The 57,671-nt window shown below is 49.5% G+C and carries 41 protein-coding genes (2 of these 41 running past the window's edge); 20 read left to right on the top strand and 21 right to left on the bottom strand.

Annotated features, from left to right (window positions below):
• The 7 genes from C5O19_RS16570 to C5O19_RS16540 form a co-directional block, all read right to left on the bottom strand.
• On the bottom strand, positions 1–2,365 hold the 5' portion of the coding sequence (locus C5O19_RS16570) for a CBM35 domain-containing protein (protein ID WP_108724066.1). It extends 611 nt beyond the left edge of the window; 2,365 of the gene's 2,976 nt are visible here — the first part of the coding sequence; its start codon is at positions 2,363–2,365; its stop codon lies off the left edge, out of view.
• Positions 2,366–2,369: 4 nt separating this feature from the next.
• Positions 2,370–4,718, bottom strand: coding sequence for a glycoside hydrolase family 95 protein (locus C5O19_RS16565; RefSeq protein ID WP_104714515.1), 2,349 nt, complete (start codon positions 4,716–4,718; stop codon positions 2,370–2,372).
• A gap of 336 nt (positions 4,719–5,054) precedes the next feature.
• Positions 5,055–6,563, bottom strand: coding sequence for a RagB/SusD family nutrient uptake outer membrane protein (locus C5O19_RS16560; protein ID WP_104714514.1), 1,509 nt, complete (start codon positions 6,561–6,563; stop codon positions 5,055–5,057).
• Positions 6,563–9,640, bottom strand: coding sequence for a SusC/RagA family TonB-linked outer membrane protein (locus C5O19_RS16555; RefSeq protein ID WP_243406423.1), 3,078 nt, complete (start codon positions 9,638–9,640; stop codon positions 6,563–6,565). The genes C5O19_RS16560 and C5O19_RS16555 overlap by 1 nt, the downstream gene beginning before the upstream one ends.
• 202 nt (positions 9,641–9,842) lie before the next feature.
• Positions 9,843–11,471, bottom strand: coding sequence for a sodium:solute symporter (locus tag C5O19_RS16550; protein ID WP_104714512.1), 1,629 nt, complete (start codon positions 11,469–11,471; stop codon positions 9,843–9,845).
• Positions 11,472–11,486: 15 nt separating this feature from the next.
• Positions 11,487–12,713, bottom strand: a complete 1,227-nt coding sequence (locus C5O19_RS16545; protein WP_104714511.1) for an enolase C-terminal domain-like protein — start codon at positions 12,711–12,713, stop codon at positions 11,487–11,489.
• Positions 12,714–12,739: 26 nt separating this feature from the next.
• A complete protein-coding gene (locus tag C5O19_RS16540; protein ID WP_104714510.1) occupies positions 12,740–13,564 on the bottom strand; it encodes an SDR family NAD(P)-dependent oxidoreductase in 825 nt (274 codons plus the stop codon).
• A 245-nt stretch (positions 13,565–13,809) separates the two neighbouring features.
• Between C5O19_RS16540 and C5O19_RS16535 the strand changes: the two genes are divergently transcribed.
• On the top strand, positions 13,810–14,721 hold the full coding sequence (locus C5O19_RS16535) for an AraC family transcriptional regulator (protein ID WP_104714509.1): 912 nt from the start codon (positions 13,810–13,812) through the stop codon (positions 14,719–14,721).
• Between the two features lie 72 nt (positions 14,722–14,793).
• Here the strand turns inward: C5O19_RS16535 and C5O19_RS16530 are convergent, their stop codons facing one another.
• Positions 14,794–15,630: an AraC family transcriptional regulator gene (locus C5O19_RS16530; protein ID WP_104714508.1), complete on the bottom strand. Its 837-nt coding sequence runs from the start codon at positions 15,628–15,630 to the stop codon at positions 14,794–14,796.
• A gap of 110 nt (positions 15,631–15,740) precedes the next feature.
• Here C5O19_RS16530 and C5O19_RS16525 point away from each other — a divergent pair, with 110 nt between their 5' ends.
• The 3 genes from C5O19_RS16525 to C5O19_RS16515 all read left to right on the top strand — a co-directional run bounded on the left by C5O19_RS16525 (position 15,741) and on the right by C5O19_RS16515 (position 18,653).
• Positions 15,741–16,610, top strand: a complete 870-nt coding sequence (locus C5O19_RS16525; protein WP_104714507.1) for a 3-keto-disaccharide hydrolase — start codon at positions 15,741–15,743, stop codon at positions 16,608–16,610.
• A 268-nt stretch (positions 16,611–16,878) separates the two neighbouring features.
• On the top strand, positions 16,879–17,592 hold the full coding sequence (locus tag C5O19_RS16520; RefSeq protein ID WP_104714506.1) for an AAA family ATPase: 714 nt from the start codon (positions 16,879–16,881) through the stop codon (positions 17,590–17,592).
• A 299-nt stretch (positions 17,593–17,891) separates the two neighbouring features.
• Positions 17,892–18,653 carry a LytR/AlgR family response regulator transcription factor gene (locus tag C5O19_RS16515; protein WP_104714505.1) on the top strand — a complete coding sequence of 254 codons (762 nt, stop codon included), beginning with the start codon at positions 17,892–17,894 and terminating at the stop codon, positions 18,651–18,653.
• An 81-nt stretch (positions 18,654–18,734) separates the two neighbouring features.
• Here the strand turns inward: C5O19_RS16515 and C5O19_RS16510 are convergent, their stop codons facing one another.
• The 5 genes from C5O19_RS16510 to C5O19_RS16490 form a co-directional block, all read right to left on the bottom strand.
• Positions 18,735–19,133, bottom strand: a complete 399-nt coding sequence (locus C5O19_RS16510) for a DoxX family protein (RefSeq protein ID WP_104714609.1) — start codon at positions 19,131–19,133, stop codon at positions 18,735–18,737.
• Between the two features lie 195 nt (positions 19,134–19,328).
• On the bottom strand, positions 19,329–19,895 hold the full coding sequence (locus C5O19_RS16505; protein WP_104714504.1) for a sugar O-acetyltransferase: 567 nt from the start codon (positions 19,893–19,895) through the stop codon (positions 19,329–19,331).
• Positions 19,896–19,928: 33 nt separating this feature from the next.
• Positions 19,929–20,471, bottom strand: a complete 543-nt coding sequence (locus tag C5O19_RS16500; RefSeq protein ID WP_104714503.1) for a DUF1349 domain-containing protein — start codon at positions 20,469–20,471, stop codon at positions 19,929–19,931.
• A 197-nt stretch (positions 20,472–20,668) separates the two neighbouring features.
• A complete protein-coding gene (locus tag C5O19_RS16495; protein ID WP_207766448.1) occupies positions 20,669–21,193 on the bottom strand; it encodes a Crp/Fnr family transcriptional regulator in 525 nt (174 codons plus the stop codon).
• A gap of 237 nt (positions 21,194–21,430) precedes the next feature.
• Positions 21,431–21,643 (bottom strand): hypothetical protein, encoded by a 213-nt coding sequence (locus tag C5O19_RS16490; RefSeq protein ID WP_104714501.1) that lies wholly within the window; start codon positions 21,641–21,643, stop codon positions 21,431–21,433.
• 116 nt (positions 21,644–21,759) lie between these two features.
• Between C5O19_RS16490 and C5O19_RS26390 the strand changes: the two genes are divergently transcribed.
• On the top strand, positions 21,760–21,891 hold the full coding sequence (locus tag C5O19_RS26390; RefSeq protein WP_262509729.1) for a hypothetical protein: 132 nt from the start codon (positions 21,760–21,762) through the stop codon (positions 21,889–21,891).
• A gap of 100 nt (positions 21,892–21,991) precedes the next feature.
• On the top strand, positions 21,992–22,510 hold the full coding sequence (locus C5O19_RS16485; protein ID WP_104714500.1) for an antibiotic biosynthesis monooxygenase: 519 nt from the start codon (positions 21,992–21,994) through the stop codon (positions 22,508–22,510).
• A 36-nt stretch (positions 22,511–22,546) separates the two neighbouring features.
• Here the strand turns inward: C5O19_RS16485 and C5O19_RS16480 are convergent, their stop codons facing one another.
• The 5 genes from C5O19_RS16480 to C5O19_RS16460 form a co-directional block, all read right to left on the bottom strand.
• Complete coding sequence (locus tag C5O19_RS16480) at positions 22,547–23,689, bottom strand: glycoside hydrolase family 88/105 protein (protein WP_104714499.1); 1,143 nt, start codon at positions 23,687–23,689, stop codon at positions 22,547–22,549.
• Between the two features lie 45 nt (positions 23,690–23,734).
• On the bottom strand, positions 23,735–24,721 hold the full coding sequence (locus C5O19_RS16475) for a glycoside hydrolase family 43 protein (protein ID WP_104714498.1): 987 nt from the start codon (positions 24,719–24,721) through the stop codon (positions 23,735–23,737).
• Positions 24,722–24,794: 73 nt separating this feature from the next.
• Positions 24,795–26,429 (bottom strand): RagB/SusD family nutrient uptake outer membrane protein, encoded by a 1,635-nt coding sequence (locus C5O19_RS16470; RefSeq protein WP_104714497.1) that lies wholly within the window; start codon positions 26,427–26,429, stop codon positions 24,795–24,797.
• A gap of 24 nt (positions 26,430–26,453) precedes the next feature.
• The gene (locus C5O19_RS16465) at positions 26,454–29,465 is read right to left on the bottom strand and encodes a SusC/RagA family TonB-linked outer membrane protein (protein ID WP_104714496.1); all 3,012 of its coding nucleotides are present in this window, start codon (positions 29,463–29,465) and stop codon (positions 26,454–26,456) included.
• Between the two features lie 276 nt (positions 29,466–29,741).
• Entirely contained in the window at positions 29,742–31,643 is a 1,902-nt protein-coding gene (locus tag C5O19_RS16460) for a family 43 glycosylhydrolase (RefSeq protein ID WP_104714495.1), read from the bottom strand.
• Positions 31,644–31,827: 184 nt separating this feature from the next.
• Between C5O19_RS16460 and C5O19_RS16455 the strand changes: the two genes are divergently transcribed.
• The 10 genes from C5O19_RS16455 (at position 31,828) to C5O19_RS16410 (ending at position 51,100) form a co-directional block, all read left to right on the top strand.
• Positions 31,828–36,021 carry a hybrid sensor histidine kinase/response regulator transcription factor gene (locus C5O19_RS16455; RefSeq protein WP_104714494.1) on the top strand — a complete coding sequence of 1,398 codons (4,194 nt, stop codon included), beginning with the start codon at positions 31,828–31,830 and terminating at the stop codon, positions 36,019–36,021.
• 884 nt (positions 36,022–36,905) lie between these two features.
• Complete coding sequence (locus C5O19_RS16450; protein ID WP_104714493.1) at positions 36,906–37,646, top strand: SDR family oxidoreductase; 741 nt, start codon at positions 36,906–36,908, stop codon at positions 37,644–37,646.
• A gap of 26 nt (positions 37,647–37,672) precedes the next feature.
• A complete protein-coding gene (locus C5O19_RS16445; protein ID WP_243406422.1) occupies positions 37,673–38,599 on the top strand; it encodes a helix-turn-helix domain-containing protein in 927 nt (308 codons plus the stop codon).
• 345 nt (positions 38,600–38,944) lie between these two features.
• Positions 38,945–40,483, top strand: coding sequence for a glycoside hydrolase family 43 protein (locus C5O19_RS16440; RefSeq protein WP_104714491.1), 1,539 nt, complete (start codon positions 38,945–38,947; stop codon positions 40,481–40,483).
• Between the two features lie 212 nt (positions 40,484–40,695).
• The gene (locus tag C5O19_RS16435; protein WP_243406421.1) at positions 40,696–41,337 is read left to right on the top strand and encodes an RNA polymerase sigma-70 factor; all 642 of its coding nucleotides are present in this window, start codon (positions 40,696–40,698) and stop codon (positions 41,335–41,337) included.
• 42 nt (positions 41,338–41,379) lie between these two features.
• Positions 41,380–42,378: a FecR family protein gene (locus C5O19_RS16430; protein WP_104714490.1), complete on the top strand. Its 999-nt coding sequence runs from the start codon at positions 41,380–41,382 to the stop codon at positions 42,376–42,378.
• A 147-nt stretch (positions 42,379–42,525) separates the two neighbouring features.
• A complete protein-coding gene (locus tag C5O19_RS16425) occupies positions 42,526–45,825 on the top strand; it encodes a SusC/RagA family TonB-linked outer membrane protein (RefSeq protein ID WP_165796042.1) in 3,300 nt (1,099 codons plus the stop codon).
• 10 nt (positions 45,826–45,835) lie between these two features.
• Entirely contained in the window at positions 45,836–47,683 is a 1,848-nt protein-coding gene (locus C5O19_RS16420) for a RagB/SusD family nutrient uptake outer membrane protein (protein ID WP_104714488.1), read from the top strand.
• 228 nt (positions 47,684–47,911) lie between these two features.
• Entirely contained in the window at positions 47,912–49,282 is a 1,371-nt protein-coding gene (locus C5O19_RS16415; protein ID WP_165796041.1) for a chloride channel protein, read from the top strand.
• Positions 49,283–49,432: 150 nt separating this feature from the next.
• Positions 49,433–51,100 carry a sensor histidine kinase gene (locus C5O19_RS16410; protein ID WP_104714486.1) on the top strand — a complete coding sequence of 556 codons (1,668 nt, stop codon included), beginning with the start codon at positions 49,433–49,435 and terminating at the stop codon, positions 51,098–51,100.
• A 218-nt stretch (positions 51,101–51,318) separates the two neighbouring features.
• Here the strand turns inward: C5O19_RS16410 and C5O19_RS16405 are convergent, their stop codons facing one another.
• Positions 51,319–52,539 carry an alpha/beta hydrolase gene (locus tag C5O19_RS16405; protein ID WP_104714485.1) on the bottom strand — a complete coding sequence of 407 codons (1,221 nt, stop codon included), beginning with the start codon at positions 52,537–52,539 and terminating at the stop codon, positions 51,319–51,321.
• A gap of 279 nt (positions 52,540–52,818) precedes the next feature.
• Between C5O19_RS16405 and C5O19_RS16400 the strand changes: the two genes are divergently transcribed.
• Positions 52,819–53,343 (top strand): hypothetical protein, encoded by a 525-nt coding sequence (locus tag C5O19_RS16400; RefSeq protein ID WP_104714484.1) that lies wholly within the window; start codon positions 52,819–52,821, stop codon positions 53,341–53,343.
• Positions 53,344–53,399: 56 nt separating this feature from the next.
• On the opposite strand, the gene C5O19_RS16395 is transcribed toward C5O19_RS16400, so the two are convergent.
• On the bottom strand, positions 53,400–53,732 hold the full coding sequence (locus tag C5O19_RS16395; RefSeq protein WP_104714483.1) for a winged helix-turn-helix transcriptional regulator: 333 nt from the start codon (positions 53,730–53,732) through the stop codon (positions 53,400–53,402).
• Positions 53,733–53,825: 93 nt separating this feature from the next.
• Here C5O19_RS16395 and C5O19_RS16390 point away from each other — a divergent pair, with 93 nt between their 5' ends.
• Positions 53,826–54,569, top strand: coding sequence for a glucose 1-dehydrogenase (locus tag C5O19_RS16390; protein WP_104714482.1), 744 nt, complete (start codon positions 53,826–53,828; stop codon positions 54,567–54,569).
• Between the two features lie 165 nt (positions 54,570–54,734).
• Positions 54,735–55,871, top strand: coding sequence for a hypothetical protein (locus C5O19_RS16385; RefSeq protein ID WP_104714481.1), 1,137 nt, complete (start codon positions 54,735–54,737; stop codon positions 55,869–55,871).
• A 101-nt stretch (positions 55,872–55,972) separates the two neighbouring features.
• Here the strand turns inward: C5O19_RS16385 and C5O19_RS16380 are convergent, their stop codons facing one another.
• Positions 55,973–56,344 carry a WD40 repeat domain-containing protein gene (locus C5O19_RS16380; RefSeq protein ID WP_104714480.1) on the bottom strand — a complete coding sequence of 124 codons (372 nt, stop codon included), beginning with the start codon at positions 56,342–56,344 and terminating at the stop codon, positions 55,973–55,975.
• Positions 56,345–56,653: 309 nt separating this feature from the next.
• Between C5O19_RS16380 and C5O19_RS16375 the strand changes: the two genes are divergently transcribed.
• On the top strand, positions 56,654–57,671 hold the beginning of the coding sequence (locus C5O19_RS16375) for a PAS domain-containing hybrid sensor histidine kinase/response regulator (RefSeq protein ID WP_104714479.1). 2,132 nt of this gene lie beyond the right edge of the window; only the first 1,018 of its 3,150 coding nucleotides appear in the window; its start codon is at positions 56,654–56,656; the stop codon falls past the right edge of the window.

The following is a 57,671-nucleotide window of genomic DNA, read 5'->3' as shown; positions in this document are numbered from 1 at the left end:
CCGCGGTAGTATTCGAGGGAAGATTACTTCCACTAAATAAATCTTTCATTTGATTCGCCTGCTGGGCATTCAACCCGACACGGGCCAGATCAATGGTAAAAGATTTTGCCTCGGCACCGTAATTGAAAACGGCTACATAATGACTGTTTCCCATACTTTTAACAAATAAAGCATTGGGATCCCAGCCCGTATTACCTTCTACCGGACGAAATGCTTTTCCGTCATTAATTATCTGCAGTAAGTCCGAATTTTGCAAAAGCTCCTGCGAACGGGTTTTCCAGACACCATCGCTGGCGTAATCATCGCCAGTAATCAGCGTGCCCGTTACTAAAGCTGAAGCCAGCCGTGCCCGATTTTCTCCCTCGCTTTCGTTGGCAAATACTACATGGTCCGCGTCAATGAAGGAATACATTTGGTTTTGCCACCAACCGTAGGTGGTACTGTTTAGCGTATAAGCCGTTTCGCTGATGCCTTTGTAGGCATCACAGGCAATGCGTCGCATGTGGACGTAACGACCCGTAGCTATGTTCGGCGAAATTGCAGCGTAAACCAGCATGGAACCATCCAATTGATCGATCAGATACTCCATTCCAACCTTATACGCCTGCATTCCCGTATAAACGCCAGGTTCGTAAAAGCTGTCGGCTTCCAGCGAAGCGTGGGCCAGAAAATCGATTTTAATCATTTCAAAACCACTGGCCTTGAACTTGTTAATCAGATAGGCAATTCGAGCTTTGGTCCCCGGATGGGTCGGGTCCAGGGCATAGGCTCCGTCTAAATCCAGGGGTTGACCATTGACTTTGGTCCAGCAATCCTGATAATTGTACGAACTCCCTTCCATGGTTCGATTAAACTTACCCCAATCGACAAAGGGAGCCCAGTAGATGCCGGGTTTCAAGCCTTTCGACTTACAATAATTCGCAAATTCGGTTAGCTGGCTAAAGTCGCCCGTCATGCCCCCCGGCGTCAGATTGTCCCAGTACGAGTCCAAGTCTACATACAGCGTTTGATCCGCATTTCGGAAGACGGGCACTTCATTCGCGAAAAAATCTACCACTTGTTTAGCCTTCGTCAAATTCAGATCCGACTGAATCGCCCCCCAACTGTTCCAACCCATGGGTGTCGCCTGCGTCCAGTTAAACACGTACCGTGGCTCGGCAATGGCGTTGGCCTGACCGTATACTTCCAAGCCCTGCCGCCAATCGTTGGCGTAGTTGACCAGGATGCGGGGTGATCGGCAACTTTGCTGCCCTACGCTTACCCAACCGTGTCCCCGTTTGTCGCGGGTTACATTTTCATTGGTCCAGCCCGCGAGTACGGATACGTAAGAAGTCTGCGTTCGGCCCTCCCCGGCCAGATTGATTCCTGTTTTCCAGACTTCGTGTTCTACCGAGCCCACAATCAGACCTTTTCGGCTCGTATTATCGTACAGGGTTCCAACTTCCGAAGAAGTAAAATTAGCGTAGCGATGTTCCTTGGCTTCGTATCGCACCCATTTGTCATTGTCAAAGGGTACAAACAAGGCCCGGTGATCCGCATTCGACTGAATATCTACGGCATTTGAAGTCAGCGGACTCATCTGGTAGCAATTTGAACCCGGACCATTGAGTAGGACCTCCGTATAAAATTCATCCCTGCTAGGATACGTATAAAATACCTGCTGCATCTCCAGCTGACTGCCACCGCTCAACGTTATTACGTGTCGAGTTCCCGTACCGAATCGATCCGTGACGGGGGCTGAGGTGTAGGTACGGCTGGTGTATCCGGCATTACTTCGATATACCGCATTCGAATGTGCCCGGGCCGAGGCCTCCGCCACTACTTTGGTATTGGTAAAATAAACGTCGTAGGTGCCATTTGCCAGATCGTATTCAATCCGGCTATTTATACCGAATGGAATGATTTGAACGAGCGGCGTCGGCAGCGGCGAAAGTTCAAACTTATCTACGTTAGGACCGTATCCGTAGGGATTATCGAAACTAATCAGGTTGTTACCCGCCTGCAAGGTAACACGGAGGTCAATCGTGGCTACAGTGGACCAGCCGCCGGAGGCTGGGCAGGTAATGGGTACAAACGCTTGCTGATTCGGGGTGACATTGATGGTACGCTGGTCGCCCGTTGCGTAGGAAAGCGTCATCCGGTAGGTTCCGGCATTCGTGACCTGAACGGGTACAATCACCGATCCCGTTCCCAGATTGCCGACCATTTGCTGACCCGAGCAGGATTCACAATTCTGAATGCCCGCTCCACCATCCAGGGTACCCGACTCCACTTCCACGCTCTGTGAAAAGCAAGGAATTGAACCTAGTATAAGTCCGAGCCCCCAAAGTGCAAAGGACTGGCGTGCGATAAAAGTACGTATCATAGGTTTAGCGGTTTGAGGTTACTTGCTTTTTCTCGCCATTCACCAGTACCGTAACGGTTCTAGGTTCGGGAGAAGTAATCCGGTAATCACTCACGCGACCCTTTTCCCACCGGAAATCCACGGTAAAATTACCCCGAGCCTTCAATCCTTTTACTTCGCCGGAATCTTTCCAGGCTTCGGGCAGAGCTGGTAAAATGTGAATATAACCCGCGTGACTTTGAATCAGCATTTCCGCGATCCCGGCTGTACCACCAAAGTTCCCGTCGATCTGAAACGGCGGGCCTGCCGAAAGCAGATTAGGATAAATGCCACCCCCGGCTCCGTAGTTAATGTTTACCGCGGTAGTCGGTACGAGTAGTTCCTGCAGGAGCTTTAAAGAGCGATTGCCCTCCTGCAACCGAGCCCAGAACAGCAGCTTATACGCTTTCGACCAGCCTGGACTATCATCCCCGCGTACCTCAAGGGTTTTTGCAGCGGCTGTAGCCAGTTCAGGCGTCTGTTCCGGCGTGATACAGTCGGCTGGATATAATCCGTACAAATGGGAAATGTGCCGATGTTGCAGATCCACTTCCTTGTACGACTGTAACCATTCCATCAATCGGCCGTCCTTGCCTACCATACCGGGCGGCGGCAATTCGTTCAAGCTTTGCTGTAGTGTTTTTCGAAAGGTTTCATCCGTACCTAACTGCTCGCTGGCCGTAATGACATTCGAGAACAGCTCCCGGGTCATCTGGTTGTTAATAGTCGGGCCCATGCAAATGGCGGCGGTTTTACCGTTTGGCAGGTAGAAAGAGTTTTCCGGTGATACGGAAGGAGCCGTAACCAGCCAGCCCGTCACTGGATCTTTAATCAAGGAACTCTGATAAAATTCTGCGGCTCCTTTCAGTACCGGATAGATTTCCTGCAGATACTTTTGATCGAGCGTAAAGGCGTAATGTTCCCACAAATTGTTGCACAGCCAGCCTGAACCCGCATTACAAACGCCCCAAGAAGCCTCCTCGCCCGGCTCGGTAAATCCCCAAACGTTGGTAATAACGTGAGCTACCCAGCCTTTGGCATTGTAATAAGCTTTGGCGGTTTTTTGTCCGGGTTCCACAAGCCCTTTAACCAGCTCGGCCAGGGGCAGGTTTAGTTCCGACAAATTAGCTACTTCCACCGGCCAGTGATTCATTTGCACGTTGACATCCAGGTGATAATCGCCATTCCAGGGGGTCTGAATCTGGTTGGCCCATAAACCTTGCAGGTTGGGCGGCAACAGCCCCACCCGCGTACTGCTGATGCTGAGGTAACGTCCGAATTGAAAGAACAGAGCGGCCAGAGCCTTATCTGAAGCCGGGTCTTTCTGGAAGGCCAAAAGCCGTTGATCCGTCGGTAAAAGCTCAGCTTTGGATTCGCCTAAACTCAGGGAAGCTCGGTTAAACAGCTTCTGAAAATGACTAACGTGGGTTTGTTTTTGACTAGCATACGGTTTTTTTAGAGCCGCTTCCAATACGCGAGGAGTTATTTGTTCAAATGCCTGATCCTTGAAATCCGTACCGGCGGAAAAATACAGAATGATTTCGTCGGCGGCTGTAATGATCAGCTCATTACTGGATACAGTAAGTTTACCGCCTTTGATCCGTGGCTTGATTTGAGCCAGGTATCGCATTCCCTTTCCGTCCGTACCATTGTTAAGCTGACCCGTCATTTCGAGTGACTGATTTTTTACTACGGTTTTGAAACGTTCCGGCCGGTCTAGTTGTACTCGACAGTACAGTTGTCCGGGGCGATTGGCCGAAAGCCGGATCATTCCCACATCATCACCAAAACTGGTAAAATACTCCCGGCTATACATAACACCCTTGAGCGTATACTGGGTGCGAGCCACGGCTTCATTCAGAGATAAGCTTCGCTGATAGTTTTCGGGAACGACCTTCGCGGTATCAACCCCCGGATAGGAAAATTGCAGGTGCAGATTGCCCAGCACCTGATAGCAGCCAAAGGGTACATTGGCTCCATCCCCCCTACCCGATCCGGCCCCTTTGGCCACGAAATTCTGATTGACCAGCGTCTGGGCTTCGTCATTTTTTCCGGCTAACAGTAGCTCTCTAATCTTGGGCAGACTTTGATGAGCCTCGTAATTATTGGCATCCTGCCGACCACCCGACCAGAGTGTAATATCATTGAGTACCAGGGTTTCTTTAAATACGCCGCCGTCCGTCATCATCCCTAACCGACCATTTCCCAGAGGCAGGGTTTCCTCCCATTGCCGGGCGGGTTGCTGATACCAGAGGCGTAAGGGCGTGGGTTGAGCTTGGCCGAAGGCGGTATGCAGACTATACAACAGGGTAACCAGGAATAGGCTTTTCTTCATGCGTCTTTCTTTCGAGGTTATCAGGTAAAGGACTAGAGGTGTCAGTTTGCTGTTGAAGGTTAGAACTCATCGTGTAGGGATAGCCTTTTGTCTGAATGATGCTGTATGAACCAGACCGGATTTCATCCCTTCAATACGAAGACTGGTAGCCTGTCAGCATTTTATGCTGACAGGCGGGAGGAGTTTTCATCTTCCATCCATAAGGTGTTCAATAGTAATAGCTGTCTTTAACGATGGTGTAAATCCGAACACTGTCCTTCCATCTGGACGAAAAGATCAGCCATCTCTGCAGGACGAAAACGCACCTATTGTACCGTTAATGATCCGAATAAATCCTTAGTAATTTTCATTCTGCTTCAACACCCCACCACTTTTATCAATTTCGGCTTGGGGAATGGGCCACTTGTAAAACTTGTCTTCAAATTTGTAGGGTACAAAGCTGTCCTTGACATTATTCAGGACCTGACCCGCGATGTGCCAGCGTTTGAGATCGTAATATCGTAAGCCCTCAAAAGCCAACTCGATGCGTCGCTCGTGACGGATTCGTTCCCGCATCTGGGCTTTAGTTAGACCGGTAGGCAGGGCTGGCATCGCCGAACGCTGACGGACGGCATTGATTGCTTCATACACGGATGCATCCGGCCCGGCGAGTTCGTTCTGGGCTTCGGCGTACATGAGCAGCACTTCCGCCAGCCGAAGTACGACTGCATTCTGCTGACTTAGCGTCGAAAAGCCGTACGGAATATTTTCGGGAGCCAGGAATTTCATAACCCCATATCCCGTAGGTCGACTGTTGGAGGGGATATGTACCCGACCACCCCCGAAATCCGGATGATCAATAAAGACCGTTTTCGCCAGCCGCGAATCCCGGTTTTTGAAGGGTTCTTTTTTATCCGTCAACGGTGATACGCCGTAGGGAAGTCCATCGGTACACTCAAAAGCATCCACGAAATTTTGTAAAGGGCTGGCCACCAGCCAATCTCCGTAGTACATATCCCAGGGGCGGGTATTGTTGGGAGCCAGAAAGTTGATCGAAAAAATGATCTCCGGATTGTTCTTCTGACCCGCATCCCGAAAAAGGTCTTCAAACTTTGGACTGAGCGTATACAGCGTTTTTACTTGCGTACTCAACTCCCGTACCTGCGTCAAAAGGGTGGGGTCAGGCGTACCGGTATCGCCATAGGCCGCAAAGATGAGCACCCGGGCCTTGAATGCCTGAGCGGACGAAACCGCCGCGTGCCCCCCGTTTTGCGGGTACGGGCTCGTACTCAGATTGGCAATGGCATAATCCAGATCAGCCAGTATTTGCTTGAGAATATCAGCAGCGGGTACTTTCGGCTGATTTTGGGTTTCCAGAGTCAGCGGCTCCAGTACTAAGGGAACATCGCCATACAAATGATACAATTGAAAGTAGTAGAAAGCCCGCAAAAACCGCACTTCGGCTTCGTAGCGTTTGCGATCCGTTTCGGTAATATCCGAATTGCCGTAGCCCGCCAACTGTGACAGGAAAATATTGGCCCGGGCAATGGCTTTGTAGCTTTCACTGTATACCCCCGATACGTAACCACCCGTAGAGGGGCTGATACTGCCCGAGGTAATTTCCTTGGCACTGCCCGAATTATGCTGAGCAAAACCATCGTCGGTCAGGCAGTTCCAGACGGGTAACTCCACCGCCCAGGGATCGGCCTGTAGAGAGGCATAATTGGCCGTTAAGGCTTTATCAAAATCACCCTTGGTTTTCCAGAAGGTAGCCGATGAAATCTGATCCAAAGGATTTAAATCCAGCGATTGAGTACACGAACTGAGAGCCAGTAATACCCACAAGGATAGGGTTTGCCGTTTCATTATAATTTTATGTTTAGCCCGAAGGAGAAAACCTTATTTTGAGGATACTGAACGAAACTGCCACTGCCCCCGCGTTCGGGATCAAGTCCGGGATACTTCGTAAACGTGAGTAGATTGTCACCCGAGAAATACACCCGCAGGTTATTCATACCCATTTTCTTCAGTACGGTTTGAGGAATGGTATAGCCGAACGTCAGATTCTTAAGTCGGAGATACGACGCGTCCTGCAGAAAGTAGGAAGAAGCCCGGCGAATACGGTCGGGGGCACCCCAACCCCAATAAATGCGGGGCATGGTTGTCGACGGGTTCTCAGGTGTCCAGCGATTTCGCCAGTCGACCGTCGGCGGTGAACCCTGTACGAACGGAACCGTGCCCCAGTTATCTACGAAAAATCGAATATTATTTACGCCCTGAAACAGCGTTGAAAAATCGAATCCCTTCCAGTTGGCCGACAGATTGAAGGCGTAGTTCAGGCCCGGATAATTGCCCGACATCACCACGCGGTCATCGTCATTGATTTTGCCATCGCCGTTAGCGTCGCGGTAGCGGATATCTCCGGGTACGGTGGCATCGTTATACTGCTTCGGAGCGGCGTTAATTTCTTCCGTAGACTGAAAGATTCCGACCATTTCCAGCATGTAGTAGGTATTGTACTCACGGCCTTCTTCGCGAATCCGGTAGCCATCAATTTCCCGCTGACCAAATTTTACGAGCTTGTTTTTGTAATGCTCGAGATTACCGCCTATGGTGTAGTTCAGGCCTGCCAAAGCTCCGTTTGAAACCAGGTGGTTGTACGAAATCGCCAGTTCCATACCCGTATTTTGCAAGGTTCCATTGTTGATGGTCGGTGCCCCTAATCCTACGACACCCGTTACCTGCGAACTTCTCAGAATGTCCGAAGTAGTTTTGCGGTACCAATCCGCCGTTACGTTCAGTCCTTTAAATAACGTCAGATCAAGGCCTACGTCGGCAATCGTCGTCGTTTCCCATTTGATGTTAGCATTGGATAGATTCGTCTGAGCCACGCCCGAAGAAAGGTTGGAGTCATCAAAGGAATAGTTCCCGGTAAAGCTCAGAATGGCCTGATAGGGATAGTTCCCAATGTTCTGGTTACCTAATTGCCCCCAAGATCCCCGTACCTTGGCGTTGGTGAGCCAGTTGAGATTCATATTTTTCACAAAATCTTCTTCCGACAGTCGCCAACCCGCCGAAAACGACGGGAAGATCCCCCAACGGGAAGCCGAGCTGAGTCGCGAGGTTCCATCGTACCGCATATTGGCTTCCAACAAGTACCGCTCTTTAAAATTGTAATTGAGTCGACCGAAGAACGAGCGAATGGCCCATTGGTACTGCGAGCCGTTGGCGTACTGAATGGAGGGACTGCCGGCGTCCAGCTCCTGTAAAATATCGGTGGGAAAATTCCGACGGGTTCCGTTGAGGTACTGAAAGGTATTGCGTTCGGTACTGTACCCTACCTGGAGTTTGAAGTCATGACTATCCCCGAAGGTATGGGCATAATCCAGGTACGAAAACAGGTTCGTATAGATATTCTGCTCGTCGTTCACTTCCAATCCGCCGCCTAAATCAAGGGTCGCCATGAATTCATTCGTACGGAAATTGTAAAGCTGCAAGGGAGGTTTAAACGATTTGGTTTTGTAGAAATCTGCATTCACCGCACCCTTGGCGTACCAGGTCAGACCCTTCGCCAGGTTTACTTCAAACCAGCCCTGAGTATTCGCCGAATAGTCCAGCTTATCCCGATTGATGCGTCCGGCCAGCAGGGCCATGGGATTTTTGTTATTGTACTCGAAATCGTAGGCTTTATACGTGAAATGTCCACTCCCATCCGCTAGCTGCGGAGCATAGGTAGGAGCCTGCGACATCGCCGATAAAAACATATCCTCGGAGCCAAATACGGGCGATTCCGTTTTACCAGACTTGAGAGCAAGGTTGGCCCCAAATTTGATTCGCGAATTGATTTCGGAACTGAGGTTGAGTCGGGCGTTGTACTTCTCGTAGTCGAAGCCCCGCATAATTCCCTTCTGATTTACGTACCCGATGGAGGCATTGTAATGCGTACCACCCCGACCGCCGCTGAAAGTCAGATCGTGCATGTGGGTGGGAGCCGTCCGGAACAGCAGGCCCAGCCAGTCGGTGTTGGGGTACAGACGACGGTCCGTCGCATTCCGGTACTCATCAATTTGTTGCTGCGAATACAGTCCTGAAGTCAGACCCGAATTGATCCGGGCTTCGTTGTACAGCTCCATGTACTCCGCCGAATTCGTGATCAGATCAAACAACTTGGTGGCTTTATTGATCCCGTAATTCCCGCTGTACTGCACATTCAACTTGCCGTCGCTGCCTTTCTTTGTCGTCACCAGAATGACGCCGTTAGCGGCCCGGGCCCCGTAGATGGAAGCCGAAGCAGCATCTTTCAGTACGGACACATTTTCAATATTGTTCGGGTTGAGATCGGATAAATTACCCTGCACTCCGTCAATCAAAACCAGCGGATCGGATCCGGCCCCACTAAAAGTACCGGTTCCGCGTATACGTACCGAAACACCTTCGTTACCCGGTTCTCCCCGTCCCTGTACAATCTGGACTCCCGGCATGGTTCCCTGAAGCATGGCCGTGGGGTTAGTGATGGGTCGTTTGATGAGCTCATCGCCGTTGACGGTGGCTACAGCTCCGGTTACGTTCACTTTTTTCTGCGTACCGTAACCCACGACTACGACTTCATTGAGTTCCTGCTGACTTTCTTTTAGAGTCACGTCCAGTACACTGCGACCGTTGACGGGTTGTTCCAGCGTTTCGTACCCAATAAAGGAAAAGACGAGTACCGCCTGACCATCGGGAACCGTAAGGGAATACCGTCCCTCGGCGTCAGTTACGGTTCCCTGGGTGGTTCCTTTAACGATGATGGAGACACCGGGTACGGGTTCCTGTTTCGTCGAGGTAACCCTGCCAGTAATGGGCAAGGCGATAGCGGATACGTAACCTGTAGCTACCCAACACAGGCAGCACATCACGATGAGCAATCGCCATCGGAGGAAAGTAAAGTTTTGTTTGCTCATAGGTTTGATTTTGAGGCCTTGTTTTGTGAAATGACTCGGAACCAGCTCATGCTTTTATAACGTCAATATTTTCATTGAATCGTACTATTTTGAAGCAAAAGTAGAGAAGCGGAAAATCCATTAAAATGGATAAATCTGGTAAAGAGATAGATAATACGATTATCAATTGGGATGGATTACTAATCTTACTGGCATTCCATTCTTAACGAAACCACCAAAACAGTAGCCCCATGACGCAGCCCAATAGGAGCGACAACCATTGATAGCTACCCCAAGCCGCGGGCAGGTCCGATGTAGTTTTCCAATACAGCAACTGAAGCCGGGAAGGAGCGGCATCCGGAAAGGTTTTACTGAGAACAACCTGAAGCATCACACAAAAGCAAAACAAATAAAACGCTACCATCAAAAAGGGTACATTACCGATGATGCTTTGCGGGGCCAGTTTCGCGAGAACAAATACAACAAAGCCCAGAGCGGACCCAAACCACAAGGTTATTTTAGCGGAAATAGCCGATGCTTTTTTCCAGAAAATCCCCAATAGGAAAACGCAGGTGATGGGGGGAGCCAGGTGAGCGATGATATCGTTGAGGCCATTGAAGATACTTTCGTAGCGATTTAGTAAGGGTAAAATCAGTAGTGAAACCAGCAGAGCCAAACCCGCCGAAATCTTTCCTACGCGTATCAATTGACGATCCGTAGTATCAGGCCGGTAGCGTTGGTACAGATCATAACTGACCAGGGTAGAAATGGAGTTGAGAGCCCCGGAAATCTGACTCATGAGTCCGGACAACAGAGCCGCCACCAGAATCCCGATCAGGCCGGTTGGCAATAGTTGGGTAATCATTAGCGTATAGATGCCCTTGGTGTGGATTTCACCTGAAGCCGGATTTTTCAAGACTGAGAGGTCTAGTCTACCCGTTTGGGCTAAGGTATAAGCAAAAAGTCCAGGCAGCACGAAAATAAAAACGGGCAGAATTTTGATAAAACCGCAGAATAAAGGACCCATTCGGGCGTGGTATTCATCCTTGGCTCCCAGTACCCGCTGAACAATCGTTTGGTCCGCACACCAGTACCAGATGCCCAGTACCGGATAACCGAGAAACACCGCGTACCAGGGCATGCCGCTACCGTCATCCGCCGGACGCATCATGGATAGTTTTTCGAGTTGGTGGGTCTGTTTCAGTACGGATTCCATCTCCTGCCAGCCCCCCATTTGGTCATAAGCCGCCACGCTGATAATCAGGGCTCCCACTACGAGGACGATCGTCTGAATCGATTCCGTAACGACGACAGCCGAAAGTCCACCCACAATTGTATAGATCGCCGTAATTACCGAAATGGCAATAACACCCGTGTACATATCCACGGCAAACAAGGTTTCCAATACGATACCGCCCGCTAACAGCGAAAAAGAAATGTGAACGATAATCGCTGAAGCAATCGACACCCCGGTCAGCCAATCGCGGCTGGCCCGGTCGTAGCGTTGTTCCAGAAAATCGGGAAGCGTGGTGACCCCGGAGCGAATGTAATACGGAGCAAAAAACAGAGCGAGCAGGATGAGCACCAGGGACGCCATCCATTCAAAGTTTCCGTTTAACAGGCCCGTATCAAAGCCACTCTGAGCCAGACTGACCAAGTGCACGCAGGAAATATTTGAGGCGAACAACGCCAGACCAATCATGGGCCACCGTAGCGATTTGCTGGCCAGAAAGTACGCTCCGGCTCCATCATCTTTCGTTCGCTGCTGGTGGCGGAGTCCCGTCCACAGACCAATCCCGAAAATAGCCAGAATGTAACTTCCGCTAATGACACTATCAAGAGGATGAATCATAGAAGAAAGGGGCCCTTAAACGCCGAGTAAATCGCAGCTACTACCTGGTTCCTGCGGCGTTTCGTAAACGCCGTGATTAATCCGAACCGGATGGACAAAGTGCTTTTTCAGGTGCGGAATATGTTCTAAAAACAGGGCTTTATGCCCCATGGCGATGTGATTGAAGAGTACCAGATGCTGGTGTAATTGGCCCATATCTCCCACGTGCGGAACGACTGGGATACCAAATTTTTTACTCAGTAAACTGATCGTTAAGAATTCACTAACGCCACCAACGCGGACCGCATCTACCTGAATAAATGCCGCCGACTGCGTCTGTAAGTAATTCTTAAACAGTACTTTATTGGGTACGTGTTCACCTAAAGCCAGTTTCACCGGAGCAATCTCCTGGGCCAATGTCTGGTGAGCCTGGATGTCATCGGGATGGGTGGGTTCTTCAATCCAGAATGGGTTCATGGCAGCTAGCTTTTTGCAAACCGCTTTCGCCTTGGGCAGATTCCACTGCTGGTTCGCGTCGAGCATGATTTTCACCTCGGGACCAGCGACTTCCCGTAATAAATAAGCCCGGCGGATATCCCGCTCGGCGTCTTCCGAACCTACCTTTAATTTAATGGCCGAAAATCCGGCGTCGAGTGCCTGTTGGCAATTGCTGCGTACCTGTTCATCCGAGTAATTAAACCAACCGACCGAGGTATCGTAACCGGGATAGCCACTCTGTAAAATTCCTTCGCGGGAACGTCGATCGTTTTGTTGGCTCGTAAGCAGGGCTAAAGCATCCTCCGCCGTCATTTCATCTTCCAAATAGGAAAAATCCAGCGTTTGGACTAAGGCTTCGGGTGACAGATCCAATAATAATTTCCAAAGTGGTACCCCACGTTTTTTTGCCCAAAGGTCATAACAGGCATTCGTCACCGAAGCCAGAGCCAGATGGACGACTCCCTTGTGCGGACCTAGCCAGCGAAACTGGGGATCGTTCGACCAGGCTCGGAATAGATTACCGAAATCCGCCATAACGGCTTCAATATCGTGTCCAATCAGACGCTGAGCGTAATAATTCGCCGCCTGACAAACCAGGTCGTTACCCGCTCCCAGCGTGAAGGCTAATCCCGTACCCGTCCATCCTCCTTCATCCAGCAATTGAGTGACCGCGTAGGAATATACGGGGTCCCGGTGAATGGCGTCACTTCCCGCACTTTTGTCGAGTGGATAGCGGGCATCCTGAACGGCAACTTTATAAATCATATAAAAAGGAATAAGGTTAGGTGCATTTATACTTTTGCTTCCAGGGCTTGCGGTGCTAGCAACTTTTTGTAACCCAGCTCCGCTCCACCGCTGACGGGCAGAATACATCCGGTGATGAACCGGGCCATATCCGAAATCAGGAACAGACAGGCGTCGGCAATGACATCCCCTTCGGGACAGTACCCTAAGGCATGAATCTGATTCAGATACGCTTCCACTTCTTCCGGGTTGGGCTGTTGCTGACTCCAGCTCCGCAGCAGGGGCGTCAGTACGCCCGCCGGGGCTACTGCATTCACGCGGATACCCAGCGGGGCGTAATCCAAAGCCATGGATTTGGTAAGAGCGTTAACAGCTCCTTTGGTGGCGGTATAAGCAGCGTGGATTTCCTGGCCAATCTCGCCGACCAGACTTCCAGTATTGAGAATCGTACCCCGGGTTTTCTTCAGCGATTCGATACCGTGCAGCGTGGTATGATAAATGCCGCCTACGTTCACTTCAAATAAGGTTTTCCATTCCGGTTCGGACGTATCATGCAGGGCTTTCGAGGGACTGGATATGCCGGCGTTGTTGTGTATCACATCGATTTGCCCAAATACCCGGAGGCAATGCTCGATGGCATGTTTGATTTCACCCGAATCAGCCACATCGGCGAGCACGAAATCCGTAGCCTCCGGATTCAGTACTGTGCGGGCTCGGTCAATGCTAAGGCGGTCATTGCTAACGATACACAGGCGGGCTCCCGCCCGCTGGTAGGCCTGGGCACATTCGAAGCCAATCCCTTCGGTTCCTCCGGTCAAAAAGACCACTTTGTCCGCCAGGAGGTAGCCCGCATTGGTGGCAGGTATAGGCATCACATCTATGGGTTATTGGGTTTAGATCAGGAAATGATTCGCCAAAAGTAGAACCCTACCCTAGCCTGGGCTATAGAGTATTTACTTATTTTAATGGATTATTTGATGATTTTTATTCCCTGAATTTTTGCGTTTAAATAGAACAATAGGAACATAAAAAATAATTTCTAACGTACTTTCGTGGTGATAAGCATATGAATTAGCCAAAGGGCTGGAAAATTCACCGCTAATTAATCACCCATAAAATGAGCAGCACCTTACGAAGAAGGGACGGATTCGATGGCGAGAAATTAATTGGTATACCGAGTGGCGTTCTTCGGGACATCATCCAGCCGAACCCGGCCTTGTTTCCTTTGTACATTACCCACATTGGTTACTTTCCCAAGGCTCTGTTTCATTACCGGGAACGCAGGAAAGGCTGCGAAGACAATATTCTCATTTATTGTATACAGGGAAAAGGCCATTACGTCATTGGGGATCAGCGATTTGAAGTGGGAGCCAATCAGTATATCCTGCTGCCCGCTACGGATTTGTACATTCGCTACTGGGCCGACTACGAAGATCCCTGGACGATTTACTGGGTACACTTCACCGGACCTCAGATTGACGCTTTTAATCAGACGCTACACATTATACCCGAAAACGGACCGATCAACCTGGCTTTTAACGAACACATCATCGATATCTGGCATAAAACCTATCAGAGCCTGGAATGGGGGTATAGTCTGGACAACCTGGCTCAGGCGAATATGCGTCTGACGTATTTGGCATCCCTATTTCTATACCCGCCCAAGCCTTCCCTACCCGAGCGAAACAAGAAGGACGATATTATTTCCGCCGCCATCACGTTCATGAGTTCAAACCTCGACAAGAAGTTATCGGTGGAAGAGTTGGCCCAGCAGCATCAGCTCTCCTGTTCGTATTTTTCCATGCTCTTTCGCAAGGGTACGGGCATGGCACCCGTCGATTACCTAATTCACCTGAAAATGCGGAAAGCCTGTCAGCTGATTTACGCTGATGATACGAAAATCAAAGATATTGCCCTAAGTTTGGGCTATGATGATCCTTTTTACTTTTCCAGGATTTTCAAAAAGAACATCGGCCAATCCCCGGAACAATATCGACTTACGGTAAAAAAAAGCCAGTCATCGGGGTAGTTCTTTTGTTATGTACTACGAATTGAACGACTCCACCTCACTGCATTCATATCCCGTAGTATCCATTGCTTTTTAATCCCGCTTCCGAAACAGCGTCGGCGTAGTACCGGTGTATTTTCTGAATTGTTTACAAAAATGACTTTCATCGGTGTAGCCAAACTCATCCGCGATTTCCTTCAAACTAAGCTGACTATACAGCAAACGAGCCTCGATGAGTTTGATCTTATACTTGACAATGTACTGTTTCAGTGATTCTCCCGTCTGCTTCTTAAACAAAAGACTGATGTACGCGGGAGCATAATGAAACGTCTGGGCGAGATGCTCAATACTCAGGTTTTCGGGTTGATAAATATGTTGTTTGATGTAACCAAGAATGGCCTCCACTGAATCTTTCAGTACCGGTTTAGCGGGCGTCTCCCTGAATAAGTTGCGAGCCAGAATCATCAGCATACTCCGCATCAAACTATCCCGAACAATCTCAAAATAAGGCGTCTGATCGTTCGCTGATTCGGCTTCCAACACCGCCAGTAACTGGTGCAACTTCTGTTTCTCCTGCTTATCCACCAGCAAAGAGCCCCGACTTTGCGAGGAGGTCGTCAGTAGCGTCCGAATTACGGGTTGCCAGGGCCGATCCTTATCAGAAGGGTGTTCCTTGTGAATCGATTCATTAAAACGGACAAAGCTGAATTCGGTCAACGCTTCGATTTCAAAGAAATGGAAATCCTCCGGCCCCAACAGGAAAACGTCGCCCTCCTGATAGGGAAAGGTATTACCATTGATGTGATGAATGCCCTTCCCTTTCAGTACAAAAATGATTTCGAAGTACGTATGCTTATGGACGGAGTGCATCCAGGTTTGGGCTTCGAAGTGGTAGATACTGAAGGGAGTATGTAAAATGTAGCGTTTCATAGAGCTAGAGCCTGCCCGTAAATCTACCGATAGATAATGGATTTTTACAATTAGAGGCTAAAGTCACATCTGTACATTTGTTTTTACAACAGATTGAACATCCTATCCTTATGAAACAGATCTTCCTGCAGATAACGTGCTTTACGCTCCTGATTCTATTTTCATCCCTGAAAACGGCGGACGAATGGACCCCACTTTTGGATAAAGATCTTTCCCAATGGCAAAGCTATCTAAGCTATGCACACAAACCCGGCTATAATGGAAAAGTACCGAAAGACGCAGCTGGTAACCCAATTGCTCCCGTTGGGTATGACAAAGATTCTTTAAAGGTATTTTCGGTGATTGATGAAAAGGGTGGTCCGGTTTTAAGGGTTAGTGGAGAGATGTATGGCTGTCTAATTTCACGGCAGTCCTACGAAAACTACCACTTAAAACTTCAGGTAAAATGGGGCCAGAAGAAATACGTGCCGCGTATGAACTTGTTGAAAGATTCCGGTATCCTCTACCATTCCATTGGAGAAGCAGGGGCTGATTACTGGCGGACCTGGATGCTCTCGCAAGAATTTCAGATTATGGAAGGGCACATGGGCGATTTCTGGTGTCAGGCCAATTCCGCCATCGATATTCGCTCGTACCCATCGGAAGGAAGTATGAGCCGGATTGCCGACGAAAAACAACCCTTTGGTACTCTCAAACAAGGAGGCGATGGCTTTTGCATGCGTTCGGGCAATTACGAGACGCCCGGCAACGAGTGGACGACGCTTGAATTAATTTGCTTCAAAGGGAAAAGCCTTCATATCGTGAATGGCCACGTGGTGATGATCCTTCAAAATTCCCGCTACATAACGCCCGAAGGTAAGGAAGTACCGATGACGAAAGGCAAACTCCAGCTACAGAGTGAGGCCGCTGAGGTTTTCTTTCGGGATATTCGTATTAAACCGCTGGAAAAAATGCCACCGGCTTACGAGCGTTTGTTTTAATGACATTCTCTATCAGAGAGAAGAATTTTCCAGGTTGTGCCTACGGTGCAGCCTGGAAAATTTTGATTTTGGACAGCAAAACGATTAATACCGTACTACGAACGTTTACATGCTTCTCCTGTATGCCTTAATTAGCCCCTTCAACCTGTTACTTCTAACCTTAAACCACTCAAACCTTAACCCCTTTCAAACGTATTCCTCCATAAGGAAGTACCTTTGCGAAACAGAAACAAGGGTAAGCTAAGGCCCCGAACACGAGCGTTACGGCATGAATGCATGGGATGTACTGATTCACGACAAAGAAAAAATTGATTGGCAGGATATTCGTTTAGACGAAACGAACCGCAGATACCTTCAGCAAGTCATTAAAGAATACACGTATGTGGAGGAACTCCGCAAGTACAATCTTCCCGTGACGAACAAGCTGATGCTGGCGGGCAGCACCGGATGCGGAAAAACCAGCACGGCTAAAGCCATGGCTTCCGCCCTGCATAAACCCCTGTATATTCTGGACCTGAGTACAGTCGTTTCCGCCAAAATTGGTGAGACGGCGGGTCATGTTAAGGCAGCTTTTGACCGGGCCTTACGGGATAAAGCCATCCTGTTTCTCGACGAATTCGATCACCTGGGTAAAATCAGGGATGATAAGGATGTAGGCGAGATGCGGCGACTGGTTAACTCACTCATTCAATTGATCGACTACCTGCCCGACACGGCCCTACTCGTAGCCGCTACCAATCACCTGGAAGTAATTGATCCGGCCCTTAGGAGACGTTTTCAACTGACCTTACGCTATCAGATGCCGGGACCGGAGGAACTGGATGCCTATTACGAAACCCTGCTCCAGGCTTTTCCCGAATCCTTGCATCACGTGGACCGTAAGTATGGAGTGTCTTACGCCGAAGCGAAGGATCATTTATTCACGGGCCTCAAATCGCTCATTATCCAATCGCTTGAATCGCAAGAGGTTCAATCATTCTGATTGTATCATACGCTGATCTACTTAATCCTCCGCCCGAACTGAGCGGAGGATTTTTCTTAAAAGCCATTTTACGCGTACAACATTCAGCCCTGAATAGGTCCAACTCAGCTATCAATTAGACTGGTTCAACCCCGGGACGCTAGTAGGGACCTGCTTTTCGAAACTACTTTTGTTCCTATCCATCCGTAACAACTTTGCGGACAGTTACTAAAGCTATTTTTGTACATACACTAATCGTACCGAGCTTTTGATGGCTGTTGGTAAGCATCGTATTTTTCCCCTTTAATTCCCGTTCACCTATGAATATCATCATCATTGAAGACGAGCTTCGAACGGCCCAATCCCTCGAAAACACGATCCTCGGACTCCGTGCGAATGCTACCATTACGGGGAAATATCAAAGCGTAGACCGTTCGGTACAGGCACTCCAGGAAGGCTCACAACCAGATCTGATCTTCATGGACATTCAATTAGCCGACGGCTTGTGTTTTGAAATTTTCAAGGCTGTGAAAATTTCCTGTCCGGTCATTTTTTGTACGGCCTTTGATGAGTATTCACTGGAGGCCTTCAAACGGAACGGGGTTGACTACGTACTCAAACCTTTTTCCAAAGAAGACATTCGCGAGGCCTTGAGGAAAGTAGATGAGTTAAAGAATTTCTTCCAGCAAAAGACGGTACCGGATTTAAGCGACCTGCTAGCCCGGCTCGGGGCACCCGCTGGAAAGACGAGTTTTCTGGTTTTTAAAAACCAAAAATATACGACCGTTCAAACGGAAAACATTGCCTATTTCTACGTTGCCAATGAGGCAACCCACATCGTCTGCTTCGATAGGCAGGCGTTTTCAATTAATCAATCGCTCGATCAGCTCACCAGTTCAGTATCCAGCAAGCAATTCTTTCGCCTCAATCGGCAGTACATCGTCAATTTCAGGGCCATTAAGGAAGTGGAGCATTATTTCCTGCGAAAACTCTTGGTGAAGCTCGTCATCGAAACGCCCGATAAACTACTGGTGAACAAGGAAAAATCGCACAGTTTTCTTTCCTGGATGGAAGAGCGTTAAACTTTGCTTTCAACAATTATCTCTTGAAAAACAAAAAGCCACAAGATACCCTTGCGGCTTTTTGTTTGATACCTAGTGACATCACTTCACGGCGATAAGCGAAGTATACGTAGCGGGATACAACTTTCGAAACTGGAGGTAAGTTACCGATACCATTACGAAAGCGACGATGGCGTCTACCGTCGCTGGAAATCCCAGTACACTGAGTTTGGAAAAGAATGCAAAGGCAATGTCAAAGAATACACCGGCAAAAACCCATTCTTTTAAACGAAGAAATCGGTTGGGTAGTAGGAGGACCAGTACGCCCAAGAGTTTGGCTAGCCCCAGAGTATAAATAAAGTGTGGCGGGTACCCCAGTTGTACCGTGATGCTCCATACCAGCGGATTCTTAGTTAGTTCAAAGATTCCACTGGCTCCGAACCATAAAGAAGTCAGTACCACACCCGTCCAGTAGATAGCTTTGTTTGTTTTCGCGTTCATAATGGCATGCATTGTTTCGTGATCGTGAAGCAAAAATGAACGCTGAATTTTAGTCAGCTTAGCCGTTTTCGGGCGAACTGGACAGAATACGGGTCAGACCGGACACTACGAACGGGGACATAGATTGCAGCTGTTTTCCTAGGCCAGAAAAGCAGTGAATTGCTCCACTGCTTTCCTCGCTTTCCCCAGATTGACTTAGCCCTGAGAATCCAACGGTCGAATCACCCGGCATGGGTTGCCAGCCGCGAATACATCGGCAGGAATGTCACGGGTAACCACGCTACCCGCTCCAATCACCGAACGATCGCCAATGTGCACGCCGGGGCAAATAACCACGCTACCGCCTACCCATACGTCTTCTCCAATGGAAATGGGCTTGCCACTTTCCAGTCCTTCCGCCCGTACCCTAGCATCCATGGGATGCGTGGCCGCATAAATCTGCACGTTGGGACCAAATAGGGTACGGGCTCCAATGCGAACCGGCGTTACATCCAATACGGTACAGTCGAAATTAAAAAATACGTTTGCACCGATCTCAATGTTCGTTCCGTAATCACAGTAGAATGGTGGCTGTATGTTAAGGCCAGGACCCGCCTGGGGCAGCAATTCCTGGATAAGCTGGGCTCGGGATTCGGGCTCATCTTCCCGTGATTCATTGAGGGCTTTTAGTAACAAACGGGCTCGCGTCCGTTCCGCCGTCAACTCGGGGTCCAGAGCGTTGTACAACTCCCCCGCCAGCATTTTTTCTTTTTCTGTTTTCATGACTTTTAGTACTTAGAACTCTCGCAGGCACCCTTACTTATGAACAGGTTTAACCACGAAATTTTCAAATACGACGGGAAAGCTCTCTTTACCCGGGGCTGCTGCTACCATACCGATCTGTGCTTTAACACCGGGCGGAAAATACGCTAATCGAAGCATTTCAAACTTTTGATTATCAAACGAATACTCGATTTGAACATAATCCGCTTTGCGGAGTAATTTTAGCCAGAGGGAAGCTGGGCTATCGTGTCGGGGTACCACCGACCAGTCTGAAAACTCACGGGTTACCACTGCACTGACATTCTGTACGCCATCGACGTACTCAATACCCGTTTTGATCCAGTTTTTTGCATCGATACGAACCATCAGCCCGGCCTGATGAAAGAGCTCCCGATACTGACCGGTAACTTTTACAGTAGCCTCAAAATCGCCCGTTAGTTCCTGGTAATAAAAAGGTCCGGAATCGCGGATGAAATCATAATGGGTGATCCGCCAGAAATCGGTGTTGGGTTCTACCGTCAGGGATAATTTCTGAGCATCGCCGCTCCACTGTTTGGGGGGATTAAGCCATTGCATAGAAGATTTCGTTTGGGCAGAAACCAGAAGGGAGGAAAATAAAAAAAAGCTACTAACTAGCAGTTTCTTCATGGGGAATACAGAGAAGGTACACAAAAACACCCTTTGTCGGGTGAAACCGCAAAACTAGAAGCTAACCATGATTAAACTTTTTTACAAATGTTAAAAAAGGCGGTTGGTTGAAACCCAACCCCAGCTTAAGGTTTCATTCGAATTCGACTCAAGCTAACCTGCGAGATGCCCAAGTACGATGCGATATAACCTAATTGTACCCGTTGAAGCAGTCCAGGGTAATTATTGAGAAAATCCTCGTAACGTTCCCGAGCTGTTTTGAATTGACGAGCCGTAAAACGTTCCTCCGCCAGTCGTAATTCGGATTCGGCAAATTTTCTGCCCCAGTTGGCCAGGTGAATATCCTGTTGGTATAGGTCCTGCAACGTTTCGATAGAAATGGCGTATACCTCTGTACTTTCCAAGGCTTCGAGAAATTCAAACGCAGCTTTACGGATGGTAAAGCTGTTCATCGACATGGCAATATCTCCGTCCTGCCCAAACCAGAACGTCACTTCCCGTTCCTGATGCAGCACATACGCCCGCACTACGCCTTTTCGTATAAAATACACCTGATCGGCCAGTCGATCGGCACTCATCAGCAAATGCCCTTTCGGTACTGTGATTAACGCCAACTCCTGAATCAGTTTTTGTTGAGAGGACTGTGGCATGGGATCAATCCTACCCAGTATTTCTTCAATCTCCACGGTACGCGTTTTAGTAAAGCACGAAGGTAGCGAAGGTTTGTACGAGGGCTGCTCTTTTCAAAAATATAGGACACTAATACGGGAAATTCCTTACTACGTAGGGTCGTTCATAAAGTAAAAAAGCGATGACGTTTGAAACGTTATCGCTTTTTTACCCTAAAATGAGTCTGAGCCGTTACTCACGCCCTAACAAATATTGGGTTAGGCCCTGCGTCTGGACATTGCCACTACGGCAATTCCTCCTACCACCAGAATCGCTCCGATATAGGGGGGCCAGTTGACCGTTTCTTTTTTATCAGCCGATACTTCCAGTGGGCCAATATCCAGTACTTTTTCTTTTTTGGTGAAGGAGAATCCGGTCCATACTAACATGATGGCACCAACAACGATTAAAAGGAGTCCAGCGGTTTTCATAGATATGCAAAGGTTGTTTTCGTTCGATTCCCTAAAAACAAGTGCCAATGCCACTTTAACGGTCTAAGTAAGGAGAAGAAAAGCAAGCTCAGGTATCTGGATTTTATCAAAAGCCAATGAAAAAATCCTTACTGATCTTAATGGATACATTGCATCCGACGACAATTCATCGTTTAGTTCAAGGGGAAATTCCCGAAACCCTGGCTGAAGACATACCAAGCTTTTTCAGCCCCTTACTGGTTCAATAAACGAAGGAGACAACTGCTGGAAAAGATAGGCTTTGCCTGTACTTTTGTGTACAACGTTTATCTTAACGTTCGCTAAAGCCCTCGATCCTACCGAAAACCGATGCCTATCCACGTTGCCATTACCCGTAAAGTACGCCCGGGCAAAGAAGCCGAATTTCGCGAATCGTTACGCCGTTTTCTGGGTGAATCCTTTTCGCACGGGGGCGTTCACGGAGCCGCCATGCTTACCTCTTTACCCGACAGTGGTGAAATCGGCATTTTGCGAACCTTCGCCAATGAAGCGGAACGCGATGCCTTTTACAACTCTCAACGGTTTAAAGACTGGGAGGCCTATGCCTCTACGCTAACCGAAGATCCCGTGTACCGACAACTCAACGGTCTGGAAGCCTGGTTTCGGTCACCGGGGGCACCACCCCGCTGGAAAATGGCCCTGGCTACCTTGTGTGGGGTGTTTCCCACGAGTCTTTTTCTAACCTTTACCGTCGGTCTTTTTATTAAAGATTTCCCTATCGTTCTTCGATTACTGATCACGGCGGCGTGTATGGTCGGTTTACTTACCTGGGTGGTGATGCCTTTCGTAACCAAGGTGCTAAAAAAATGGCTTCACCCGCATCGGTAAAGCCATTGGAAAACTACTCATCGGTACTATGCAAAATCAGTGAGCAATGGCGTCTGCTTTCTTCGAGAGTAAGCGATGAAGTTCGCAGCCCGCGAGCAGGAAAGCACCTACGCCAAAATTGGCCGTGGAATTGGCATCTACTACCTGTCCCGGTATGGCCTTTTCACCAATGGGCTGCACGTAGCCTACTTTACCATCGGCCTGCAAAGCTACGTTTGAAAGGTACTGCCAGCCTTTAAGGGCCGCGGGCAGATAGGTTTTCTTCGGTAAATAGCCGTGGTTGATTCCCCAGCACAAGCCGTAGGTGAAGAAGGCCGTACCACTGGTTTCGGGACCAGGAGCGTGAGCCGGATCGAGCATACTTCGCGTCCAGTATCCTTCGGGTTGCTGGGTTTTCAGAACAGCCTGGGCCATTTCCTGAAAACGGGTCAGGTACGCCTTGCGATGGGGATCTTCCTTGGGTAAATCCTGTAATACTTTAGCCAATCCGGCAAAAACCCAGCCATCTCCCCGAGCCCAAAAATCTTTTTTGCCGTTCGTACTCCGATGTTTGGGGTACACGTATTTGGCATCGCGGTAATAAAGCTTTTCTGCGGGATCGTACATGATACCGTTGGCGTAGGTGAAGTACTCGTATAGCTTGGAGAGGTACTGCGGATTACCCGTTACCTGATACAGCTTGGTCATCACGGGCATCACCATGTACAATCCATCGGCCCACCACCAGTAATCCGACTGAGGCGTGTTCATTTCGTACGTCATCACTTCCTTCGCCCGGGCAATTTTGTGCGGCTCCGGTTTCAGTCGGTATAAATCAATGTAGGTTTGGAAGCAGATTTGCCAGTCGCCAAACAATACGTAGTCATCCGTTTCTCCGTATGAATATTTCCATTGGGTCGAATCGGCCGATTTAGCTCCCTTCCATTCGTTGTGCTCAGCCCAGTCTTCCGAGTACTGCCGGTACGCTTCCTTACCCGTACGGAAGTAAGCTTCCATGTTTCCGGTATGGTAGGCCGCATTGTCCCAGAAGGCCCGGCCGTGTGTGGGATGCGTGGACTGCCAGTATTGATTGGCTTTTTCGATGGATGTCAGTACTTGGTCTGCCGTAGGGCGTTGCTGGGACCAGCCCGTGCAGGCCAAGCCAATCAAACCCAGACTTAATAGAATAGATTTAAACATGTGCTCTCTCTGACTCAATAGGAATTTAGTTTTGGAAAACGTTGGTTATTTCGGAAATGTCGAACGCAGATTCCAGCGATCCGTCCAGGTAATGACCGGCTGACCTTTTTCAAACTGAATGGGAAGCCACAGGTAGCGGCTGTCTTTCAGATCCTTGGGATTCCAGCGATCGGCCATAAAAATGTAAGCGTCCTTTTTACCGGGTACTGGTAGGATGTAGGTGGATTGTCCGTCAAAGGTCAGTTCCGCATTTGGTCCCCGCATCGGGTCACCCAACAGTTGATAAGGACCCATCAGCGATGATGCTACGTGTACACTGGCGGCGTTGGGTTTCCAGCCCGTACAGCCGCTGGTGATCAGGTAGTACTTACCTTCTTTTTTAAACAGGGCCGGTGCTTCCCGGTGTTTGCTGAAAAGCAGGGTATCCTGGGTCGTCACGGAAAGGAAATCGTCCGTGAGTTTAGCAATCCGCAAGTCGTAGTTATCCCGGGCAGCGTATACGTGATAGGCGGAGCCGTCGTCATCCACAAATAAGGTCATGTCCCGCGACATGTGTCCATTGGGCCGAAAACTCTTCACGTAGCGATACGGACCCGTGGCTTTATCGCTAACCGCCACGCCCGCCCGGGCGGCGTCATAGCCTTTGCCGGGCAGCTCCAGGTGAAACCACATCACGTACTGTTTTGTCTTCGGGTTATAAATTACCTTGGGCCGCTCCATCAGGCCACCCACGGCAATTTCGCTGGTGGGGTCGGATGATTTAGGCAGGGCCACACCCTGATTTTTCCAGTGATAGAGGTCTTTGGACGTGTACACGCTGACGCCTTCGGAAGCTTTGGTACCGCGAATTTCACCAAACCAGTAGTAGGTCCCGCGATCATAGAGCAAGCCGCCCCCGTGGGCGTTGATCAGCTCGCCGTTTTCGTCATACCAGCGTTCACCCGGCGTAAATGCGTCTCTTTTCTGCGATTGACTAAAGCCGGAGGTAACCAGACCCGTTAGCAAACTAAAAGTTAAAAATAGCTTTTTCATGAATCTAGAGCGTGTTGTTAAATAAAGCGTCCGGACTGGGAAACCCATCCGGACGCTAAAGTACTGGTAATCATTAATACCCTGGGTTTTGCTGTAAAACCGCATCTTTATTTAACTGGATTTCCGTTAAAGGAATCGGCATCAGTAAATGCGTATTAGTCAAACCACGCGTGGGGTTGAACCCATTGTTGCTGTTCAGACGCGTTGCCCGCTCTACCAGTGTTTTTGTACGCATGAGCGTCATCCGGCGGTTTTCTTCGCCGATCAACTCCCGCACCCGTTCATCGAGCACGAAATTCAGCGTCATGTCCGCGGCCGAAACGCTACCTACGGCTGGATAGCCCGGGAAAGCCCGCTCCCGTAGAGCATTGATACTAGCCGCGGCGGCTTCAAGCTTACCCTGTTTCACCTGTGCTTCCGCTAAAAGCAAGTAAGTTTCACCGAGACGCATCAGCACCATGTCCTTGATCATGGCGTAACCAAACGTATCGTTGGGGTCAAACTGGTACCATTTCGTGGTGTGGGGAGCCAGGTTAAATACCGTATCTGCTCCCGCATAAGGGACGGGTTTTCCGAAGGTCGCCGGTCTGCTAGCATCGTTGTAGGTGTACCGACGGCGGATATTATACTGCGAGTTACGCATATCGCCCGGTTTGTACAGTTCATAAAGTACCCAGTTGCTCAGTCGCAGACGACCCAAGGCCCGGCCTCCCGTGGAGTCGGAAAGAGCCATACCCGGTACGTTGTGGTAAGCCGCTCCCCATACCCGGCGATGTTGCGGGTTATCGGTAATACCGCCGACCACCGTGTTAGGATTTTCCTGCTCCAGTACCCAGATGGCTTCGGTGTTGCCCTGTACGCGTCGCTGGTTTCCGTAAATAAACATATCGTGATAATAATCACCGGGCTGCGTCGACTGAATGCCGTACCGACCTTTCACCAGTTTAAACCGTCCGCTGTTGATGATGCCCTGTAGTTGCGTCTCTGCCAGATCGGGTTTGTCCATTCGCAGGTAAGCTTCTGCCAGTAGTTGCATGGCCATGAACTTATGGGCCCGACCGTACAACTTTCCTTTGGTGTTGCTACCTACGCTTTCTATGTCAGGTAAGTTATTGACCGCAAAAGTCAAATCCTCCACGATAAGCTTGTTTACTTCATCGAGCGAAGCCCGCACGAAATCCGTTTTAGGGCCCGTCAACGCCGTCGTAATCACGGGAACGCCGCCAAAACAGGTAGCCAGATTGTTGTACGCATACGCTCTGAAAAACTTAGCTTCGGCACTGATGCGATTCTTACCGCCCTGACTGATTCCCGTCAAGCTCGGATTATCGACGGAATTGATGATCGTGTTGGTGAGGTTCACCATGATGTAATTCCGGTTCCAGAAATAGCCCGCAGCTTCGTCCGTAGGGGTCAGCAGCGTGTAGTTGTAATACGGAATTTCAATGCCCTGCTGATTGGCCGTGGCATTGGCCACGTCCGTTCCCACTTGCCACACGCTGAGCCAGCCCTGCCGGCTTGACCACGAGTAGTACGTACTGGTGTGATTATACAGCCCAACCAGGGAGGAATTAAGCCCCAGCGAATCGTTTAGGGTAACGGGCGTGTAAGCGGAATACGGTTTTTCGTCAAGAAAGCTTTTTTGGCAGGACGAAGTTGCCAGAGCTACTGCCGCCAGGGCCGCCAGCTTTAGATATATTTTTTTCATCGTGTTCAAGAGTAAAATCGCGTATTAACGAAGCGAAACATTTAAGCCCAGTACCAGTGAACGAGTCAGGGGATAGTTATTAGTCCAATCTCCTGAACCACGGCTGCTTTGTACGGCCTCAGGATCCCAACCGATCCAGTTGGTAAAGGTGTACAGGTTCCGACCACTGGCGTATACAGTTAGGCTACCCAGACCCAATTTGTTCGCCAGATTCTGGCTCAGATTGTAACTCAGCGTGACGTCCTTGATCCGCGTAAAGCTCGCATCTGAAGCGTAGCCGTAGCCCCGCGTATTGCGGTAAGCGAGCGAAGGCCGGGTATTGCTTTTGTTTTCAGCCGTCCAGTAGCCTACTTCAATGGGTGTATTCCGTTTGCCCGTTTCGTCAGCGTAGGTCAAATCCGCGTTGTTACGGGTTATTCCCTGTACGGTTTGAATGAATACACTCAAGTGCAGATTCTTGTAATGGAAAGTGTTGGTTAAACCGCCCGTCCATTTAGGAGCCGTTTGTCCGAGAATAATCCGGTCACCATCGGGAGTAATCTTACCATCTCCGTTGATGTCGGCAAACTTCAAATCTCCCGCAACGGCTCCGGGGTCCTGATCGGCCGCACTTTCGCCCTGTTGCCAAACCCCGATCATTCGGTAATCGTAGATGACACTGATGGGCTTTCCAATAAACCAGCGGTTACCTAAATCATCTTTCTTATCTCCGTACAGATCCACAATGCGGTTACGGTTGGAGGCGAAGACAAGGGTCGTCTCCCACTTAAAATCCGAAGCCGTCAGGTTACGCGTGTTCAGCGTTACTTCAACCCCGGTATTCGAGGTTTCTCCCAAGTTGTCGAATACGCTGGAATAACCCGTCAGGATGGGAAGGCTACGCAACAGCAAGAGGCCTTTCGTGCGGTTTTTGTACAGTTCCAGGCTTCCGTTGATGCGGTCGTTGAAGAGTCCGAAATCCACACCTAAGTTCTGGCTCAAGGTCGTTTCCCATTGCAGATTGTTGTTACCCAGGTTGCCCGGGAAGGTTCCGATGGTACTGATGCCGTTGAAAGGCGAGCGGCCCGTGTTGGATGTTGTAATCGTCCGGTACACGCTGATGGCTTCGTTCCCCGTTTTCCCGTATGAGAACCGCAGTTTCAGGTTATTAACTAGGCTCTGATTTTTCATAAAGGCTTCGTTGCTGATATTCCAGCCCAAAGCCGCCGAGGGGAACAGACCGTACTTCGTCGTGTTGGCTCCGAACACCGACGATCCGTCATTCCGGGCTGTAACGGTTAGCAGATAGCGACTGTCATACGAATAGTTGATCCGACCCATTTGAGAATTCAGGGCGTAGCGATCCGCGTAGGAGTTACTGGACTGGGTAGCACCCGCTCCGAGGTTGTTGAAGGAAAGCTGATCATTCACAAAACCTTTCGCTTCACCCGAGGCAGTACCGTATTTCCGTTGTTGAGCACTGTACAGACCCGTGAAATCAAAGTGGTGTTTCCCAAAATCTTTGGTATAGGAAAGGATGTTTTCCAGCGTGAAACTGTTGGTTTCTGAGAAAAACGTATTCGCTGTTCCGATCAGGTCATTGGCTGCACGACCTACGTAGCTACCCGTACGGGCTGGAATGTAAGAGTACCCAATGTTCATGCGGTACTTCAGACCGTCCAGTTTACCGGGCAACTTCACCTCTACGTAGCCGTTTCCGTTCAGGTTCGTACTCCGATCCAGTCGATCCGTGGTTAAACCCAGCAGGGGGTTCGTGTACAACTGTTCCGGGAACATCGGGAAGATTTTATACGTCCCATTTGTATTGTACATCTGGCCGTAGGGGCTCATGGCTGAAGCATTCAGCAGGTTGGCCCGGCCACCGTCGCGGTTATTGTTGGCAATAAAGAGCGACGTTCCCACGGTTAGAAAATCCGTCAGCGTCACATCAAGGTTCGAGCGGAAACTGGCCCGCTTATAATTATAGCCCTTCACTACACCTTTCTGATCCAGAAACTCGCCGGAAACGAAGTACCGAACGTTGGGTGAACCGCCGGAAATGCTCAAGTTGTGGTCCTGCAATACGCCCGTCTGGGTCGATTCTTTGATCCAATCGGTCGTGATACCGGCATTGTAATTGGGAAGCTCGTCGTAGTTCGGAACGGGGAAAGGTGCCGTCTGCCCCGTTTGTGCGATAAAATCGGCGTATTTTTGAACGTATTCCGCTCCGTTTCGGGGACGCAAAATGTGCGAGAACTCTTCAATTCCTACGTAATTATTGTAGCGGATGGTAGGCTTACCGGTGGTACCGCGTTTGGTCGTAATCAGGATTACCCCGTTAGCTCCGTTCGTACCGTAAATGGCTACGGCAGAGGCATCCTTCAGAATTTCCATCGACTCGATGTCGTTCGGGTTGATGTCGTTGAGCGAACCGCCGGTCTTGCTCAGCGGAATACCATCCACCACCACGAACGGTCCCGAATTGGCGTTAATCGAGTTCTGGCCCCGAATGGTCGTAGAAGGGGAAGCACCGGGTACGGAAGAAGGCTGCGAGATATTTACCCCCGCCACGGATCCTTGCACGGCCTGCAATACGTTAGTAACGGGTAATTGCGACAGACGTCCCTTAGGTACGGAAGCCACCGAACCCGTAATGTCCGAACGTTTCTGGGTACCATAGCCTACGACCACAACCTCGCTCAAGGCTCGGCTATCGTCTTTCAGTTGGACATTAATGGTAGTCTGTGAGCCTACTGCTATTTCCTGCGTGGCATACCCTACGTAAGAGAAAACCAGGGTTGGACTGGACGTACCCTCGGGAATCTGGAGTCTGAAGTTCCCGTCGGTGTCGGTATTCGTTCCCAGCGTAGTTCCTTTTAAGGAAACGCTAGTACCGGGAATTCCCTGTCCGTTGCCGTCGGTTACTTTCCCGGTGATGATAATGGCTTGACGGGAAGTTTTCGCTGACGCGTATAAAGGACTTCCGGTCCAGGGCTGGGCGAATCCACCTCGCAGGTGTAACATCGCTCCACAAATAAGTAGCCATTTAAATTTCATAAGAAGTAAAAAAGGTGTCTAACTATTGGTAGAATTAATATTCAATCGATAGCGGTCGGTTAAACTATTTACTTGAATAGTCCAAAAGTAGAGGTCCTCAAGCAGAATAATCGGGGACGATTTCGTCAAAAAGCGGGTGTAAATTTGACTTTGCTACATTCAGTATCAGCGAGTTAATAAGACGTTCTTCCAAAGGCGATTGGCAGGACTGCTTAGGCCATAAAAAAACAGCTGATGCTCAGAGCACCAGCTGTTTTGAAGTATGAAAAGCCAGGTTTACTTCTTTAGAGTCACGGGAGCAATTCCTTCCAAGGTGGGTTTCGTCGGAGTAATGCTGCCGTCGGCATTGAAGGTCAGCCGATCAATACAGGTTTCGCGATTATAGCCCGCCGCATCGCCCAGCGTAATGCCATCGGGGTAGCGGAAGCGATGATAAACGATGTACCATTCATCCTTGCCCGGCACCTGAATCACCGAGTTGTGACCCGTACCGTAAATCCCCCGACTCTTGTCTTTTTCGATGACGAGGTTATTGGATGGAATAGTCAGAGGACCCAGCGGAGACTTTGCTGTAGCGTAGCGTACCCGGTAGTTTTCACTGCGGGTATCATCTTCCGACCAGAAGAAGTAATACGTTCCTTTCCGATAGATGACGTAGGTACCTTCGCGGAAGGTCTGATCCGGCGTTAGAATTTTCTGCGTTTCGGGTTTGAGCGAACGCATATCTTCGCTCAGCTCCGCCGCGGCCAGATAGCCATTTCCCCAGTATAGATAGCTTTTATTCGTTTGCGGATCAGTAAAAACATCCGGATCGATTTCCTGCCCGTGTTTAATGCCTTCGGGATGTTTATCAATGAAAGGCTTACCAATGTCGGTAAAGGGTCCCGTCGGTTCATCGGCGATGGCCAGGCCAATTTTTTGGGCTCCCGAATAGTAATAAAAGTACTGATACTTGCCGCCGATTTTCTTCTCCACGATGCACGGTGCCCAGGCATTGCGGTTGGCCCAGGTGGTTTGCTTAGGCAAATCCAGAATAACGCCTTCGTCGTGCCAGTCTACCAGATTCGTGGACGAAAAGGTTGTGAAGTACGTACCTCCCCAGTTATCAAAACCATCACTGGTGGGATAGAGATAAAACTTACCCGTTTTCTCCGCATACAGCACTTCCGGATCCGCAAAATGGCCACCCAGTACGGGGTTATTCGCCAGCGGCCACTGCTTCGTCAGAGCCTGATACTCGGCCTGCGTAATCGGCAGAATGGTACCGTGCCGGGGGAGAAAGTTCATGGAAATTTCGTGGTCTACTTTTGTAAAATGCTCCAGGTCTTTGCTGGTCGTAAATTCGTAGCGGCCCTTGGTGTAGACATCGTACATGAGAATGTACTGATCGGAATGGTTGAGTTTAAAAATTCCGGAGCCTTCGACTGGATCATTGGTCTGTTGCAGGTAGGCGTCGTGCTGAGTATAGGGGCCCGTCAATTGTTTGGCGGTAGACTGCTTGATGCCATTACCGTTGCCTTCCGTTTTATAGAACAGGTGGTACACGCCATCCTTCCGGATAATATCTGCATCGATACAGGACCCACCCTGAGGGTTGGTGAAGAGCAACTGGGGCGTACTTTCCAAAGCCGTGAAATCCGCATTGGCGTAAGCGTAATAGATCTTGTCGGCATCTTTCCCAAATCGCATGGACCAATAAATCATGTACTTTTTTGCGACGGGATCGTAGATGGTCTGCGGAGCCCATACCCGGTTTACTTCCTTGAATGCCGGATAGGTTTGCGTAATGTCAATCTTACTGGATTTCCAATGCAGTAGATCCTTCGACCGAAGCAGCACCATGCCATGGTTCGGTCCCCAGCTGTTTTTAACGGTGTGCATATCCGTGGCTACCATATAAAACGACTTGCCATCTTCACTACGCAAAATATGCGGATCGCGAACGCCGCCCGTGGCACTGATCTCAGCCGAGGGAATAACCGGTTGATTGAAATTGAGGGCTTTGTAGTTGTACCCATCTGTACTGACGGCAAAACGTATGGCCTCCTGGTTAGCTCCTTTACCCGTAAAATAAACAAAAAGGTACGCTGAATAGGGTTCTTTCCGAAGGGGTTCGGCCCATCCGGAGGAAACAAAACCCACGAAAAGCCACAGACAAAAAAGGATACGATAGGACATAAAGGTTTTGAAAAGGAATTGAAATGCTTGCGAATAAGAAGAAAATAAGTAAACTTATGATCTTTTTAAGTTGATTTACGGGCGAAATTATTTCCCATGGGCAACTCATACAACAAAGTTAAAACCTATGTAATGGCCGGAGAGGCTTTTTTTCGTCAAAACAGAGGGGCATATTAGCCAATCTATGAAGTTCTTTTTCTTAAGCTGTATTTTCTGGATGAGTTGTTGCCTGATACCGGCGATGGCTCAATCCGCACCTTTTCGCTTTGAACACATTACGGTCAATGAAGGCCTCTCCCACAGTGACGCCATGTGCGTGGCTCAGGATCGGCTGGGTTTTACCTGGGTAGGAACCAACAAAGGGCTGGATCGGTACGACGGGCATAGCTTAAAGACGTATGACTTGCCCTTGAATGACCACCTGGGCACGACAGCCAATCGCGTCCGAACGCTCCATGTAGACCCCGCCGGACGACTATGGGTGGGTGTGGAACGAGCCGGGTTATATCTGTATGACGCTTCAAAAGATCGCTTTTCGAGTATTCTGGAATGTGCAGGAGCCGCTGCTTTTCAGGCTCTGGCTCAGCAATTATCTGAAGTAAATATCAACGCCATTACCTCTGACGCTCCTCAGCGTCTTTGGGTGGCTACGCATCAGGCCGGATTGTTTGTCATAGAACTGGATGCTTGGGGAAATATTCAAAAGATAGCCCGAATTTCGATCTTCGGTCAACCCAGCATCTCCCGGCTCGCGGTAGATCGTACCGGACAGGTCTGGGTAGGAACCCTTAATCATGGCTTATGGGTTATCAAACCCCATACTCGTAAAGCTTTGCAGGTACAAGCCCTGAATCAGACATCGATTCGGGCCCTTCACCGGGATTACCGGGGTGATTTGTGGATTGGTACGGGAAATCAGGTATTCTGGGCTTCAGAGGCTACCCTTGCTCAAGGGGGCCATTTACAGCCGCAAGCCCTACCCTTGCAGTTTGCGACGATCGAAAGTCTGTTTCTCGATTCATTTCAGCGGCTTTGGATTGGTACCAGTTATGGCCTGATGCTCATGCGGCCTGCCCAGCGTAGCGGACTGCCGCTGGATGTAACCGATGTACAAACCTTCCTGCCTCAGGATACGGATCTATACAGCATCAATTCCGTACGGGTGCACGATATTCTGGAAGATCGATTTAACAACCTCTGGCTGGCAACTTCAGCCGGGGGACTAAACTTGCTGAAACTCCGCTCGAAACCATTCGGACTCATCCGGCGGCAGATGCTAGGCTCTACGACTCCGGCTCACAATTACATCAATACTATTTTTAAAGACGAAAAAGCTCAGCAGATCTGGATGGGTACCCGTAACGGATTTGCCAGTTACGACCTCCGCCAAAAAACCTTCAAAAATTACCTCAGCAGTACGGTATTCGGCCGCGATAATGGCATGGACGTATCGGCTATCTATCAGGATACCCAGGGCACTTTATGGATCGGTACGCGTTACAAAGGCCTCTTGCGGATGGCTCCGGGCGGAAGTTTAGCACCCCGCCTGCAAGCTCCCGTCCCGAACGGACCGGACTGGCGAAACATCTGCATCGAACACATCACGCAGGACCGCCACGGTATGCTCTGGGTTGCCACCAGCAGTGCCGGTATTCTTGCGTACGATGAGCAGGGGAACTACCTGGGTACCTACTCGCCCGATCAGCATAATTTGCCTACGCGACAGATTACCTCGCTTCTGTACGACGCCAGTCAGGATTGTTTATGGGCCAGTACGCGGGATCAGGGCGTACTTAAGCTCCAGATCCGGCAGGGTAAATTGTCTTTACTGAAAGCCTTTACGCATCAACCGGGTAATCCGAATAGTTTGCAAACGAATTACGCCTGGCCCCTGGCCAAAGATTCCGTCGGATACCTCTGGATCGGTACCATCGGGGGTGGTCTGCACCGACTCACGCCCGGTACGGAACGCATCGAACGCTACCGCCACTGGGTACCCGAAAATGATATTGAAAGTTTACAGTTTGACGGATCGGGAAACCTCTGGATTGGTGGGACGGGTCTCTATCAGTTTAATCCCCGTACTCGTCAGCTCTGGCATTATGATGTAACGGACGGCCTTCAGAGTAATTCCTTTAAAGTCGGAGCCTCCTACCGCTCCAGCGATGGGACGCTTTACTTCGGCGGTATCAACGGCATTACGTCTTTCAAACCCGCCGCAATCCGTCCGAACCCCTATCCGCCGCTGGTACAGATCACCGAATTCCGCGTGCACAATCAACCTGTAGCTACCGGCGATACCTTAAACGGCCGAGTACTGCTGGAAAAGCCGTTTTCGGCGAATCCGGATCTTCGGCTGGAGGCCTCCGAAAACGATTTTTCTCTGGCTTTTGTCGCCCTGAATTATGCCAATCCGAAGAAGCAACGGTACGCCTATCGTCTGACAGGGTACAACACAGATTGGGTGGAATTGCCCAGCGGACAACGCATGGCCAGTTTTTCAAACCTGGCTGCCGGTACGTATACCTTCCTGGTGAAAGCAACCAACGGCGATGGCATCTGGTCGAGCCAGGCCGCTCAGGTGCAGGTAACGATTCTGCCACCCTGGTGGAAAAGCTGGTGGGCATACGTACTCTATGGCTGTATCCTAACGGGGGCTCTGCTGTTGTACCGCCGCATCGCTACGGCTCAGCAGGATCTGAAAAATACCCTGGCTTTTGAAAAGTTCCAGCATGAAAAAGAAAAGGAATTGACCGATTTGAAGCTGAGCTTTTTCACGAACGTCTCCCACGAACTCCGAACGCCCCTTACCCTGATCCTGGGGCCGATGGAAGAACTGGTATCTGCCAAATACCAGCAGAGTGGACTGCGAGAAAAAGTCTTACTCATGCACAGCCAGACGCGTAAGCTACTCGATCTGGTGAATCAGTTACTCGATTTTCGCAAGGTGGAGTCGGGCCATTTGTCTCTAAAGGCCAGTCGGGAAAACATCAGCAGTTTTGTACAAGAACTGTATCTCATTTATCAGCTCAAAGCCGAAGAAATGCAACTGGATTACCGGCTGGAAAAACCAGCGGAGCCCATTTACCTGTATTTTGACCGGAACAAACTGGAAATCATTCTGACTAATCTCTTATCGAATGCCTTCAAGTACACCCGCCCGCAGGACCGGATTCGCTTGTCCTTACAGGTGGTGGGAGATGTCGGGCAGTCGGCGGAGTACCACAACGGTCGGCTTCTACAGCATTACCTGGAAATTCAGGTACGGGATTGGGGTGTAGGAATGCCCACCGAAGAACTTGAGCACATTTTCGATCCCTATTTCCAGGCTTCTCATACCCAAACGCTGAAGATTGTAGGTTCGGGCATTGGCCTTTCGTTGGTAAAACAGTGGGTGGAACGGCACCGGGGCGAAGTTTCGGTAACCAGTGCACCAAATCAGGGGACTACTTTCACAGTCCGCCTGCCTTTCGGGAATCGCCATTTGCAAGCCTCCGAAATTCACGTTCCCGAAACCGCCGTTCCCACTACGCTGGAGCTACCCGAGGCCGACGCGGAACTCCTGGCGGCAACCAGTCAGTTACCGATTTCGCTCCGCGTGCTGGTGGTGGAAGACAATGAAGAAGTGCGGAAATATCTGCACCAGTTATTGGTCGGTGAATTTGAAGTACTGACGGCCGTTGATGGACTGGATGGCTGGAATCAGGCCCTGACGAGTCTGCCCGACCTGATCATTAGTGACATTATGATGCCCCGGAGCGACGGTCTGGAACTTTGTCGCAAAATCAAGCAGCATCCCAAAACTAGTCATATACCCGTGTTGCTGCTTACGGCCCGAGCCGCGGCGGTGTACGAACTGGAAGGTCTGGAACACGGAGCCGACGATTACATCACCAAGCCCTTCCATCCTAAAATCCTGTACGCCAAAATCACGAGTATACTGCTGAACCGGGTCAAACTACGGGAGTACTACCAGCGAAAAATTTTGCTGGAGCCCTCCGAAGTCGTCATTCCGGATGCTGATAAGTTCTTCCTGGAAAAGGCCATGCAGATTGTCGAAAACCAATTACAGGAACCTGAATTCAACGTTCAGATCCTGGTTCAGGAAATGGGCATGAGTCAGTCGGTATTCTATCGGCGGCTGAAAAGTATTACTGGACAAACCGTTGTTGAATTCATTCGCGATGTACGTATGAAACGGGCCGCCCAGCTTCTGTCCAGCACCCCGATGCGGGTATCGGATATTGCGTATCAGGTAGGGATTGAAGACGTGAAGTATTTCCGGAAAATGTTTCAGAAGCTGTACAATGTGCCGCCCTCGGAATACGCCCGACAATTCCGAACGACGACTACGCCGCTGGAAGAAGACTACAGCTAAAACGTGTAAATCACAAATCTAAAACGTGTAAATCACAAATAAGGTTAATCCAATAATCACTACCATTAATGCATAGATGAGCCATGCATAGTAGTGACTCTTTCTGGGGTTGGAAGGCGATGCGTTCATAGCGTGAGTTCGGTGGGCAATACTAAGCCGCCCGCTCGCCTGTATCGGGGTACAAATTCGGTAGTTAAGGGGGAAGAATTGAGCGATACTACGATCCGGTTGTGTATTTCGCCTGATTAGGATCAAATGGTCCTTCGTTGGTTATACTGTTTGTTAGTTACTCAGCAAAAATAGCGGTGCCATTCGTTAGATCAGACCTGGAGTGTAGGCGGCATTCGTTACGTTCTCCTCCAAGTAATAATAAAGGCTCTCTCCAATAATCGGAAAAAGCCTTTACCAGGATACATAGAGGTGGGTGGATATAAAATGCTACATGGACTCTTCGTTAGAAATCTTCCTTGTGCAGGAACTCCGTCAGTCATTGTGATAATCCCCATAAATCAGCCTGACTAACGGAGTAGGTTCCAACCAGAGAACCCGGCCCTGCCCTAAGGTGCAGAGATCTTGTTTCAATCCCTCTGCATGAACGAGACGATACAAAAGTAACGGTTAAGACTATACGAACAAACGGCCTGATTTTACTATAAAGATGCCCTTACTATTAGGGTTGAGCGAATCCATCAATTAATCTTATTTATTGATTCCAGATAGGATGTAAGGACTTTGGGCTGAACCTTACCAGAAAAATGCCGGGTTACACTGTTTGTACACACTTTTATTCTTACCCAAACTTTTTGGCTAAGTCTTCTGCATTTTAGGCTACGTTTAGCAAACGGGTGATGGTGAACTTTGTCGAAACATTCCACAGCACACGTATGTCAAGCACAAATCAGGGAAAAGTTATCGTCATCACGGGAGCCAGTAGTGGCATTGGCCAAGCTATCGCTCGCCTGTTAGCTCAGCAAGGGGCAATCGTAGTGCTGGGAGCCCGGCGGGAAGATCGTCTGATCGAACTCGTACATCAAATCAAAGAAGAGGGCAAACAGGCTACTTATGCACTAACCGATGTTAGCCAGCAGGCAGACCTGACGCGTCTGGTCGAGTTGGCCCGTCAGCAGTACGGCAAGGTAGATGCTATCATCAACAATGCGGGCGTGAGTGAGCTTTCGCGTATGGATGAGTTACAAATTGGGGATTGGGAAAAGATGATCGATATTAACCTGAAAGGAGTCCTGTACGGTATCGCTGCGGGGCTGGCGGTATTCAAACAACAGGGTTTCGGGCACATCATTACCATTATTTCCACCTCGGGTATCAAAATTACACCCAATCAGGGCGTCTACGCGGGAACCAAAAATGCCGTTCGCACCATTCATGAAGCCCTACGACAGGAATCTAAAGGGAAGTATCGGGTAACGGGCATTTCACCGGGCATGGTAAAAACCGATTTTGTAGCTCAGTTGAAAAATGAAGCTTTAAAAGAAGCCATCACGGATCAAATGGACACGTTCGGCCTGCCTCCCGAAGCCGTGGCCCGGGCCGTGGCCTTTGCTCTGGAACAACCGGATGACGTAGAAATTGGTGATATTGTCATTCGTCCTACCGCCCAGGACTAGTAGAGGGCATTTATTCCTCAGCCGTTATGCTTGTAAAGATTGATCGCATGAAAGCACCGCAAACGCACGTTTTTAAAACGATTACTGAGCTGCTAGAGTACCTAAAGCAACCGAAGCCTTTACATCCGCTGATCGCTCTGGTTTCGTATCAGGCAACGGCTCCCGATTTAGAGCAGGCCGGAGCCGTGTTGATGCTTGATTTTTATAAAATCTCTTTCAAAACCCGATTTAACGGACAGGTTCGCTACGGGCCGGGCTACTACGATTTTCAGGAGGGTGGACTGGCTTTTCTAGCTCCGCATCAGTTGGTTACCATGACCGCTTCAACGGACAGTTACGAGGGGTTCGCTCTGTATTTTCATCCGGACCTGATTCGAACCTATCCGCTCGGCAAAACGATCCGGCAGTATCATTTCTTTTCCTACGACGTCTCGGAAGCCTTGTTTTTATCGGCGAGTGAAAAGGAGGTCATTACCTCATTATTTGATTCCATTCAGCGGGAGCTTCACACCAATATCGACGCCTTTAGTCAGGACGTACTGGTTTCGCAGCTTGAACTGCTGTTGCATCACAGTAATCGCTATTACAATCGGCAATTTCTGACGCGTAAAGCCGTTCATCATGATTTGATAAACACCATGGATGCCTACCTGATCAGCCGATTTTCACAACCGCTGAACGGCATTCCCACGGTACAGGAAGTAGCGGATCACGTGAAGGTATCGCCCCGCTATTTAACGGATATGCTCAAAACTCTGCGGGGGCTTAGCACGCAGCAGTACATTCACAATCAGTTGATTGAAGCGGCAAAAACCTACCTAAGTACGAGTGGCTTAACCGTGGCCGAAATTGCCTACCATCTGGGTTTCGAGCATCCGCAATCGTTCAGTAAGTTGTTTAAATCCAAAACCAGACTTTCTCCGGTGGCCTTTCGGCAATCCTTCAGGGATTAGATTTCAGATGAGAACGCATAGATCAGAATGTCTCTTTCGATACCAATTTCCTGCAGACTAACAGGAGTACACAGGAGGACCTATTTCTTAAAGATCCTCCTGTGTAGTTTATAAAAGCAGAATCGGTCTTGCCTGGCAGTTTTGATGAGAAAGCGATTCTCTTTCGAGTAATCAGCCGCTTTTTGCCCCACTCATTCGGTTGGTCTTTTCTGCCGCTTCCCGTCAGGCAAAGTCGATTCATACGTAAAAAAACGGTCGATTTTACATTTCTTTGTGCCGGCAAGGCTAACGATACGTACACGCTTACGACAGCCGATTGCCGCATGTACTACCTCGACAAACCGTATGAAACTCCTTTTATTCCTACTCATTACTCTTCCCTTTTTGACTTTCTCAACGCCTGAAAGCATTTCCTCTGTCTCTACATTAGCTTTAATCGATAGTAGTCAGCGTCACGAAAATCCGGTCATTCCCGGGGATTTCGCGGACCCTTCGATCATTCGTGTGGGTCAAACATACTACGCGACCGGAACTTCTTCGGAATGGGCACCCCATTTTCCCGTACTGCAGTCTACCGATTTACTCCACTGGCAACCCGTAGGGTACGTGTTTCCCAAAACGCCCGTCTGGGCGGCGGCTTCGTTCTGGGCCCCGGAGCTGTATTACCGAAACGGCACCTACTTTGTGTACTACGTAGCCCGCAAAAAAAGCGATGGCATTTCCTGTATCGGTGTAGCAACATCCAGTAACCCAGCAAAAGGATTTACTGACCGGGGCATTTTGCTTGAGTTTGGCAAAGAAGCGATTGATCCTTTTGTGATCGAAGATAAGGGGCAGTTGTACATCACCTGGAAAGCCTATGGTCTGGATCAGCGGCCCATTGAAATTCTGGGGAGTCGACTTTCCAATGACGGATTAAAAGTACAAGGAGAACCCTTTATGCTCCTGCGGGATGATAAAAAAGAAGGGTTGGAAGGACAAGCTCTCATCAAGCGAGACAACGCATACTATCTGTTTTATTCCCCGGGCAATTGCTGCGGCAGGGACTGTAATTACAAAGTAGAAGTTGCCCGGTCGGCATCTCTGCAAGGCCCCTATACTCGCTTTGAAGGCAATCCTTTACTGGCCGAAACTGACGAATGGAAGTGTACGGGCCACGGCACGCTGGTTACTTCGCCAACTGGCAAAACCTATTACCTGTACCATGCTTACCATAAGAAGGAGCTTGTGTACACGGGCCGACAAGGTATGCTGGGCGAAGTGGTGTGGGATGCGGAATGGCCCCGAATCAAACCGCTGGGCAACGAGGCGGAACGCGTCAAGAATTTCCGGGATGACTTTTCAGCAACCGCGGTATCTGGCAGCTGGCAGTGGGATTTTCGTCATGCCACACCGGAAGTTAAAGTCAGTAAGGGCAACCTTTTCTTAACGGGTCAATCCCTTGCAAACAACCTTTCCGGTACGGCGTTGACGATTCGCCCCCTTCTGGGTGATTATACCATGACCACCGAAGTCGTCAATCAAAATGCGGCCTTGAAAGGTCTGGTGCTCTACGGGGATGCCGGACAAGCCGTAGGCCTCGGCATTCAGGGCAATCAGGTACAGATTTGGGAAGTAAAGAAAGATCAGCGGCAGATTCTCCGGCAGGAGTCGATTGCCGCAGCAAAAGCAGTTCAGCTTAAAATGGACGTGAAAGACGGCTCTCATATACGGTTTTACTGGAGTCCGGACGGTAAAAAATGGAACGAACTCACCACTGCTGCTGGCGTGTATAATGGAAGTTTTCTGCCCCCCTGGGATCGTAGTCCACGACCCGGCTTACTGCATCAGGGTACGACAACCGAACCAGCCGTTTTTAGCTTCTTTGCCCTTTCCTACCAATAATTTAGATACAGCTAGAACCCGTATACCCCCCCCAAAGGAATCAGGCATTCCTTTGGGGGTTCTTTGATAGGTACCTAACTGATTTCCACGTGGGTCACCAATCCTAGATCGATTATATTACTTCACGAAGTTTTTATTAAAATATTTCGAGTTGAGTACTAAGGGTATGGGGGGTATTCTTTGTCACCCTAGTAAAGACTTATCTGTAGCTAATGGGATTGGTAGAAAAGCTTTCTATATCAGAAACTTCTTTGCGGGAAGAGCGTCTGCAACCGGAACCGTCCAAAGTGATTGATAACGAACATTTTATTCGAGCCGCTTTTGCCGAGTCTACCGGGAAAGGTTTTGAAGCCCTGTTTCGTCTGTATTATCAGCCTTTGTTCAGCCATGCCTTACGCTTTGTGTATACCAGAGAAAAGGCGGAGGATATTGTATGTGATGTATTTCATGATTTCTGGAAGAGTAATACCTACGCTTCCATGCAGGGTACGTTTCGTTCGTATTTGTACGCGGCGGTGCGAAATCGGGCGTATACCTACGTTCGTTATGAGTTGAAAGAAGAGAAAAATACGACTTCCCCGGAATCTTCCGAACACCTCTCAGAGGCAAACAATCCCGAATCCCTGATTGAGTATGATGAGTTGTACCAACGCATAGATCAGGCTATTTTACAGCTTCCCGCCCAATGTCAGCGGGTCTTCATGTTGAGCCGGTTTGAGGGAAAGAAAAACAAGGAAATCGCTACAGAATTGAACCTGTCCCTGAAAACCGTAGAAGCTCATATGGCGAAAGCCTTGAGTCAGCTTCGGAAAGCTATTCTGGCAATAGCCATCCTGCTACAGTGGTTTAGCTAATATCTTTCATCCCAACCACCTATTGAAAGCCAACCGATTACCATGGAAGACCAGGTCATTAAAAACACGGTGCACGATTACTTCGCGGGTCGGGCTACACCCCTGCAGAAGAAAGTCATTGAAGACTGGCTGAAGCATGCCGACAACCACGAACAGTACTACCAGTGGCTGCACGAATGGGAGTTAAACCACCTTCAGGGCCGAGCCTCGTGGGAGAATGCTTTTCAGCGTACGCAGCAAATGCTTCATCAGGAATCCGAGCCGGAATCTATTCTTCAAACGGAGGATACGCCCACCCGCTGGTGGAACCGGATATCGGTTCGGCTAATTGCGGCCGTGCTGGTCGTTGCCTTTCTGGGTGTCTCTTTTCCGGCCATTCGGAACCTGATTTATTACCAGACGAGTGAAACGGGATACGGTGAAACCCGGAAAATTTCCTTTGAGGACGGTTCAAGCGTTACCCTGAATGCCAACTCTTCGTTACGTTACCCACGATTTGGCTTTGGCGAAGGTACGCGTCGGGTCGAACTGCGGGGCGAAGCTGATTTCCAGATTGAACATACGCCGCAGCATCAACCTTTCATCGTTTCCATTCCCAGTGGTCTGGAAGTGAATGTCTTAGGCACCCAGTTTACCGTTTTTGCCCGCAGTCGTCGCTCGCAGGTTACACTCCGATCCGGAAAAGTGGCCTTACAGATGAAACAGGCTCCGCAGGCTTCTCCGCTCGTGATGCAGCCCGGCGATCTGGTTGTCGTGAATCCGTCGGGAAAACTCAGTCGCTCGCATACTGCCCATCCGGAGCAATACGCTTCCTGGAAAGACCATCACCTCACACTCAACCGAACCTCCCTCCGGGAACTGGCATCCATTCTCGAAGAAACCTATGGGTTCAAAGTGGAAATTAACGATCCGGAACTCGCCAGTCGAACGGCTACGGGCCTCTTACCCGCCGAAAACCCCGAAGCTACCCTGGAGCTTATCGCCGAACTATTCGCCATCAATTTCACCCGTCACGACAACCGGATTGTTTTCAAAGACTAGACGCTAACCCTAAACCTATTTTTGTGTATGAGACTGCTTTCCCGGCGAGCTCGAAGATCGCTATTGGTCTGTGTTTCCCTATCCGTCTGTTCGCAGGTGTTGGCCCACTCACAGACGAGGCCCGGATTTTCCTTTGTTACGAATCAGATGACCCGCCAACCCAACGCTACCCTGCGGGATGTATTAATGCAGCTAAAGAGCACCTACCGGATCAACATCATTTTTGAAGATCGCCTGGTGCAATTGCCCGTCGATCCAGCGGTAGTGGATCGCAAACGTTCCCTCGAAGAAAACCTGACGCGACTACTGCAACCCAATGCCCTCGGCTTCAAAAAAATAAGCGACGGGGTATACATGATTGTACGCAACCGCAAGCTACAGGAACAGACCTCCACTTCCCCTGAAAAAACCACAGTTCCCATCGGTACGCCCACACTCGCTGCCCTAGCCGAGGTAGTAGAGTTACCCAAAGCTCCCCAAGATCGCCAGATTCAGGGAACGGTCAAGGACGAAAAAGGTGAAGCACTGCCGGGGGTCAGCATCATCGTGAAAGGCACGACGCGGGGTACCAACTCCGACGTACAGGGGGAGTTCAAGCTGAGTATTCCCGACGGCGAAGTCACGCTGATTCTATCTTTTGTGGGGTATAAAAGCCAGGAGTTGCTGGTAGGCAATCAGACCGTACTGAATGTTTCCCTGCAACCCGAACCCAGTGCTCTGGACGAAGTAGTGGTCATCGGTTACGGTACCACTCGCCGAAAAGACCTCACCGGTTCCGTTTCCAGCGTGAAAGCTGCCGACATCACCCTAAGTCCGGTAACAAATCCCGTGGAAGCCCTGCAGGGCCGCGTGGCGGGTCTGGATATTGAACGGGGCAGCGGCCGGGCTGGAACTACGCCCAACATTCTCTTACGCGGGAACCGCTCCATTTCCGGGGGACAAACGCCGCTGTATCTGATCGACGGCGTACCGGGAAATATTAATGCCCTGAATCCCAATGATATTGAAAACATTGATGTGCTGAAAGACGCGGCGGCTACGTCCATCTATGGGGTTGCCGGAGCCAATGGGGTCATCATCGTTACCACCAAAAAGGCCAAAGCGGGCAAATTACAGATTGACGTCGACAGTTATTACGGCATCAACGGCTTCGCCCGTTTTCCCAAACCGCTTACCGGCAACCGCTGGATTCAGTACCAGAAAGACCGCTATTTTACCGAACGGGGCACCTATACCGATAACCTCGTCGATCTGGTTTCGTCCGTGGAAGTGCGTAATCTGGTCGAGCAGGGCCGCTGGGTAAACTGGGTGGATGAAACGCTTAAAACCGGGGTTCAGCAAAACCACTTCGTTTCCCTGCGGGGCGGCACGGACAAAGTGCAGGCTTATTTGTCCATGGGTTACATCGGAGAAAAGGGGATTTACCAATTCGACGAAGCCAAGATTCTCAACCTGCGTACGGGCATGGACCTGAAGTTCAGCAAGCTGTTCAAAGCCGGGATTCAAACCGTACTGACGGCCCGCAATACCGATGCCACCGCCAGCCGGGTGAACAAAGCGTATAGTGTAGCTCCCGTAGGTGAAGCGTACAATGAAGACGGCACCGTTCGACTCCGGCCCCTGGGTGAAAGCAACTCTACCATCAGCCCCATTGCCAATTATGCTCCCGGCGTGTACGTAGACAATTCCAAAAGCCTGAATGTCAATATTTATCCCTACGTCGAATTAACGCCCCTCGATAACCTGACCATCCGGTCCAACCTGGGTTTGACGGCCTCGGGTTCTCGGGATGGCTTTTTCCAGAGCGAACGAGCCTATAATCCGGCATCGGAAGGACGGGTCAACAAGGAAGCGAGTTACTCCAACGGCTTTGGCTATTCGTACATCTGGGAAACTTACGCAACCTACAACTTGAATCTACCCAAAGACCATCAGTTAACCGCCACGGCGATCACTTCGATGGCAAAGACGCAGACGGAAACGTCCAATATTTCAGTTAACGGCCTGGATTTTGATTACTATCAGTTTTACAACACCGGAGCCGCCAATACCGTCAGCAACCGTTCAACAAGCTATTCGGAAACCAGCCGGATGTCGTACGCTGGACGTTTGCACTACAGCTATCGGAGTAAGTATCTGCTGACCTTATCCAATCGCTGGGACGGGGCTTCGCAGTTGTACCGCAACTGGGCGTCCTTCCCTTCGGTGTCGGTAGCCTGGCGGGCCAGTGATGAAAAATTCATGGAAGGCGTCAAGACCTGGATCGATGATCTGAAAGTTCGCTTCAGCTACGGGGTTACGGGGAATAATAACATTTCGCCGTACCAAAGCATTTCGGAAATGGTATCCAAAACGGCGGGGTCCAACCTGTCGCTGGGCGGTTCGAGTATTTTGCCCATCTACGTGCTGAAACAGGCCTTAGGCAATCCGGATCTTACCTGGGAAAAGTCGTATACCACCAACTTTGGCACCGATTTCTCCCTATTCAACGGCAGAATTGACCTGACGGCCGACCTCTACCGGACGCGTACGGATGGGGTGTTGTACAAACGCAATTTACCTTCGACGGCCGGTGGCTTCGACGCGAAAAACCTGTACACAAAAGTGCTGAATATTGCCAAAACGCAGAATGAGGGCTTAGAACTGACTGCCTCTTTCCGTACGATGGCAAAGAAGGATTTTCAATGGAACACCACCGTAACCTTTACGGCCGCCCGTGAAAAGCTGGTTAGTATTGATTTGGGAAACGCTCAGAGTGCCACTTCGCTCATCTCGGAAAACCTTTTCGTTGGCTCGCCGCTTCGCACCTTTTACGATTACAAGAAAACGGGCATCTGGCAAACAGCGGATAGTGCTCAGGCCCGCCTGTACGGAGCTAAACCCGGTGATATTCGGCTGCAAACCGTCCCGCGAGTCAATGCCAATGGCGAATCCGACAACGGGGTACATGCCTATTCAGCCGCCGATCGGATGATTGTGGGCAGTGCGAACCCCCGGTGGCTCATGGGGATTCAGAATTCGTTTGCTTATAAAAACTTTGATCTCACTCTATTCGTCAACATGCGTTTCGGCCATACGATCAATGCGACCGGACTGGGTTACTGGAATACGATTTCCCAGCCCGAAACCTACAACTACTGGACGCCTACGAATCCGACGAATGATTTTCCGCAACCGGGTTCAGCTTTTAGTAACACTTTCGTTTCGGCCCTCAATTACGTGGACGGCTCGTACGTAAAAGTCAAGAATATTACCCTGGGCTATACCCTGCCCAAGCCCTTGCAGAATACCCTGGGCTTATCCCGGATGCGGTTTTACGGTACGATCTATAATCCACTGATTTTCACGAGAAGCCCTTTGTTGAAAGGATTTGATCCGGAATCGGGCGGCTCGGATTCCTTTCCGCTCTTCAAACAAATCATTATGGGGGTGAACCTCTCCTTTTAAAACCATTCGTATGCGAGTATATACACTGATTTTCGTAGCCATCTGGACACTCGCCTCCTGCCAGAAATTGGGCGAATACAACCCCGCCGGCTTACCCGTGGAAGGGGTACTGACGGACAAAGCGGGCCTGGAGGGAGCCATCAACGGCTGTTACACTGATCTGTACTTTTTTCATGGAAAAGTGGACCTGATCGGCCCTACCGAAGCGGGTACGGATAGTTGGGTGAACGTCGGTAACAATGACATTGGGCTTTTGCTGTACAACAACACCCTCAACACGACGACGGGTACCGTTCGGGTGATCTGGAACGGCCTGTATTCGCTGGTGAACTACTGTAACACAGCCATTAACTACTCGAAGAATGTAAAAGGCTATGCATCGCAGGCGGAGCTGGACGCCAAAATTGCCGAAGCGTACTTCATTCGGGCGTATGCCAATTTTAACCTCGTCGAGCAGTTCGGTAACGTAACCCTGTCAAAGACATCAGCGGCTGAGGGGAGCGTAGAGCTGAGCCCGGTACGGAATACCGAAGCGGAATTTTACGATTCCATTATTTCCGATTTGAAATTCGCCTGTGAGCACTTGCCTTATACGCAGTCCCTTCGCGGTCGGGTCAGTAAGAAAGCCGCTTACGGATTATTGGCGAAAGTGTATCTGCAACGCACCCGTCTGGGCGAAAAAGAAACCTACGCCCGTCTGGCCCTGGAAACGGCCGAACAACTCATCAATAACGCGGCAACGTTCCGTTGTGCCCTGTATCTGAGCGACGCCAGCCGTTCGGGTTTCAGCAAATTGTGGGACGGAGCCAATAACAAAACCAACACCGAGTCGCTGTTCCTCCAAGCCATTGATCCTACCTCAGGCCTGAACCCAGAGCAGTACAACCGGGGCCGTACGCGACAGTACTACCTGCCGGAATTGGGTGGTCGGGGTGCCGAATGGGGTACCCGCGAAACCAGCGTCTTGTACGGACGGGCCAACTCCCGCTATTACAAACCCAGCAAGTACCTGCTCACCACTATTTTCGAGCCGCAGGAAAACACACCGGACACGCGGTTCAAAGAGACGTTTACGTATAAGTTTTACGCCAACGCGAACAAAACGATTACCGCCGCCATGGCTACGGCATACCGGAAAGATCCGTCCGTGGTTGGGAAGGTTATTCTGGGTACTACGGCCCCCTACACCAGTCCCTTCCTGCCCGTTACGACGCAACTGGAAGAAGAAACCAACATGACCAACGATCAGGGGCTGGCCGTCTTTACGCCGAACTGGACGATTGATGAAACGACCAAAAGTAAACTACCATACCTGATAGCCGACCCGAGCGATTTGTTTGATACCGGTACGGGCAATTATAAAACGACGGCTCAGATTCCGGCCAACTACCCGAACCTGATTAACATTTACCCGGCGATGCGGAAGTTTTCGAGCAAGCCATTTGCCTACACGAATCAATACTGGATGGGTGACATTCCGATTATCCGTTTGGGCGACATTTATTTGGTTGCCGCTGAAGCTGCCCTCTACCTCAACAACCAGGCGAAAGCGACGGATTACGTCAACACCATTCGCAAACGGGCTGCCCAAACCAGTCGCGAAAGTGAAATCACGGTAACGCCTAATCAGGTCACGCTGGATTTCCTGGTAAACGAACGGGCCCGCGAACTAACCGGCGAGCACTGGCGATGGTATGACCTAAAACGGATGGGTAAACTGACCAAGTCGTACCTGCAATCGACGAATCCCATCGTGAGCGTTGATTTCAACGAATCCAGACATACCGTACGACCTATTCCACAAAGCTTTCTGGATGCCATCAGTAACGCAGCGGATTACGGATCAAATGGATACTAAGAAAAAGGAGCTGATAAGTACTGGCTCCTTTTTAGTTAAAAGAGTAGCTGCATGACCTGATCGGTATTTCGAACGGCATCGGGAAGTTTCCAGGATCGGATTTCTTCTGGTGAAGAATCGATCGTTACCTATACTTTTCACTTAAAAACAATTCTATTTGTTCCCTCCCATTAAACCTTAGTACCTTCGAGCCATCATGAATCTATGATGATGAGGGGCAAATATCACTTGAATGAATGGGAGATACGCTTACGAAAGTATCTCAAACGCGTCAGCCGCAGTACGGGTGTACAAAAAATCAATCACTGGCTGATTGCACATAATCTGTCTACGGCACCTTTGCGAGCCGCTCCTTTGTGGATCGCTTCGGTTTTAGTCGGATTAATGGCGGTAGGGTACGAAAAAGTATTTGCTTTCGTCGAGCATACGGGTATGCACTGGTACCAAAATCACCCGTATCTAATCTTTTTGACGACGCCTCTCTGTTTTTGCGGAGCCTGGTTGCTCACGCATTACCTCGCTCCAACGGCTTCGGGCAGTGGTATTCCGCAGCTCATGGCCGCTGTAGATCTGGCCGAAACGAAGGCTCACTGGAAAGTAGATAAATTACTCAGCCTCCGCATTGCACTGGTAAAAGTGGCGAGCAATCTGGTACTGCTCCTCGGCGGGGGTGCCACCGGACGGGAAGGCCCAACGCTTCAGATTGCCGGGTCCATTTTTGAAACCATTTACCGGCTTGTACCCGAAACCTGGAATAAAGTCTCGCAACGGGTCATGATCGTGACGGGAGGAGCGGCCGGACTAGCGGCGGCGTTTAACACGCCGCTCGGTGGTATTGTATACGTAGTCGAGGAATTAACCAAAGCCCATCTCGCCGTTTTCCGAACGGCTGTCCTTAGCTCCGTGATCATTGCGGGGATAACGAGTCAGTTTTTGCTGGGTCCGTATCTGTTTCTGGGCTTTCCAAAAATTACTCGGCTGCCGTTAGAGTCGATCTGGCTGGTCATTGGCATTGCCTTTGTTACAGGACTGGCGGGTTCGGCCTTTACCAAGCTATTACTGCTGATTTCTTCCCTGCGAAAACGTTTTCCGGGCCTGACCCGACAACTCGTATTCGTAACCGGACTGGGTCTACTGTTTGCGACGATCGTTTTTTTCTCGGGGGTACAGGCCATGGGTTCGGGAAAAGAATTGATTAATCAGGCCTTGTTTGAAGGCACGGAGCATATTGCCTGGTACGCTTTTCCGGTTCGATTTATTGGCAATGCCCTGTCGTTTTCGGCGGGTGGAGCGGCGGGTATTTTTGCCACGTCCTTGTCTTCCGGAGCCATGCTCAGCTCCCTGTTGCTGGAATATGTCATTCCCGTTCAGGCTCAGCACCATAATTTACTCATTCTGGTGGGTATGATTGGTTTCCTGACGGGCGTGACGCGTACGCCCTTTACTTCGGCCATCCTGGTACTGGAGATGACGGATCGGCATTCGGCTATCTTTTATTTCCTGCTGGCGGGCATCATTGCCAATGTGGCGGCTAGCTTAATTCTGCGTCATTCGTTTTACGAAATCCGAAAAGAGGAATTTTTAACCCAGCCCGCTTAAATGATTTCTCAATGATCACTTGATTCATGACTATAACTCATGAATCACAAAGAATATCCCTTCAATCACAACCCTATTCAATCTTTTTAAAACTTTAAAGTGCCTAGTTCGTTATCAATATGCAATACGTTTGAGGCTTCTTTTTCTTGCATGAATAATGACCAGCGGCTAGACGCTTTTTCCGAGGATCGTTTAGACCCATCTTTAGCTTTACAGGCGGCTGGTCTGGGAGCCTGGCGAATCCTTCCGCTTACCCACGATTTGATAATAGATCAGCTCGCTCGGACCCTACTAAATGTACCCGATACTGCTGATTTTCTTCGCTTTCAGCAACTGCTTGCTCTCATTCATCCGGAGGATCAAGGCACATTTACTAAAGCTTGGGAAAGACTCCTGGCGGCTCCAACGCAAATAGACGAGCGTATCCGAATTATGCTTTCGCCCAATCAGGTCAGGAGCATTCGGTACTGGGGACAAAGTTATTTTTCTTCGGAAGGAGATTTCATCGGCTCCACCGGTCTTTGTCAGGAAGTAAAAATTACCGTTAGTGATAAAGTTATAACCACCCGGGAAGTAGACCAGTGGCTATCCCTTTTCTTTGAGCAGGCACCCCTGGGCATTTCCTTGTTAGAAGGGCCTACCTACATCCTTCGTTTTGCTAATACGCCCTTTCAGCAGATCTGGAATCTGAGTGGACCCGTAGAAGAAGTATTAAACCGGCCCGTGTTTGAGGCTTTTCCGGGTATTGCGGGGCTAGGTTTGGAAGAATTGCTGGAGCAAGTCAGAGCGACCAATCAACCCGTAGGGGGCCAAGAGCAACCCGCCTACTTCGTCCGCAATGGCGTTTCAGAGCTAGCGTATGTCAACTTTGTTTACGCTCCTTTGCTGGGGACTTTAGGAAAAGAATATATTGTTGTAGTCGCTACGGACGTGACTGAAATGGTACTGGCTCGTCAGGAAATCGAAAGTCGCCGGAAAGAATCGCAGGTTATGGCCGAGGTACTGACCCGCAACAATGAACAATTGAGTCAGGCTAATATTCAACTGAGTCGTTCGAATGAACTGCTCCAAAGTTTTGCTTATGTAGCCAGCCATGACTTACAGGAGCCCTTGCGTAAAATCCAGCAATTTGTCGATTTGCTGCGACCGCAATTGCCTGATCAGAATCTGGTAGCAGAGAATTACTTAAACCGTGTACAGGCCTCGGCTCGGCGAATGTCGGAGCTAATGCAGGCTTTACTGGAATTTTCACAGGTTCCATCCAGAGTCAATAGCCCCAAGCCCGTATCCTTATCCGAGGTATTGGAGGAGGTGGTTCTATTATTGGAACTATCCCTGAAAGAATCCCAAGCTGAGCTTTCTATCGATCCTTTGCCCACGGTTTGGGGACAAAAACAACTGCTGATTCGACTTTTCCAGAACCTGTTGTCCAATGCGATTAAATTTAGTCGGGTGGATCGCTCCGGGGCCACCACTATTCCTCGCATTCAGCTCACTTCAACCCTAATCAATGCGTCTGACCTTTCACTAAAAATACATCCCGCTCAAAAGGCTGCTCAGTACATTCGCATTGATGTTACGGACAACGGCGTGGGTTTTGATCCCGAATACCTACCCCGAATGTTTCAGATTTTTCAACGCCTACACAGTAAAAGTGAATACAGTGGCAACGGCATTGGCCTAGCCATTAGTGAAAAGATTGTAACTAGCATGGGCGGAGCCATTACGGCGTACAGTCAGCTGGGTAAGGGAGCTACCTTCCAGGTTTTCTTTCCTAACGTACTAAAAGAAAATGAGGACAAAAGACCGACCCTATAAGGATAGCATAGATCTTCATTCGTTTTCGTATTTCCTTTTTCTCAGTCGAATTGACGCCCCTAGGCATAAGCTAACGTTCACAAGAATTCAAGAAAACCTCCATTCAAGTTTTCTCAAACGGGTTGTACAAACTTTAGTAATCAAAGAATAACAAGGGCTAGCAAACGGTTTGCTAGCCCTTGTTATTCTTTGTAAAACTTATATTCGAGTGTAAAGCCTTAGGGAGTCGTTAGTAACTGTATCATAGCAGCCAAGTAGAGCTGTGCTCCTTCCCGGTGGGTCGTAGTAGCCGTACCTAGGGGAAGAAAACCTACCGTAGCTCCTTTGGCCTGCATGGCTTGCAGGGCTATTTGTGTATTTAAAGCTGGGACAATATCATCCCCTGCGGAATGCATAAATAGTACCGGAGCCTGAGGTTTCCAATCGTAAACGTTGTTCGCTTGTAAGGCCTGAAGCAGCGGCTGATTCGTTTTATTTTTAATTCCTGCAATAAAGGATGGGCTGAACAGCTTTGTAGGGTTCAAATCCACATCCGCCGCCAGCGGGTTGCCTGCCGCTATGGCAGCCCCTACTTTAACTGCATTACCCGGCGTAAGAAAATCGGTTAAGGGAGCATTGATGCCGTAAAGCTGATTGTAAGTAAGCAGTACCCACATGTAATAGGCGGAAGCAAACACGGGTAAATCTTTATCCTGACTCACCACCCAATCCGCCGTGGCTGCCATGTCATAAGCACCCGCGGCTGGATAGCTGGCCAACACCGTAAACTCATTCGAAGCTTCCAAAACCTGGTGTAGAGCCAGGGTAGCGTATCCGCCTTCGGAGTATCCGCCTAAACGTACTCCTTTCTGTAGCTTAATTCCCTGGCTGGTGGCAAACTCACGAGCCGCCCGAAGCATATCCAGCGTAGCCGAAGCCAGACTAGCTTTATGCTGGTAGGGATGCGGCAAGGCTTTACTCTCACCAAAACCCAAGTAATCAGCCATGACGACCATATAGCCCTGCCCGAGCGAAGCCGCCAGCGTACCCGCCCCGTAGGCTTCCATATTGCCAACGGGTTGGTACTGAGAGGGGGCTTCCTGTTGCGTAGTAATCGTACCGTGCTGGAAACTGAGTACGCGAAGTTCGCCCGTGTAACCCGTAGGCACCAGAATCAGACCCGAGGCCAAAAGCGGTTTTTGATCAACCCCGGGCGTTTGGTACGTAACGCGATAGGCAGTCACCCCGTACTGCACGATTGGTGCCAAGACCGAAGCCCGCTGTTTAACCTCGTTGACAGGTACTTGAGCGATTGACTCGGCTTTCACCAAGTACTTAAAATCTGGTTCGGGGTTGTGATCTTTAATACAACTCGTTACCGTAAGGATCAACAGAATAAGCAGAACCGGAAGGGTCTGAAATCGGGCTTGGTTGTACCCGCGTGTAAAAGTGGTAAGCATAGAGGTTAATAGTTAAAAGAGGAGAATGCTGTAAAACGCGTACTGGAAAGGCGGAGACTCGAAAGGTAAGCGTAGTCAGAAAAGGTAAGAAATCGTATTGCTTTTGTAGTAAACTTGAACCAGGCAGTACGTTAGCTTAGCTTCGTTTTGTAAAGAAGATACGATGCTATTTAATGCTCTAAAGTACTGAAAAACAATTGATATAATAAATATTTGATCTTTTTTGAAAGGTTTAAACGACTAATTTTTAACTTTCCACACCACATCTATCTGACCTATATGATTCTGTTTACCCTCCCTGTCGTTCTTGGCCTTAGTATTGAAGTCTATTTTATCGTATTTGTACTGGGTGTAGCCAATTATTTTTTTCTACAGTGGCTTTTTACGGCTGTAATTAAAGTAGATGAAAAGACCCGCCGAGAAGTTACCTGGATTCTGACCATTGCAAGCACGCCAATCCTTTACGTAGCCTTAGTCCTTTTATATTTCCAGGCGATGAGCTACACGCCAAACCTGGATTTTGAGGCTGAGCTTTGGGCGACCCAAACTCACAAACGGTTTCAAATGGCCGAGGATCTGATTGACAGAGAACTTTTATTAGGGAAAGATACGACTCAGGTCAAAGACATTTTGGGCGATCCAGACCGCTACGGACGATGCATCTGGAAAAAAAATTCAGTCAATACCTGGACCTATTCGATGGGATCGGGTGGCGGTTCCCTGAGTTTTTTGTACCATCAGTTATCTCTAAAGTTCGATCAGGGTAGAGTAGTTCGGGCCGAACACATTGAAATCGATGATTAAGTAAAAGCGGCTATGGATGACTCATACATCCATAGCCGCTTTCCTTTTATCCGCTTTTAATCTTTGGTCACTTCCTTCCGGTGCTCCCTGCCCCAGGCAATCATTTCCCCAATGATCTTTCCAAAGGTGCGACAGTACGTAGTGGGCTCGTATTCCACTAATACTGGCGTATCGTCGTAGACCGTTCGCTTCACTAATTTATTCATCTCCATTTCCTTCAGCTCTTTCGACAACATCCGGGTCGTAATGCCGGGAATACTTCGTTCGATTTCCCTAAATCGTCGATGCCCGTTACAAAGGGCATTAATGACGGGGATTCGCCACTTTCCACCGATAAAGAAAAGTGTGTCTTGCAGGGCTCGTAGCTCTTCGGCTTGATCTCGGTCCATGAGTTGATCCGTGTTACCTGGTATACTTCGTTATACTGGTTACAAAAGTATATCATATTCCCTATAGCTTTGGCAAAAATTCTTATAAAAACCATGAAAAGATTCAGCAATAAAATAGCCCTGGTAACCGGTGGCAATAGTGGAATCGGGTATGCAACAGCCCGCGAACTAGTCGATGAAGGAGCTACCGTCATCATCACAGGCCGCCGGAAAGAAGCCATCGAAAAGGCCGCTCAGGAAATCGGAGCCGTTCCTTTTGTAGCCGATCAGGCGAATGTAGAGGATACTAAAGCCCTATTAAAGCAAATCCAGCAAGCCTATGGCCCGCTGGACATTCTGTTTATCAATGCTGGAATCACGGGAGAGCTGCTGCCCATTGAGCAAATGACGGAAGCCAACTTTGATGCGGTGATGAACATCAACTTTCGCGGGGCTTATTTCACACTTAGCCAAAGTATCCCCTTGTTGAAGGACGGAGCTTCCGTGGTGATATTATCCTCTATGGTGGCTTCAACGTATCATCCCAATAGTTCAGTTTATCAAGCCAGTAAAGCAGCCCTGAATTCCATTGCCAAAACGGCAGCTAATGAACTCGCTCCCCGAAAAATTCGGGTTAATATGGTAAGTCCCGGTCCAACGCAGACAGAAGTTATGAAGAAAGCCGGACTCGACGAGGCTACTTTAGATGCCCTCTACCGTAACCTGACTGAGATGATTCCATTACGTAAAATCGGTACGCCTGAAGACGTGGCTCGGCTGGTTTGCTATTTATGTGAGGATTCGGCTTCGTTTATTACCGGGTCTGATTTCGTAATTGATGGCGGTATGACGCTGTAATCGCCAGAAGTTTCCGCTACAAACACCCTTCCTTGATCCGGCTTCGCTGCTGATCAAGGAAGGGTCATTTTTTAACCTGCTTCCTTTCTAGTAACGATAATGCCGGCCATACTCACGCTTTTAGCAGGCATCCGTACCTTTGCCGGGTAACCTCAACGATTGCCTATGAGATACTTGCTGTTTTTTTTCCTGCTGGTTCGGGTGGGTATGGGTCAAACACCTCCTTCCGGATGGTCGAGCCGTCAACAAGGTATTACGCTTGAGATGAGTCCTCCGAACCTGCCCACCAACCGGGTGTTTCTGTACTCCTTGTACCCACCGGAAGCTAGTACTAAATCCACACAAAGCTGGTTAAAGAATAAGGCGGAAACGGATCTTCCTACACTCGGTAAGCAGGTTCGACCCTTACAATACAATCATACCGGGCCCATTCAGAATTTTACGGGAGCGATTATGAATCAGGGCAAAGCTCAGGTGGTGGCGTACATGGCGGTGGAACAAGCCGGTCAGATTCACTGGGCACGTATCATTACCGATGCCGATCCTAAATTCTTCAAACCTTACCTGACTGAAGCAATCAAGCACTTTACAACGGTTAGCAACGTTTCTACTAGCACGACTGCGTCAAAGAAGAAACCCGAAAAAAGGGCCCGTTCCAAACGTCCGGAAACACCACTGACGGCACCGGGCAAGGGCCTTACGGCGGCTCAGATTCAGGGCATTTACATGCACTTGGAAACCGGTTTTGGAGTAGGTGGATTCGTTACGCAGAATTACGAAGCGTATTTGTTTCTGAAGGACGGTACTGTATACGAATACCCCGACGTGCCGCCTTACGACCTGGATGTACCGACTTCCCGACAGATTGAACCGAAACGATGGGGCCGCTGGAAGAAGCAGGGTTCCCAACTACGAATCCAGGAAAGTGATGGCAAAACCAGTACGTGGGATCACTGGCACGTGGCCGTAGCTGCTAAACCCGGCGAGAAACTCTCGGGTAGTTTCAAATCCATCAGCGGTGGCGGAAACGTAGCCTTTGGTGGTAGCTCCGTGGTGGTTTCCATGAAACGGATCACCTTTTCTCCCAATGGCCAATTTCGGCTGGAGTCTACCGGTGGCGGATCCGATGCGAATGTTTCTGCGTACAGTAACAAAGATTTGGCCGGTACCTATCAACTGGATCAACACGTCATTACCTTGAAATTTAACAATGGTCAGGTAGAACGTCGCTTCTTCTACTTTTATCCGGATTCCAAAGATACTTTTGGTATGGGGGGCAGCGTTTTTGTTCCGGTAGATTAGTAGTTAAATCAGCACGAAGGTCTGACGTACTGGCAATTATTACGTCAGACCCTCGTACTTTACTAAAAACGATATATGGTATCGGAATATTTCTACCAGTTTTATTCACCTACCTTAGTACTATCGACTAAGGACCAGGTCATTACACCGCCCCAAGCAGCCGCAGCAAGGGTACGACCATCCGGCGAAAAATGAACTCGCCGTGGCGTGGCATTCCCTAAGGGTAAGTCATAATCATGGTACGACTTCGTCTGAACATTCCAGACCCGTACTCCCCTGAATGTACCCGCGGCAATCCAGCGTCCATCGGGCGAAAAACTTACCCGTCGCGGGGTTTCGTTTTTTAATTTAGTTGGATAATCGGTAGCCTGTTGCGTAGCTAGGTCCCAGATACGCACCGCTCCCCAAACGCCGGCGGCAATGGATTTTCCATCCGGAGAATACGTAATTCCATGCGGGGTTTCATTGCTCAATTTTGCCTTTAACGTGGGTTGTGGCGATTTTGAACACGAGATTAGGCTAATAAAATAGAATACAGATAAGGCAAGGAATGGTTTCATAGCAGAGGATTTTATCAAACGGAGGAAAGCTAAGTATTGCCGTACACTTCCCCTATCCAAAGTACCGGCTCCTGCCGATAGGAACAACATTTTAACAAATTTTGAGAAATCGTCCCAAGCCGATTAGAACTCATCCTATTGCTTCAGTCGCTTCCAGTCACTGCTTAGGTGGAGATTAAAAGGCTTCAATGCCGTTCTGTCTGTAACGTATTGCCTCTACGTATGAATACCTCAAACCTACCCCACTCTACTCATCTTCCTGGTGCGGAGGAATGTCAGATCTTATTAGCATCCTTAGCTCAGACCTTTTGGGAAACCGATGTTCAGGGTAACGTGCTTGCGGACTCGCCCAGCTGGCGAGCGTATACGGGTCAAACATACAAAGAATGGTTACAGCTGGGCTGGACGGCCACCGTACACCCGGATGATCGGGTGGAAGCCCTGCGGCAATGGCAAGAAGCTTTGCCCCAGCAAAAACCGATAGATCTGGAATTTCGCCTGCAACGTCCCGAAGGAGGCTGGCGATGGACTAATATACGGGCCACCCCAATTCTCAACCCGGATGCGACCGTTAAAAAATGGCTGGGATTTACGATTGACCTTAGTTCTAAAAAACAGGCCGAGGAAAAACTTCTGGAGGTTCATCAAACGTACCAGTTACGGCTCGAACAACAGGTAAGTAAGCGAACCCAGGAGTTGGCTGAAAACCGGGAACTGCTCCAGGCCACCCTGGATAGTACGCTGGAAATGATTCAAGTATTTAAATCCGTGCGTAACGAAGCGGGAGAAATTATTGATTTTACCTGGGTGCTCAACAACAAGGCCAGTGAGCGACACTACGGCGATGTGATTGGTAAAAGTTTGCTGACTTTACAACCAGGGGTAGAGCGAATTGGCATCTTTGATACCTTCAAGTGGGTTTGCGAAACGGGAATACCGGATCAGTCCGAACGTCATTATGCGTACGAACAGTTTCACGGATGGTTCTATCAATCTACGGTTAAAGTGGATGACGGGGTAGCCACCACTACTACGGACATGACGGCCCGGAAAAAAGCGGAACTGGAATTGTCAACGACCAAAGAACATTTACAGACCATTCTCGACAGTTCCCTGTATATCATTCAGGCCTTTGAGGCCGTACGCGATCCGGATGGAAAAATTATTGATTTTGTCTGGGTCATGAATAATCAGTTGGCAATCCAGCAAAATGGTGAGGTAATTGGAAAAAGCCTGCTGG

The organism is Siphonobacter curvatus (assembly GCF_002943425.1).
Taxonomy (GTDB): domain Bacteria; phylum Bacteroidota; class Bacteroidia; order Cytophagales; family Spirosomataceae; genus Siphonobacter; species Siphonobacter curvatus.
This window is presented reverse-complemented; position numbering and strand designations above follow the sequence as displayed.

Excerpts from the sequence above, each read along its gene's own strand:
- C5O19_RS16565 (WP_104714515.1), bottom strand. The coding sequence starts at position 4,718 with ATGAAGAAAAGCCTATTCCTGGTTACCCTGTTGTATAGTCTGCATACC.
- C5O19_RS16560 (WP_104714514.1), bottom strand. The coding sequence starts at position 6,563 with ATGAAACGGCAAACCCTATCCTTGTGGGTATTACTGGCTCTCAGTTCG.
- C5O19_RS16555 (WP_243406423.1), bottom strand. The coding sequence starts at position 9,640 with ATGAGCAAACAAAACTTTACTTTCCTCCGATGGCGATTGCTCATCGTG.
- C5O19_RS16550 (WP_104714512.1), bottom strand. The coding sequence starts at position 11,471 with ATGATTCATCCTCTTGATAGTGTCATTAGCGGAAGTTACATTCTGGCT.
- C5O19_RS16545 (WP_104714511.1), bottom strand. The coding sequence starts at position 12,713 with ATGATTTATAAAGTTGCCGTTCAGGATGCCCGCTATCCACTCGACAAA.
- C5O19_RS16540 (WP_104714510.1), bottom strand. The coding sequence starts at position 13,564 with ATGCCTATACCTGCCACCAATGCGGGCTACCTCCTGGCGGACAAAGTG.
- C5O19_RS16535 (WP_104714509.1), top strand. The coding sequence starts at position 13,810 with ATGAGCAGCACCTTACGAAGAAGGGACGGATTCGATGGCGAGAAATTA.
- C5O19_RS16530 (WP_104714508.1), bottom strand. The coding sequence starts at position 15,630 with ATGAAACGCTACATTTTACATACTCCCTTCAGTATCTACCACTTCGAA.
- C5O19_RS16525 (WP_104714507.1), top strand. The coding sequence starts at position 15,741 with ATGAAACAGATCTTCCTGCAGATAACGTGCTTTACGCTCCTGATTCTA.
- C5O19_RS16520 (WP_104714506.1), top strand. The coding sequence starts at position 16,879 with ATGAATGCATGGGATGTACTGATTCACGACAAAGAAAAAATTGATTGG.
- C5O19_RS16515 (WP_104714505.1), top strand. The coding sequence starts at position 17,892 with ATGAATATCATCATCATTGAAGACGAGCTTCGAACGGCCCAATCCCTC.
- C5O19_RS16510 (WP_104714609.1), bottom strand. The coding sequence starts at position 19,133 with ATGAACGCGAAAACAAACAAAGCTATCTACTGGACGGGTGTGGTACTG.
- C5O19_RS16505 (WP_104714504.1), bottom strand. The coding sequence starts at position 19,895 with ATGAAAACAGAAAAAGAAAAAATGCTGGCGGGGGAGTTGTACAACGCT.
- C5O19_RS16500 (WP_104714503.1), bottom strand. The coding sequence starts at position 20,471 with ATGCAATGGCTTAATCCCCCCAAACAGTGGAGCGGCGATGCTCAGAAA.
- C5O19_RS16495 (WP_207766448.1), bottom strand. The coding sequence starts at position 21,193 with ATGCCACAGTCCTCTCAACAAAAACTGATTCAGGAGTTGGCGTTAATC.
- C5O19_RS16490 (WP_104714501.1), bottom strand. The coding sequence starts at position 21,643 with ATGAAAACCGCTGGACTCCTTTTAATCGTTGTTGGTGCCATCATGTTA.
- C5O19_RS26390 (WP_262509729.1), top strand. The coding sequence starts at position 21,760 with ATGAAAAAATCCTTACTGATCTTAATGGATACATTGCATCCGACGACA.
- C5O19_RS16485 (WP_104714500.1), top strand. The coding sequence starts at position 21,992 with ATGCCTATCCACGTTGCCATTACCCGTAAAGTACGCCCGGGCAAAGAA.
- C5O19_RS16480 (WP_104714499.1), bottom strand. The coding sequence starts at position 23,689 with ATGTTTAAATCTATTCTATTAAGTCTGGGTTTGATTGGCTTGGCCTGC.
- C5O19_RS16475 (WP_104714498.1), bottom strand. The coding sequence starts at position 24,721 with ATGAAAAAGCTATTTTTAACTTTTAGTTTGCTAACGGGTCTGGTTACC.
- C5O19_RS16470 (WP_104714497.1), bottom strand. The coding sequence starts at position 26,429 with ATGAAAAAAATATATCTAAAGCTGGCGGCCCTGGCGGCAGTAGCTCTG.
- C5O19_RS16465 (WP_104714496.1), bottom strand. The coding sequence starts at position 29,465 with ATGAAATTTAAATGGCTACTTATTTGTGGAGCGATGTTACACCTGCGA.
- C5O19_RS16460 (WP_104714495.1), bottom strand. The coding sequence starts at position 31,643 with ATGTCCTATCGTATCCTTTTTTGTCTGTGGCTTTTCGTGGGTTTTGTT.
- C5O19_RS16455 (WP_104714494.1), top strand. The coding sequence starts at position 31,828 with ATGAAGTTCTTTTTCTTAAGCTGTATTTTCTGGATGAGTTGTTGCCTG.
- C5O19_RS16450 (WP_104714493.1), top strand. The coding sequence starts at position 36,906 with ATGTCAAGCACAAATCAGGGAAAAGTTATCGTCATCACGGGAGCCAGT.
- C5O19_RS16445 (WP_243406422.1), top strand. The coding sequence starts at position 37,673 with ATGCTTGTAAAGATTGATCGCATGAAAGCACCGCAAACGCACGTTTTT.
- C5O19_RS16440 (WP_104714491.1), top strand. The coding sequence starts at position 38,945 with ATGAAACTCCTTTTATTCCTACTCATTACTCTTCCCTTTTTGACTTTC.
- C5O19_RS16435 (WP_243406421.1), top strand. The coding sequence starts at position 40,696 with ATGGGATTGGTAGAAAAGCTTTCTATATCAGAAACTTCTTTGCGGGAA.
- C5O19_RS16430 (WP_104714490.1), top strand. The coding sequence starts at position 41,380 with ATGGAAGACCAGGTCATTAAAAACACGGTGCACGATTACTTCGCGGGT.
- C5O19_RS16425 (WP_165796042.1), top strand. The coding sequence starts at position 42,526 with ATGACCCGCCAACCCAACGCTACCCTGCGGGATGTATTAATGCAGCTA.
- C5O19_RS16420 (WP_104714488.1), top strand. The coding sequence starts at position 45,836 with ATGCGAGTATATACACTGATTTTCGTAGCCATCTGGACACTCGCCTCC.
- C5O19_RS16410 (WP_104714486.1), top strand. The coding sequence starts at position 49,433 with ATGAATAATGACCAGCGGCTAGACGCTTTTTCCGAGGATCGTTTAGAC.
- C5O19_RS16405 (WP_104714485.1), bottom strand. The coding sequence starts at position 52,539 with ATGCTTACCACTTTTACACGCGGGTACAACCAAGCCCGATTTCAGACC.
- C5O19_RS16400 (WP_104714484.1), top strand. The coding sequence starts at position 52,819 with ATGATTCTGTTTACCCTCCCTGTCGTTCTTGGCCTTAGTATTGAAGTC.
- C5O19_RS16395 (WP_104714483.1), bottom strand. The coding sequence starts at position 53,732 with ATGGACCGAGATCAAGCCGAAGAGCTACGAGCCCTGCAAGACACACTT.
- C5O19_RS16390 (WP_104714482.1), top strand. The coding sequence starts at position 53,826 with ATGAAAAGATTCAGCAATAAAATAGCCCTGGTAACCGGTGGCAATAGT.
- C5O19_RS16385 (WP_104714481.1), top strand. The coding sequence starts at position 54,735 with ATGAGATACTTGCTGTTTTTTTTCCTGCTGGTTCGGGTGGGTATGGGT.